Origin of the sequence: Binatus sp. (SeqCode) (assembly GCF_049584895.1) — a bacterium.
GTDB lineage: Bacteria > Desulfobacterota > Binatia > Binatales > Binataceae > Binatus.
On sequence record NZ_JBAUYR010000036.1, the window covers coordinates 109754 to 167424 of the forward strand.

Sequence of the window (57671 nt, forward strand, 5' to 3'; positions counted from 1 at the left end):
CATGACGGCAGCCAGAGTTTCTTCGTCACCGAGACTCCCGATCGCTTCGTTCGCGTCGGCCGCAGGTTTCTTGGCCCCCAGGTTGAGAGCGCCGTCCGAATCGAGCGGTAGCCAAAAGGCTCTCTGCTGACACCCGATTTCGCGATAGGATGATTTCAGTAAAAAAGCTAAAGTCGCGAATCGTACCGCGCCCGAATCTAACTTCAAACTCCATGGTTAAATTGCTCATATAAGATGGCTTCAGCTTTTTCCCTCGTAGCGCGAAAAATCTTCGGCTCGAAGAACGAACGCGAAATCAAGCGGCTCCGTCCCGACGTCGACGAGATCAACCGGCTCGAACCCGAGATCTCGGCGCTGAGCGACGACGAGTTGCGCGCCAAAATCGTCGAATGGAAAGCGAAGATCAGCGCGATCGAGGATCGCGAGGAACGCGAAGAGGCGATGCTCGAAATCCTGCCGCAGGTCTTCGCCGTCGTGCGCGAGGCCGCCAAGCGGACTATCGGCCAGCGCCATTTCGACGTGCAGCTCATCGGCGGCATGATTCTCCACCAGGGGCGAATCGCCGAAATGAAAACCGGAGAGGGCAAGACTCTCGTCGCGACTCTGCCCGCCGTGCTCAACGCTCTGTCGGGACGCGGGGTGCACGTCGTCACCGTCAACGACTACCTGGCGCGGCGCGATTCCGAATGGATGGGTCGCATTTACGGGTTTCTCGGCCTGACGGTCGGCGTGGTCGTGCACGGACTGACCGACCAGGAACGCAAGGTCGCGTATCGCGCCGATATCACCTACGGCCAGAACAACGAGTTCGGCTTCGACTACCTGCGCGACAACATGAAGTTCAACATCGAGGACTACGTCCAGCGCGAACACAACTTCGCGATCGTGGACGAAGTCGACTCGATTCTGATCGACGAGGCGCGCACGCCGCTGATTATTTCCGGCGCGTCTGAAGAGTCTACCGATACATATTATGTCGTAGACCGCGTCATCCCGCGCCTCAAACCCGAAGAGCACTACACCATCGACGAGAAGATGCGCACCGTCTCGCTCACCGAGGAAGGCGTGACGCGCGTCGAGCAACTGCTTGGTGTCGAGAATCTCTACGATCCGCGCAACATCCTGCTGCTGCATCACGCGAACCAGGGGCTTCGCGCGCACACGCTCTTCAAGCGCGACGTCGATTACGTCGTCAAAGACGGCGAGGTGATTATCGTTGATGAATTCACCGGGCGGCTGATGCCGGGACGGCGATGGAGCGACGGGCTGCATCAGGCGGTCGAGGCGAAAGAGAACGTCAAGATCGAGTCGGAGAACCAGACGCTCGCGACCATCACCTTTCAGAATTACTTCCGCATGTACAAGAAGCTGTCGGGGATGACCGGCACGGCCGACACGGAGTCGGTCGAGTTCAAGGAAATTTATAATCTCGACGTGGTCGTGATTCCGACCAACCAGCCGATGATCCGCATCGACAATCACGACGTCGTTTACAAAACTGAAGACGAAAAATTCGACGCCGTCATCCAGGAAATCCAGGACTGCCATGAGCGCGGCCAGCCGGTGCTGGTCGGCACGGTCTCGATAGAAAAATCCGAGCGCGTCGCCGAGAAACTGAAAAAGACCAGCGTCAAGCATTACGTGCTGAACGCGAAGAATCATGAGCGCGAAGCGGAATTCGTCGCGCAGGCCGGGCGCTTCGGCGCCGTCACGATTTCGACCAACATGGCCGGCCGCGGCACCGACATCGTGCTCGGCGGCAATCCCGAATTCATGGCGGCGGCTGAAACTGGAACCAAGGACCCGGCCGATCCGAATTTTCAGGCAGCGCTCGAGAAGTACGTCGAGCAGTGCAAAGGCGAGCGCGAGAAAGTGCTCGAGGCCGGCGGCCTGCACATCCTCGGCACCGAGCGTCACGAGTCGCGGCGAATCGACAACCAGCTCCGCGGCCGTTCGGGACGCCAGGGCGATCCCGGTTCCTCGCGATTTTACATGTCGCTCGAGGATGACCTGCTCCGCATCTTCGGCGCCGATCGGCTCAAGGGCCTGATGGGCCGAATCGGAATGGAAGACAACGAGCCCATCGAGCATCGGTGGATTTCGCGCGCGATCGAAAACGCGCAGAAGAAAGTCGAGTCGCACAACTTCGATATCCGAAAGCATCTGCTCGAATACGACGACGTCATGAACAAGCAGCGCGAAGTGGTGTACCATCGCCGGCGCGAACTGCTTAGCGGCGCGTCGCTCAAGGATGACGTGCTCGACATGTGCGACGCGCTGATCGAGGAAATCGCCGGCGCACACGGGAATAACGAAATCGATCCCGCGGAATGGGACTGGAAGGCGATCGACGACGCGTTCTTCAAGCAGTTCAAGTTCCGACCAGGCTTCAACGCGCAGACCGAAATCGAGGGCAAACCGATCCACGGTTCGGACGATCTGATCGAGATCGCTGAAGCGCGGGTGCGTCAGCTCTATGATCAGCGCGAAGCCGAATTCACCGAGCCTGTGATGCGGCAGATCGAAAAGATCGTGATGCTGCAGACGCTGGACGCGTTGTGGAAAGACCATTTGCTCGCGATGGATCACCTCAAGGAAGGAATTGGGCTGCGCGGCTACGCGCAGGTGAATCCGCTGGTCGAATACCAGAAAGAAGGATTCACGATGTTCGAGGCGCTGATGGCGGTGATGCAGCAGGACGTGGTCGAGAAAGTTTTTTCAGTCCAGGTGCAGCGTCAGCAGGACGTCGAGCAGATTCAGCAGCCGAAGCCGCAACGGGTCGTGATGAGCCACGGCGGCGAGACCGAGGCTCAAGCGGCAGCGCCGGCCAAGCGCGAAGAAAATAAAGTCGGACGCAACGATCCATGCCCCTGCGGCTCGGGCAAGAAATACAAACGCTGCCACGGCAAGTGACGCAGCGATCCACATCTAGATGAAAGTTGCTCTCGAGCCGGCCGCCGTGCGCGGATTTCGATTCGCCGGCGTTAGCGCGGGACTGAAGACCAAGGCAGGCGCGCTTGACTTGGGCATCATCGCCGCCGATCGTCCGGCCTCGGCAGCCGCAGTGTTCAGCGCCAATCGGGTGAAAGCGGCGCCGGTCTACGTGACCGCGGACCGCGTCAAATCGGGGCGTCTGCAAGCAGTCGTCGCGAACTCCGGATGCGCCAACAGCTTCACTGGCAAAGAGGGAATGAAACTCGCGCGCGATTCATGCACCCACGTCGCGGGACTTCTCGGATGCGCGCCGGAACTCGTCGTGCCGTCGTCGACCGGGGTGATTGGTCATCTCTACGACTTCGAGAAATTTAAAAATGGCGCCGCCGATGCCGTACGATCGCTGCGCGACGACGGGCTCTCTGACTTTGCACATGCGATCATGACGACCGACACGCGTCCCAAGACCGCGTCGACAACGTTCAAGGCGGGAGGCGCGACGATCAAGCTCGCCGGTGCGGTGAAAGGCGTGGGAATGATCTCGCCGAAGATGGCGACGATGCTCGGCTATCTCGTGACCGACGCGATGATCGCTCCCACTATCCTGAAAAAATCGATCAAGGCGGCGCTGCCGACCAGCTTCAATGCGATCACCGTTGACGGTGACATGTCGACCAATGACACGGTGATAATCATGGCGAGTGGCGCTGCGGAGAATCGCGCGTTCGGTGCGCGCGATCAGGCGGTGTTCGATCGCGCAGTCGAGGACGTCTCGGCGGCGCTCGCGCGCGAACTCGTGCGCGACGGCGAAGGTGCGACCAAGCTGGTCACCGTCGAGGTGCGCGGCGCTCGCACTCCTGCCGACGCCGAGCGCGCGGCACGGCAAATCGCTAACTCGCCGCTGGTCAAGACCGCGTTCTTCGGATGCGATCCGAATGTCGGCCGCATCCTGATGGCCGCCGGATCGTCCGGCGCGTACGTCGAATCCGACAAGCTGGTACTGTGGATCGGCGGAGTGAAAGTCGCCGCGCAAGGGCGGTTGCTGACGGATGCGCTCGCGGAAGCGGGCACTGCGATGAAGGCGCGCGAATTCGGAGTGCGGCTCGATCTGCGATTGGGAAAATCGACCGCGACTATTTTGACTTGCGACCTGAGTTACGATTACGTGCGAATCAACGCGGAGTATACGACCTGATCGGAGGAAATCCGGATGGCAAGTTTCGTCAAAGTTGCGAAGGTTGCGGACGTGCCAGAAGGCAGCGGCAAACTGGTCGAGGCCGGCGGCAAACAAATCGCGTTGTTCAACGCGGGCGGCAAGTTCTTCGCGATCGACAACACCTGCAAGCATCGCGGCGGTCCATTGGCCGAGGGCGAACTGGACGGCACCACCATCGTCTGCCCGTGGCACGGATGGGAGTACGACATAACGACCGGCGCCAACCTCGACGACGCGAGCGTCAAGCTCGGATGCTACGCGGTGAAGGCCGAGGGCGACGACATCCTCGTCGAAGCGTAACGCCCGGGTTGATTCATCGCGCGGCAAACATACGGCCTGCGGCGTAAGTCGCGCCCGCGGCTGCGATTCCCACGAACATGCTTTCCAGTCCGCTGCGCCACCACGAGCGACTGGTGATGATCGTTTTCAACGCGCCGACCGCGAACAGCACAACGACGGTTGAGATAACGGACACGCGCAGGCCCTGCGCGGGCTCGAAAAAGATGTAGGCCCAGACTGGCACTGCCGCGCCCGCGAGATATGACAGGCCGACGGCGAACGCGGAGCGGAGAGGGCTGTCGAAGGATTCTTCGTTGAAGCCCAACTCCTCGCGCATCATCACGTTGCTCCAGCGCGCGGGGTCCGCCGTGATGTGCGCGACGATCTGATCGAGCAGCGGCCCGGTGAAACCCTTGTTCCGATAGATGGTGCTGATCTCTTCGCGCTCGCGGTCCGGCCATCGGCGGATTTCCTCGCGCTCACGTTCTATTTCGCTTTGATAAAATTCAATCTGCGAGCGCGCCGAGATGTAGGCCGCGAGTCCCATCGCGACCGCGCCGCCAAGCATCTCGGAGAGTCCCGCCATCATCGCGGCGTTGCCGGTAGCGAATGCAGCTGCGACGCCCGACGTGACCGCGAACGAGGCGACCAGTCCGTCGTTCAGCCCGAGCATCACGTCGCGCACCCAGCTTCCGCCGGCGGCGTGCACCTGCTCGGTGTGATGGTCGTACTCGCGCATGCGGATCGAGAAAGGCACTAGCGCGTTCCTCCGGCGAGCGGAGCGACGACGCGTTCGGTGGCCGGCACGTTGCTGCGCTTGCGGCGATCGATTGCCTCGCGCGCAGTTTTCACTTCAGCGACAATCTTGCGCGCGGCAGCACGGTTGGGGCGATGTCCCAGGTAAGAATAAAGAAAATCGAGCCGCGCTGCGCGACAGAGAAAGCGCCCGATGCTGCGATCGAGATGCACCAGGTTCGTCATTCTGCGTTTCCACGAGACGTTGGCGGCGCGGCGGAAATCCTCGAGGTCGATAAAGTACACGTTGAAGCCGCCGTGCGCGTTATCTTCGACCATGATGTTGGTCTCTTGCAGATCGCGCGTGTAAAGCCCGGACTCGTGCAGGCGCCGGATTTGCGCCGCGACCGTATCCGAGATTTGTTTGCGGCGATGCACGTTGCGTCCTTTGATTTCCCCGGGCCCGAGCATAAAGCGGCTCAACGAGTCGGCGTTGACGAGTGCGCGGCTGACGAGATACGACGCGCGAATCGCGCCCGCCCGGTACAAGTTCATTGCTGCGAGCGGTTCCGGATGCGCGAGGCCGTGTGCCTTCAGCATCGCCGCGCCGGCGAGTGAACGCGCGGCGCGAGATCCGCGGATTCGCTCGAACACGCCGCGGCTCCAGGAGGAAACCTCGACCCGTTTTATGAACGCGGGATCGGCGCCGGACACGTCGAGGAAACCTGCGCGCGTCCGCGCCTCGGATTTGAGCACGCGAAAGTTCGGCGACGCCATCAACTCATCGGCACGCTCGACGACTTCGCGCCAATCCGGCGAGCGCGCATAGAGGACTACCTTGCGCATGCGCGATCAAGCCTAGCCCTTTCGGGCACCGTTGGCATCGAGGAGCGCGGGCGAGGCGCCGTCAATCTCTATCGCCTTCGCCCCCTACTTCTTCGGTTCGACGATCAGCGAGCCGCCGATGTGCGCGGGATGCAACTGACAGAAATACTGGAAAACCCCCGCCTTGTCGGCGACGAACGTGACCGTCTTCGGCTCGTCACGCGTCACCACTTCCGTGATGTTGTATGCGGGAATCGTGAAGCCGTGCTTATTGTCCGCGCCCGGTACCAGATTCTTGAGCGTCAGCTTTACCTTGTCGCCCTGCTCGACCGCGATTACGCTGGGCAGCCAGATCTTCGCACCATCCGCTTCGATCGATACGAGCGTGAAGCTCCTGGTACCGGGTTCCTCCATCGCGGGAGCGGGGGCCGCGGGCGCCGCGCCCTGAGCCATCGCGATTCGGTTCGCGGCCGAAATCATCAACGAAGCCACGACCGCAATCGCGGCCATCGTTTTCAACATTGCCTTGGTCATCGGAAGTTTTCTCCTTGTTAGCGGAACAATGTATCACGACAATGGCGCAACTCAGCCATTAAAGCGCTTCGCAAGTTTTGCCCACTCGGCGTCGTCGGTCCCGGCGCGATATGGGATATAAAACGCGACCCGATCGAGCAGGCCGTCATAGCGCTGCTTCACCTTGTCCGCGATATCGTCGAAGGTGCCCGAGACCGTGTACACATCGAGCATCTCGTCGGTGATTTCTTTCGCCATCGCGACCCACTCGCCCTTGGCCGCCTTCTCGTTGAGCCGCTGCGCGACGTCGCCCCATCCATGCATGTCGAGCACGATCTTGTAAGTCCGCGTCGAGGCGTAAAACGAGATCTGTTGCCGGACTGCTTCGCGCGTCTTTTCGATTTCGTCCTGATTTTTGCCGACGATCACGAACGCGGTCGATTGGATTTCGAAATCCTTGCGCGCGCGCCCGGCCTTCTGAAGACCTTTCTCGACGTTCGGCAGCACGTACTCGCGCAGGTACTTGGGAGAGTTGAACGGATGTGCGTGCAGCCCTTCGCACAGCTCGCCGGCGAGCCGGATGATATGTTCGTTGACGCCCGCGATATGAATCGGCACGTTGGGGAAGTTGTGCCGGGCGGGCGTGAAGAACGGCGTCATCAGCGAGAAGTTGTAGTACTTGCCCTGGAACGAAAGCTTCGCGCCGCCTTCCGACCAGCATTTGAAAATCGCGCGTAGCGACTGCAGGTACTCGCGCAGGCGCGGCACCGGCGCTTCCCATTTCGTGCTGTAGCGGCGCTCGATGTGGCCCTTAACCTGCGTGCCGAGCCCGAGGATGAAGCGGCCTTCGGAGAGTCCCGCGAGATCCCACGCGGTCGCAGCGGTAATCATCGGGCTGCGCGGAAACGCGATGGCGACCGACGTCCCCATTTTGATTCGTTTCGTGTGCTCGGCTATCAGCGCTGCCGGGAGAAAGCCGTCGTTGCCAGCCTCGGGAATCCAGATCGCATCGAAGCCTGCAGCCTCTGCGGCACGGGCGGCAGCGGGAACATCGCGCAAATTGCGGGTCGAGAGACCGGTGTCGAGCTTCATAGTTTTCGCTCCCCTGTTGATTGTTGGACGAGCGGGCGGAATCGTAACAAAGACCGCGCCAAACTGAAAAGACCGGTCAGCGCTGTGCGGGTGCGCGTTCGTGAACGACTTCGAGTGCGCGTTCCGGGTAGTCGCTGATCAATCCGTCGACGCCCATGTCGAGCAGTTGCGACATCTCGGCTTCTTCGTTCACCGTCCAGACGTGCATTTCGACTCCGAGGCTGTGCGCGAATTCGACACTCTGGCGCGTGACCAGCTCCCAGTTCTCGTAGAAGTGCGAGATTTGGACCGCGTCGGCGGGCGGGCGATAGTTGGCGTCGCGGGTGCCCATCGCCTGAATGAACAGACCCGATTCGAGGTAGGAAAAGTTGGTCGGAATTTCGGGCGCCAGCTTACGAATCTCGTCGAGCGGCTCCTGATGCTCACTGGCGACGAGGACACTACGGCGAATCCCAGCGCGATCGATCAGTTCGAGCATCGGCGCCACGACACTCGGCGCGATTTGTTTGACCTCGACGATCATCCGCAGTTTCGGAAACGCCTCGAGCACCTCGGCCAGCCGCGGCACCCTAATTCCCTTGTCCCTGAAGGGAAACGTCGCGCCGTCCAGCGTGAACATCCGGCCCGCGTCGGCAGCCGCAAGCTCGGCGTGCGTCATCTCGGCGATCTTGCGATCAAGCCCGCACATCCGCGCGAGATGATTGTCGTGAGCCACGACGACCTCGCCGTCGCGGGTCATATGGATGTCGAATTCGAGATACTGGACGCCGCTCGCTACCGCGCCACGAAATGATTCGAGCGTATTTTCAGGATGCGTCCCGGCGGCACCGCGATGCCCAAAGACGCGCGGCGGCGCAGGGGTGAAGAAATCAGTATTGAGATGCTCGTGCATGACAGGTGCAGCGGATCGCAATCTCAGCAGTAGCGGGGAAAACTCGAACTGGCAATGGCGAGAAACAATGAAGCGAAAACGGTAGGACGTTCAGATCAGAGCGCGCCGTCGGTGCTGTAATGGTCGCTCGAGACTCTCGGCTCGTGTAGGTGCTTCCTCTTTCCCACGCTGCGATCGATCGTCACATGGTACAAGTCGCCGAATTTCGAGATTGCCGGCTTGCGCTCTTCGCTGGCGACGAAATGGCTGCCCAGGTCAGGCAACTCCGCCAGCGCTGACTGGTACTGATCCTTGATTTCGTCGAAGATCGCTTTCATCCGGGGCGATACTTGGTGATTCTCGCCAAGCTGTTCAGTCAGAGGATTGACCCAGACTCCGTCTTTTTCCATTCCAAAGTGCAAATGCGGCCCGGTCGAGAGACCGGTCGAACCGACGTTTCCAATAAACTGCCCCATCCGAACGGAAGTGCCTGGCTTCACGTCGGGACTAATCTTCGACAGATGACCATACATACTGACGAGCTGATGCTCATGCTGGATGCGAATGCAGTTGCCGAGTTCGCCCGCCCATCCCGCGCTTATGACGGTCCCGTCGGCCACTGATTTGACCGGCTCGCCGTACTTGGCGACCAGATCGACACCGAAATGCGGGCGATACTCGTGCAGGATCGGATGCCATCGATGGAACGTGAAGCCCGAAGAAATGTACTGAAAACTGAGCGGGAATCGCAGCGATTGCGGACCGAGCGCGTGCCCTTGTTCGTCATATAGATGAGGGCGGCCGTGCTCGTCGCTGAATGAAATCGCGGTCAGTGTGCGACTGCCAAAGCGGATTTGCGCCGCCTGCACTCCGCCAACCAGGGTGTAGGAGCCGTCGCGGCTGACCTTCTCCTGGTAAATCAGCTTGACCGCAGAGCCGGGTGCGAGCCGGTTGAGATCGTGACGACCCGAGAATGCGTCCTGCAATGATTCGACGATCGGCTTCGGAATACCATGCTCAGCCGCGCCGCGCTGGAAGCTGTCCTTGACCGCGAACGTCAGCATTACAGGGCGAATGTAATAATCGATGGGCCGAATGGCGGCCTTGAGCACGCCCGCGCCGAGGCTGGCCCCGATGACGGTGTTGTTCTGGTCGAGATCATACTTGAAGCCGCGCATCTCGCCGGTTTCGGGATCCTTATACAGCGTCAGCGGGTGCCCGCTGTGGAAATACCGGTTCGAGGTAATCCGCTGGATGTACGATGCCCACTGATGCGCGTCGTCAGCGTCCATCCCTGATTCGCGAAGGTAGCTTTCGATAGGCGCGGTGCGGTCGAGCATCGTGCTGATGGTGATCGATGGAGGCGCGGGCTGAGCAGACTCCGACTGCTCGACTACCTCGGGAACGTCCCTTCCGGCGTCCATCTGGTAGCTGAGTGAGTCGATCGGAGAGGGAAAAGTCTGCGGATTTGCTTGGAAAAACAGAAACAGCGCGGTGGTCGTCGCGATCAAAGCAACGACCATCCCGGTCAACGCGCGTGGATATCCCGCGAAGCTTCTCCCCCGAGCTGCCATCACGACCGAAGCTAGGTGATTCGGCTATCCAACGCAACCCTTGCGTGTCATTTGTGTGCTGTTCCGGTTACTGCAGCGACCGGAATTCACGCATAACTGGTTTCAAACGGTACAAATTGACCACGACCGCGAAGTGGCGTCGCAGTATGAGGACAGGGGTGACTAAGGACAGTTGCGAGCCGCTCGATAACCATTCTGCTCAGCGGTTTCGCGGCTCTGGAAGACGACGCGATTCGCCGGCGCCATCCGGTCGTAGCTGCCGCATCCGGGCCACGCGTAAATTTTACTGCGACGATTGCCGACAAAAACGATTTGGCTGTCGACGGTCGTCGCTGAAGGAACTTCCGCGGGAGCTGAATTTCCCGTCGCATGCGTCGGCGCAGCCGGCTGCGTCCAGATTTCATTCAACAGGCTCGCAAGCCTGAAGCCAGCTTTGGCGAGCTGATGACCGGCGAGAGTGTCGGCATGTTCGAGGTAGGAAGAGTCCAATTCGATGGGATGCCCGGCGGGATTGACGCAAACATTGGCGGTCGGCTGGCATGGTTCGAGCGGAATTTGCAAAGCGCCGTAAATGTCTGTACGCGCGACCTGATTCGATTCCCACGCGATATCATCGGGGGCAATCCACGAATCGGCGCCCTTCTCAGCCGCATAGATCTGTTCCAACTTGTGGGCCGTCGTCTCGGGCCTTCCGGAGTCGATGGAGTATTCGAGACGGCGCACGACGGTGGTGTCCCAAGTCGCGTGAAGATTGGTTTCTCGCGAGTGCGAATCGACCGGGACGCAATTTCCACCACGGTCCGCGTCGTTGGCCGCGTGCAGCGGTTGATGGATGTCGCCGACGAAATGGATCAGGAACGCAAGATCACCCTTCGCACCCCAGTGGTCGTATCGGATCTCTTTCAGGCGCTTGGAGTATTCGTCGATTTTCCCTGTCACGCATTTTCCCTCGGGGCATCGCGCCGCAACGTCCGCTCGATGGTCCTGCAAACAAATGTCGATGAAGTGCCATGGCGCCGTCGATTTATCTTCCTCGCGAAACTCGGTGTCCGGAAGGATCGAAGCCGCCTCCATAGCATATGCGATTGCTCTTTTGTCCGCCGCCGACGCACCGAGGATTTCTGCCACCTGGCTCGATGCCGCTGGTGTCAGATTGTTGGCCGCAATCACCGCGACGATTTTGTGCCCATCGTCACCCCACCCCCACGCCGCCACTGGACAGAGAAGGAGTGCGAAAGTGACATTCGCGATGCGAAGCGCTCCAGAACGCATGCGGAATCTATAGCATCAACCGTTGTGAAAATTGTTACTGTCGAAGGCAGCCACTGAGAATCTCCATGAACGGTCAAATCGATGCCAATCGCCGCGCTTGATCTCGGGCGACGACGCATCGGGGTAGCTGTTACGGATGCGGCTTCTATGGGGGCGTATCCGGTGGGTATCGTCGAGCGGCGGGCGCTCAGGCATGACCTCGACGCGATTGCCGCGATGCTGCGCGATCGTCAGGTCAGCACGATCGTCGTGGGCCTTCCGCTCAACATGGATGGCAGCGAAGGTCCGGCGGCTCACTCAGCGCGGAAGTTTGTCGAACGGTTGCGCGAAGTGCTGGCGGTCGACGTCGAGATGTTCGATGAGCGGCTGACCAGCTTCGAAGCGCGGGAGCGTCTGGCGGACCTGCCGGCGCGCAAAGGTGCGCGCAAAACCGGGCTCGACGCACTCGCGGCCGTCGTCATCCTCGAAGGCTGGATGCAGGCGCATCCTGAAAAAATCGCGCGCCCGAGCAGTTAATGAAAAATCACGGCTTGGAATATAATTTCCCATTAGATGAAGCGTGCGGCGACAATTCTTGTGATCGCGATCGTCCTCGGCGCGTCGTACGCTGCGGTTTCATACTACTGGATTAATCCTACCGAAACATTTGCCCCGCCTCGCGAAGTCACGATTGAAAAGGGCGAGTCGTTTCGACAAATCGCGCGCGCGCTCGCTGATGCTGGCGTCGTTCGGAGCGAAATCGCGCTGCGCGTGTACGGCCGGATGAGCCGGACTGCGAGCCAGATAAAGCCGGGCGACTATGCGTTCAAAGGTGGCGAGCGGATTCCCGATGTGATGCGCCATCTGGTCAAGGGCGATTTCATTGTTGTGACCGTCACGATTCCCGAAGGCCTGACCGTGCATGAAATTGCGGAGCGGGTGGCAGCGACCGGGCTGGTCTGCGAAGACGAATTCGAGAATGCTGCCCGCGACGGCGAGATCGTCCGCGCGCTCGGCCTGATGCCGCTCGGCGCGGAGGGCTACCTGTTCCCCGCGACCTACAAATTCTCGCCGCACGCGAAGACCAACGACGTGCTGGTCGCGATGCTCGCGCGCTTCTACCAGGTCCTGACGCCGAAGGTGGAGGAGCGGATGTTCGATCAGGGCCTCGACGCGCGCCGGCTGGTGACGATGGCGTCGATCGTCGAGAAGGAAGCGAAGGCACCCGATGAGCGGCCGCTGATCGCAGGTGTCTTTTACAATCGGCTGCGGCTCAATATGCCGTTGCAATCCGATCCTACCGCTGAGTACCAACTCGACGGCGCCAAGGAGTCGGCCGCGAGCGCGGTTCACACGACGTCGGCATTCAACACCTACGATTTTACCGGCTTGCCGCCCGGGCCGATTGCGAATCCGGGATTGAAATCAATCGAGGCCGCGCTGTACCCGACGCAGACCGATTTTCTTTATTTCGTAGCGCGCGAAGGCGGCACTCATGTCTTTTCGAAGTCGTACGACGAGCATCGGCACGTGATCGCGCTCGAGCGGAAAGACCCCGTCGGCAAACCACCAGGAGCCCGGTAGAAAAGGCTTCTTGCGGCCATCGGTTGTACGGTCGCATCTGCGTCGAGTACGCTATAATTTCTATTCCTGTGGACAATCCGGTCGAGACAATCGGCACTGCGAGCGCGCGAATCGCGCGGCTGGCGGCAATTCGCACAATGCTGTGTGCAGTTGCGCCTGCGCTCACCGCGATTGCGCTCGGAATATTGCTCGAGCCTATCGGCGATGCGACGTGGGCGCGGTACGGATACTCGCTGACGCCGGATCGCGCCAACTTGCTGAGCCTCTTACTGGTCGGCGCGGGACTTGTCGTGCTTGCGGCCGGAATAGTGATGGCGTTTCGCGCTTATCGGCGCGCCAACGACTTCGTTGCAGCCGCCGCCGAGCTCGACGACCTGCTGGAATGCAACCAGGAGATCGTTACGTTCGCGACGCTGGCGAATCCGTCGACGCCCGAGAGCAGTCGCGCGCGGCGCACACCGCTTTTTCCGATTCTGTGGCGGCGCGCGATCGCGCTGTTCGGCGGTCTCGACATCCGCCGCGAATTCAAACTCGAAGTCGGCGAGCCGCTCAAGCGCTCTTCGATTTTCGCCGGCGTGGTCGCGCTCGCGATGGTGCTGGCGACCCTCGGATTAGTGCGAGCGCCGACGCCCGAGAATAGAGAAGCCGCCAAGCTGCGCGCGATCGCCGAAGAGATCGCGCGAACCTCGACGAGCGCCGACGATACCGCGCTCGCAGATAATATTCGCAAGGCGGCAGACGCGCTGGAAAATTCCAAGCTACCGCCCGAGGAGAAAAAGGCGCGCCTCGAGGAAGCGATGAAGCAGGCCAGGAAGGCTGCCGAAAAGCGCAACAACAGCCAGTCAGGAAAAAATCAAGGCAACGGCAAATCAGCCTCGCAGAACGGAAAGGGCAGCGGCAACAGCAAGGGCCAGGGGAATTCATCGGGCACTGGTAGCGGTCAGGGCAAGAGCGGGACCGGTAGCGGTCAGAATGCCGGCGGCAACAACTCGGGCTCGGGCAAAGGCGGCACTGCCAACAATTCGGGCAAGAACCAGGGCGGAAACGGATCGGCGAAGAACGACAAGAACAAGAGCGACCAGACCAATATCGAGCTCCAGAACGAGCTCGCCAAAGCCGAAGCACAGGTCGAAACCGCCAACGCAAAAAATCCCGGCCCCGACAGCCAGCCCGGCAACGACAAGAATCAAGGGGGCGCCAACAAGCCCGGCGACAAGTCCAATCAGAGCGGCAGTCAGCCCGATCCTAACAAGCCCGGCGACATCCCGAGGCCGAGCGCCAACGGCGATCGCAATCTTCCCAACGCCGGTGGCAATCCGAAAAATAATACCGACATGGGCTCGAACCTCGGCGATACGCATCTCGGCGAGATGCCAACGTCGACCAATGCGCAACGCTTCCTGAAGCCCGGCGAGAAAGGCTCGACCGTCGATATCAAGGATGCGCGTTACGTCATGTTCCGATTGCCGGGCGCGCCCACTACCGGTAACGGCGGGAAAACTGTGCTCGATACCGATCGGCTCAAGGCGACGACCGCGTACGTCAATGCTCCGCTTGCGCCGACCCGCGACGACGCGCCGCCCGACGAGCGACAACTGGTTCCGCCGCGCTATCGGGACATGATTCACTAGCTTCACGATAAGGAAGGACAACGGATGGGAGCGGCTCCTCAGCAAATTTCACCCGATCAGCGGGTGGCGGATTTTCGCAAGATTTTCTCGCGCGCCGAGAGCGAAGTCGCGCGCGTAATCGTGGGTCATCGCGAGGTAGTAAGAAAAATGCTGACCGCGCTGTTTTGCGGCGGCCATATTTTGATCGAAGGCGTGCCCGGACTCGGCAAGACCCTGATGGTCAAGGCGGCCAGCGAAACGCTCGGACTCAGCTTCAAGCGAATCCAGTTCACGCCCGACCTGATGCCCTCGGACATCATCGGCACGCAGGTGCTGACCGAGGCTGAGGGCCATCGCGAGTTCCAGTTCAAAGAGGGCCCGATCTTCGCGCACATGGTATTGGGCGACGAGATCAATCGCGCGACTCCGAAGACGCAGTCGGCCGTGCTCGAAGCGATGGAGGAGCATCAGGTCACAGTCTTCGGCACCACTTATATTCTCGAGCCGCCGTATATCGTGCTCGCCACGCAAAATCCGATCGAGCTCGAAGGAACCTATCCGCTGCCCGAGGCGCAGATGGATCGGTTCATCTTCAAAGTCGTGATGGGATCGCCCAAGCCCGACGAATTGCGCGAAATCCTCAACCGCACCACCGGCACGGCGCAAAACAAAATTCAGCCGCTGTTCGAACCGTCACACGCGCCGCGTGCGATCGAGGATCTCAAGGCGCTCGTGCGCGAGGTGATGGTGGCCGAGCCGCTCGAGCGTTATATCATCAGCGTGATCGGCGGATGCACGCCCGGCGGTCCCGGCACGCTTCCCGAGGTCTCGCAATATTTGCGCTTCGGACCGAGTCCGCGCGGTGCGCAGGCGCTGATTTTGTGCGCCAAGGTTAACGCCTTGCTCGCGGGTCGCGTGAGTGTGAGCTACGACGATATCGATGACGCCATCATCCCGTGCCTGCGCCATCGCCTGCTCCTCAACTTCCAGGCCGAGGCCGAGAGCGTCACCGCAGAATCGATCCTCGAGCAGGTGATAAAGCGGCTCAAGAAGCCGCGCACGTAGCAATGTTCGGATTGCCGGATGAGTTTACGCCGGGATTTCTCGCCCGGCTCGAAAAGCTCAGGATCAGAACCCGCCAGCGCTATGCCGGGCTAGGCCGGGGCATGCACTTGTCGCCCAAGCGCGGCTCGTCGCTCGAGTTCAACGACTACCGCCACTACTCGCCCGGCGACGACTTCCGCTACATCGATTGGGGACTTTACGGCCGCAGCGACAAACTCTACATCAAGCTGTTTCAGGAAGAGGAAGACCTGCTCACGTACATCTTCGTCGACGCAAGCGCGTCGATGGGATATCCAGCGGGCGATCGCAAATTCGAATCCGCGATGCTGACCGCGCTCGCGCTCGCGTACGTCGCGCTCGCCAGCGGCGATCGCGTGATGCTGCGGGTGCTCGGGGGCAAGGGCGCGAAGGTGAATCCGTCCTTCGTCAACGGGCGCCATCGAATCGTCGAGCTCGCGCGACGCCTTCACGATCTGAAACCGGGCGGGCAGTTCGATTTCGCGACTTCGCTCGCGACCGAGCTGCTCTCGATTCGCCGCGCCGGCAAAGTGTTCATCGTTTCCGATTTCCTGATGCTGCTCAACTCGGTCACGAAAGGCCTTGGGATGTTCACCGCGGCCTCGATGGATCTCACGGCCGTGCAGATTCTCGGCGGGCGCGAGCTCAATGGACAAGGACTCTCCGGCGACGTCGAGGTGATCGACTCCGAATCGGGCGAGCGGCTGCGGGTATCGATCGGCGATCGCGAGCGCACGCAATATCGCGAGACGATGCTGCGGCTGACGCGCGAAATAAAATCGTTCTGCCTCAAGCGCGGGCTGCACTACTCGCTCTACACCACCGACAACGACTTCCAGCAATTCTTTGTCCGCGCGGTGCGCGACCTCGGCCTGGCGCATTGAAGAGTTAACCGATGGGACTGCTCTATCCAGGCGCGCTCGTTTTTTTTGCCCTCGTGCCGGCGCTCGTGCTTGCGTACCTGGCACGGGAGCGGCCGTCGCGCGTGACGGTCTCGAGCGTGCTGGCGTTCCGCGCGCTGCGCGGTTTTCGACGCGAGCGTTTCGGCGGATGGCCGCGGCTGGACTGGATGTTCTTCGCCGAGGTTTTGATCCTGAGCCTGGTGGTGCTCGCGATGGCGAGCCCGTTCATCTGGAAACGAAGTTCTCCGCTCGCCGTCGTGATCGACAATTCCGCCGCGATGCAGGCGCTGACGCCCTCGGGTAAGACCCGTTTCGACATCGCGCGCGAAAAGCTCGACGCGGAATTGTCAGCCGAAAATGGCGGCGGCGAGATTTCCGTTTACACCACCGCGCCGCAACCGCGAAGGGTCGCGCCGCCGTTCATCACGCTGACCGAAGCGCGCCTGGCGCTGCGCCGAATCAAGCCGACCGACGCGCCCAACGATCAAACTACGCTGGAGAACTTTCTCAGCAACCTCGCGTCGGAGGCGCGCGTCGCGAAGGTGATTTTTGCCGGCGCCAATGCGCTAGCAGCGCCGGTCCCCGCGCGGATTCATCCGATTGCGGTCGGCGATGCGGTCGTAAACGCCGCGATAGGGTCATTCACATTGAGGCGCGAAGTCCTTGGCGCGGAAGCACTTCATGCGAGTCTGACCATCGCCAACTTCAGTCCTGAAACGCGCACGCTCGACCTCGTCGTGACCGGTGACGGCAAGGAGGTCGCCCACGCGAGAGAAGCGCTCGGCGTGCGCGAGACCGCCACGCTCGAGTTTCCCAAAATACCTCCCGCGCGCATCTACCAGGCGAAACTCGCGCCCGACGACGCGCTCGCGCTCGACAACGTTGCCTACGCGACGGCCGGGTCCGTCAAGAACGTGTCGATTCTCTTCATCGGCCCGACTCCCGCCGATGCCGACGGGCTGAATTCGATTCCCGGTGTAGCAGTTACCGCAAAGAGTCCCGATTCATATTCACCCGACGAGCTCGGCAATTACGATCTGGCGATTTTTGAATACGCCACGCCCAAGGAATTGCCGGCGGTGAACACGATGCTCGTGATGCCGCCGCCGGGCGATCCCGTTTTCGGATTGACGGTGACTCCCACTGCGAAGGTCGAGATTGCCGGATGGCACACGACTGACACGCTCACCGATTCGGTGAATTTCCGCCTGCTGAGTCTGCGCGGCGGCGAGTATTTCGGGACGCATCCGTGGATGAGCCAGGTGGTCGGGGGCGACGGCGGCGCGCTGCTGTTGAAAGGCGAACGCGGCGCGCATCGTTTCGTCGCGACCGGCTTCAATCCGTTCCCGTATCTCGGGCGGCGTAACCTGCCGATGTCGATCCTGACCCTGAACGCGATCAGCTATCTCGCCGGCCTCGGCTCGACCAGTAGCGGCTACCGCACCGGACAGCCGTGGCTGGTACCGGCGGGAGTCGATCGCGTAATACTGCCCTCGGGAAAAAAGAAGGTGGCGCATCCGGGCACGCTCTTTACCGACGTCTCGGAGCAAGGAGTCTATGAACTCGTCGGCCCCGGCGATGCCCGGACGCCGCGCGCGGTGAATCTCGCCGATCTCACCGAGTCGGATCTCTCCAGCTCGCCGTTGCTTAAAGTCGAAACCCCAAATTCAGCCTCCGCTGCCGCGCCGGTGATGGAGAAGTCGTCGCTCAGCGATTATCTGCTCTTCGCGATCATCGCGCTGACGGCTCTGGAAGCGCTCATCGTGTATCGCCGCCGCCGAATCGTCGAGGCCGCGCCATGATTCCCGCAGGCATGCCGCATGATTTGACGTTTGCGCATCGCGACCTTCTCTACCTGCTCGCGATTCCCGCCGTCATTCTGCTTTGGGGTCTTATCAACGCGCGTGAGCTTCGCCGCGTGTTTGCCCCACTGATGCGCGCGATAGTGCTCGCGCTGTTCGTCGTCGCGCTCGCAAATCCGCAGCAAGTGATGCATTCCGAGGGCGCGGCTCGCCCCGCGATCGTCGATGCGAGCGCGAGTATCACGCCTGCGATGCGCGCGTGGACGCTGAAATTGCTGCACGACGATCTCGGTCTGCGCGCGGGAGATCCCGCGTACATGTTCGCGGGCGACGCGACGCCGCAATCGATCGGCGCCGTCGAATCCGCGTTCGCCAACGGAAGCGGATGCGCCGAATGCGGGCCGGGCGCGACCAATCTCGAAAGCGCGCTCTATCGTATCGCGGCGGATCCCGACGCGCATGGCGGCCCGGCCGTGATGGTCACCGACGGCTGGCAAAATCGCGGCGACGCGGACCGCGCTATCAGCGCGATCGTCAACGCCGAGATTCGCCTCGACATCTTCACGCCGCCGGGTGCGCGGTCGATTCCCAACGTCGCGATGACGGCGCTCTCGCTTCCGCCTGCCCTCGAGAAAGCCGCGCCCTTCGAGCTCGGCGTCACGATGGAAAATCTCAACGACGCTTCCGTGACCGGTACAATCGCAATCGAGCGCGATGGCGCGCTGATCGATCAGCGCAAAGTGACGCTGCCGCGCGGGTCGCAACGCTTCGACTTTCCCGTTCGCACCGAAGCCGCGGGCCTGGCTTCGTACTCCTCGACCTACAAGCCCGACAATCCCGCGTTCGACGCGTACCTCGAGGACGACTCTCTCAAGGGATGGGTCGGTGTCGGCACCCGGCGCAAGGTTCTGATTCTCACCGACAGCGCGAAGGACGCGAACTACCTCGGCACCGTCGTCAATCGGATGGGCTTCGATCCCACCGTCATTCCCGTCACCGGCGGGACGTGGGACGGCGCCGTCACCGGCTATGACGCGGTGCTGATCAACAACGTCCCCAGTGAACGAATCGCGCCGGCCGCGCAGAATGCGATGGTGGCGTATGTCAGCCGCGGCGGATCGCTCGCGATGGTTGGCGGCGATTCGAGTTTCGGCCTTGGTGGCTATGCGGACAGTCCGCTCGCGCCGATAATGCCGGTGACCATGAAGCCGCCTCAGCACAAGGAAAAGAAACGCGCGCTGGTTTTGATTATCGACAAGTCGGGCTCGATGGGCCGCAACGACAAACTCACTTACGCCAAGGCCGCCGCCGAGACCGTCACCAAAAATCTCAAGGACAACGACCTGATCGGCGTCATCGGATTCGACTCGCAGCCGTTCGTTGTAATCCCGCTGCAACCGGTCGGGCAGAGCCGCGCCTATTTCAATCAGATGATCGACCGGCTCTCCGCGCACGGCCAGACCTTCCTGATTCCCGCGCTGCGCGAGGCCGAACGCACGCTCGGCAACAGCGGCGCGCAGTCCAAGCACGTAGTGATCCTCACCGACGGCGAGACCGGTGGCACCGCCGAGATGTACTACGACCTCGTCTCACGGATGCATCATGACTCCAATACGACAATCTCGACCATCGCAGTCGGCACTGAGGCCAACATCGACCTCCTGCAAGCGATCGCGAAATACGGCGGCGGTTCGTACTACCAAACCGACAGTGCGAGCAATCTGCCGCAGCTTTTCGTCGAGGATTTCAAAGCCCACGGCGGCGAGATCACGATGGTGGAAAAAGAATTCACTCCGCGCACCGCAAGCCCTGACGCGATTCTGAAAGACCTCGCATCGCGCCAGATGCCGCCGCTGAAAGGCTACGTCTCCACCGAAATAAAGCCGAGCGCCACGATGGATATGTACGTCGATCGAGCCGACACCCACGAACCCGTGATCGCGAGCTGGAAATACGGCGCAGGCAAGGTGATGGCGGTGACGACCGATGCCAGCGGCCGCTGGTCTGGGACGTGGGTCACTTCAAACCTCTTCGCGCCGCTGTGGGACCGACTGCTCGCATGGATGACGCCGGAAGTGCCGACCGAGCCGAAGATCGACGTCGCGCTCGGCTACAACGCGGGGCGCATCAACATCAAGCTCACCGATTACAGCGCCGAGCCCGGCAACGCTGCGCGTCTCGTGACTGTAATCGTGACGCGGCCCGACGGAACCCGTACTGAAACCGCGCTGACTGAAGAAGTGGTGGGCGAGTTGTCGGGATCGATCGACGCCCCCGCGCCCGGCAATTACTACTTCGAAGTGCGTTCGCCGGCCGGCAAGGATAAAAAATTTCCGCCGCTCGCGTTCACCGTCAGCCCGAGCGTCAACGCCGAACTGCCGCGCCCCGAACCCAATTATGGCCTGCTTGAAAAGCTCGCGTCCGCGACTGGCGGACGTCTCAATCCTTCGCCGGCGGAAGTCTCGACCGAGCGCGCCATGCTCGAGCGCCGCGTCTCGATGAATCCGTACCTGCTCGTCGCCGCTATGATACTGCTAATCGGTGAAGCGCTGGTGCGCCGGCTGACCGCATGAAGAAGCACGACCCAATTCACGCCAACCATCGCGTACAGCGCGACTATCCCGCCAAGGTGAAATTCTGTCCGCTATGTGGCGCCGCGATGGAGTCGCGCATGCTGATGCCCGAGAACGCCGAGCGCAAAGTATGCACGCGATGTGGCTTCGTGCTGTTCCCGGGACCGAAGCTGGTCGCCGGTTGCTTCGTCGTCGACGCGGGACGCGTGCTGCTCCTCCGCCGCGGCATCGAGCCCGCCGTCGGCAAGTGGACCTTTCCCGGCGGCTACGTCGATTTCGGCGAGAACGCCGCCGACGCCGCGCTCCGCGAGACGCGCGAGGAAGTCGGCATGCGCGTCGCGCTCGGTCTTCTGCTCGGAGTGTTCAACGATGGGCCGAATACCGTCGTCGTCTATCTCGCCACACCCGGCAAGGAACCTCCGTCGCTCTCGGACGAAGCGACCGGAGTCCGCTACTTCGCCCCCGACGACATCCCATGGCCCGACCTCGCCTTCCCGACGACGATAGACGCCATTACCGCTTGGGTCGCGTCCACCCGAAAACCCCGCCAATCAGCTTAAATTTCCGGCGTCGAGCATTAGCCGTTCTGACGCAATTGTGCTAATTAATTTATCTTGATACCCGGCGCCTGCGGCCATTCCAAGTTAAGGAGGTGGCTTTTATGGAACGGGTTGAAGTGGTTTGCGGCAACGTTTTCGTCATCCGGACTCGTCAGCTGAGTCCCGACTGGTGGTGCTGCGACCTGTACGAGCGGGTCGACAGCGAAGCCGGAGTCGAAGCCTTCGTGCTCGAGGATTTCGGCCAATCGGAAATGGAAGCGATCGGGATGGCGCTCAGCGACGCGCACGAGCCCAACCACATCCAGCATCACCACCACTGATTCGCGGCGCGGCGACCAGTGAAAAATCAGACCTTTCCGGCCGACGGCAGAATTTTCTGCCGCTCGTAATCTGCAGTCACAGTATCAATTGAGTCCGCCTGCTCCGGCGACTTGTCGTCGCGGATGCGCACGATACGCGCGAATCGCAACGCCATGCCGGCGGCATAGTTCGGACTGCGCTGGATGTCATTGTAAGCGACCTCGACCACGACTTCGGGGCGGACGCTCACGACTCCATGCGACTCCGCGGTCTTGAGCGCGAGCAGCCGCTCCGTCATCGCGCGAAATTGTTCGTCGCTGAGACCCTTGAACGTCTTACCGAGCATCGCAAAGCCACCGCTCTGGTCGCGCGCCGCGAGATGGTAATTGGACAGCCAGCCGTGGCGGCGTCCGTAGCCCCACTCCGCCGCGACGATCACCAGGTCGAGCGTGCGTGTATGCTTTATCTTGAGCCATCCGCGCCCGCGCGCGCCCGGCGTGTAGGCGCTCGAGAGCGACTTCGCCATCACGCCTTCATATCCGGCAGCCACCGCTTCCGCGTAAAATTTTTCGGCGTCAGCGAGATTCGGCTTGATGATTCGTTCGACGATTTCCAGCCCGGCTGACGACTGCAATTCCTCGAGCATCGAAATTCTTTCCGCCCACGGACGATCGATCGTCAGCTCGCCGTCGAGTGCGAGCACGTCGAACACGTACAGCTTCAACGGCTGCTCGACGCGCGCCTTCTCGACCTCGCGAGTGCGTCCAAACCGACGCATCAGATCCTGAAATGCGGCCGGCCGCCCCGACGCGTCGACGCCGATCACTTCGCCGTCGAGGATCGCGTGACGCACGCCGATTCGATTCACAACCTCGACCACGTCGGGAATGCTCTCGGTAATCTCGTTCAGCCTGCGCGAAAAAATCCGCACACCGCCATTTTCGTTGCCCGCATGATGTATCTGCACGCGCGCCCCGTCGAGCTTGTGCTCGAACGATAGCTCCGGGCCCAGCGTGGCGAACGCTTCCGCAATATCGTCAACCGGAAACGCGAGCATCGGCTTGAGCGGCTTGACTGCGCGCGTGCTCGGCGAAGAATCGCTCACCCCGGATTTTTCCGTGCCGGCCGGCGACCGGATCATTCGCACCACGCGCCCGAGGTCGGCCTCCAGCATATGCAGCCGGCGAACTTCGGTGACCGGCCGCGCGCTCATTTTTGCGATTGCCTCGAGCATCAGCCCTTCGCTGACGCCATGGCGCATCTCGCCGATCAGGATCTTCGCGATGTACTTGCCTTCGAACGCCGATGCGCGCGTAAACAACTCGCGCAATGCATCGAGCTTGCGGTTGCGCGCGTGGCGCCCCTCGATCGCAGCAATCTCGGCGAGTTTTTCATTGAGCTCGCGAATCGTAAGCGTGGGTTCGGGATCGGCGCCGCGAAGCTTGAGCGTCATCTCGACCGCCTCGCCAAAATCCTCGGCGGCGGTGAAAATATCCTCGCCCTGGTCCGCGCTGTCGGTCATCTCGGCGACGATTTTCCAAATTGCGCGGCCGCTTATCTGCAGGCGCTTCTCCTCGCCCTGCTCGACCGCGCGCCCGACCATGAATCGCGCCGCTATTTCCGCCTCGTCAACGTCGAGCGCAGCCAGGAAGGTGCCCACCTCTTCGGCCATCTGCAGCCGGCTCTGAGTCTGGCTGAGCGATTGGCAGACGACCGCGAAATCGTAAAACGAAGGCATTAGTCATCCTGACGAAGCGAGCATCGCGAGCGGCAGGAACTGGCTTCTTGCCTCGGGACAGCCTCGCGCCAGCGAAGCCGCTTCCGGTTTTGAAAAATCGTGCAGCGCTCCTTTTGATTTCACGCCGCGATCGGATGCGATTTCACGAACGGCACGAATACTTTCAGGAATTCCTCGCGCGCGTCGGACATGAACGCGTGTCCGACGCCCGGGATGATATGTAATTTCGCGCCGGGAATTTGCGACGCGATTATTTCCGAGTTCTTCGCGGGTATCAGCACGTCCTCGGCGCCGGTGACCACCAAAGTCGGCGCTTTGATCTGCGCCAGCCGGTCGAAAGTCTTGAGGGTGTAAGTCGCTTCGAGCTGACGCTGGAACGCAAACGGTGGCGTCGGATGTTTCAACAGGCGCGGAATCGCAGCCTCGAGCAAGTCGCGATGCTCCGCGATGTATTTTGGAGTATGTCCCAGCGGCCATCCGCGCCGAATCACGTCTTCGGGCGAAACACCCTCGCGCGGCGCGGTCAGAATTTTCAAAGATTCGGGCGGCGGCGGCACTGAATGCGTACCGCCCGCCGTCGTGCATCCGAGCGTGACGGTCGCCGTTCGCTTCGGATGCCGCAGCGCGAACTCCTGCGCGATCATCCCGCCCATCGACACACCAAAAATATGCACCCGCGGAACGTCGAGCTTGTCGAGCACGCCCGCCGCGTCATCGGCGAACATCTCGATCGAGTACGGTGCGTCGGGCTTGTCGCTCTGCCCGGTGCCGCGATTGTCGAAGGTGATTACGCGCAACGTGCGCGCGAGGTCGGTTACCAGCTCCGGATCCCACTGCGCTGAACTCGCGCCGAGTCCCATGATCATCAGCAAGGGCTCGCCCTTCCCGGCAACGTCGTAGTTGAGGTTCACATCGCCGACTTGAATCTTTGGCATCTTGATATCCTCACTTGTTAGCGCAGAATCCCTGCTTCTTCATGTACTCGACTGAGTTCTCGGTCAGCGCCGCGTCCGGCGTAGCGTCGGCCCGATAGACCGACGTATGCTGCGGATCGTAATAGCACATCAGCTTGATATTCTGACCCGCGGGAATTTGAAATTCGATTGAATCGGGAAGACTGGGCGGTCCGTAGGACGGCATCGGTATCGTCGCCTTCTGCTCCGTCTGCGGCGCCGCGGTCCCTCCCACGGCCTGGCACATCTTGATCGCATCGATCCGGCAACTGCCGGGTGCAGCTGGCTTCATCTGCATGCTCGCCAGATCCATCCCGGGCGGAGTTGGTCGCTCCTGCTTGCTCGAGCACGACGCGATACAAGTCGCGATCGTCATCAGGATAGTCAGCGCGCTGGCTGGTCTGATCATGATCGGGACTCGCCTTTTCAAGCCGCAGTCAATGCAACCGCGGCGACATCAGCCTGCGCACGCTCCTCGAGCCCAGCCTTGCGGCATCGAAGGATCAGCTCGCTGCGCGCGATATAAGCAGTCTCCTCGATCACGATTCCGTAGCGCGCCAGGATCTCACGGAGCTGGTCGAGTGTGTAATGCGTTATGTGCTCGTCTTTGTACCCGCCGGGCATCAGGAAACCGTAAATCGGTTCGATGATCCGCCAGCCAATCGTCGCATAGTCGGGCGTGCCGAGAATCAGCGTGCCTCCCGTACGGAGCACCCGCTGCATCTCACTGAAAATCGATTCGTCGTATCGGATATGCTCTATAACCTGCGAGCTCATCACGCAGTCGAACGAATCGTCCTTGAACGGCAGCGCGAACGCCGATCCCTGAACCAGGGGAATTTCGTAGCGGCGCAGAAATCGGAGCTTGGCGTAGTTGAAGTCCATGCCGACCACGTTGTTGAGACTCTGCACGATCAGGCTGGAACCGCATCCCGCATCGAGCACGCGATCCGCACCGCGCGCCCACAAGACCGTGATTCGATGGCGGCGGCGCTGCCAGTAGCGCTGCGGCGGAATTTTGCTATAGAAGGCGCGTTCGTCGTAGTCGGCGGACAAGAGCGAGTTGCGGATTTTCCACAGCGACAGCGAAGAACGGAAGATCTTCCAGCCGAAGCTGAAAAGCCTGGCGTGCGATCGGCCCGCGCCGCGCGGAAAATACGTGAACGGAACTTCCACCACGCTGAATCCGCTCGCATACGCCTTGACCAGGATTTCCTCCTGCACTTCGAAATTCGAGGACCTGAGCTCCAGCTCCTTGAACACCTCGCGCCGGTACAGCCGATAGCCGCTGGACATGTCCCGCACCGGTATCGAGAGCATCCGCCGCAACCCCTGGTTGAGAAACCAGCTGGTCGATCTGCGTATGAAGTCGGAGTATGCGACTCCCCCAAGCACGTAGCGCGACGCGACCACGATGTCCGCGCGCGTGCGGGCGCGCCACATCTTGACCACGAAATCCGGGTCATGCGACTGGTCCGCGTCGAGCGTCAGCACGTAGTCGCCGCGCGCCTCCGCAATCCCTGTCTTCATAGCGCCCGCGTATCCGCGCTGGCGTTCTTCAACCACCCGCGCGCCCAGCTCTCGAGCGACTTCGCTAGTGCCATCGGTTGACGGTCCGTCGATCACGATGATCTCATGGGTAATGTGCTCGCGATCGAGCAACGAGATTAGCCTGGGGATCAACACCCGGAGGTTTTCGGCCTCGTTCATGACCGGTAAGATTACGGACATATCCATGAGGGTTCAGTTTCCTTTATGCTTCAACAAAATGGAATATGACCTGTTTGCGAACGTCGCGCGTCGGGCGCTCGCGTAGTAATCTCTTCAGGCGGATGAGGACGGGCGTGCGGATAAAACCAATCTCGAAAATTATTGCGCTTGCAGTTATCGCTATTCTGGCGGCGAGCTCCACGCCTTCGCTGGCGAAGGTCATTCACCGCCATCCCGTCGCGCCGACGGTCCATGAAGACGTAACCGCCGTTCCGCTGACGTCGATTCACGTCCTTGGAGACCGGCCTGCCCCCTTCGCTCTCGACGCGAGGGCCGCCTACATGATCGATGCCGACACTGGCGCGGTGCTGTACGCCTACAACGAGCACGACAAGATGCAGCCCGCCAGCCTCGCCAAGATCATGACCTTCTATCTCTCCCTCGACGCGCTGAAGGCCGGCAAAATCACTCCTTCGACCGACGTCACTATCAGTGAAAATGCCTGGCGGCTCTCGATGAACGACACCGTCTCGCGGATGTTCCTGGGCGTCGGCCAAAAAGTCGCGGTGAACGATCTCCTGTACGGCCTGATGGTGTCGTCGGGCAACGACGCCGCGGTCGCGCTGGCGGAATATCTCGGCAGCACCACCGACGGGTTCACCAGGATGATGAACGACAAGGCCACGGAAATCGGCCTCAAGGAGACTCACTTCAACAACCCCGACGGCTTGCCCGATCAAGGCGAGTTCACCACTGCCGCCGACATGGTCGCTCTCGCGCACTCGCTAGTGATTCATCATCCCGAAGCGCTCACCTACACCTCGGCCAAGGAATTCACCTTCGACAAAATCTCGCAGCCGAATTTCAACAAGCTGCTTCTGCACGATCCTCGGGTCAATGGTATTAAGACCGGTCACGTCGACGAAGCGGGCTATCACCTGGTCGCGTCGGCGTCGTCGAACGGGATGCATCTGCTGTCGGCCGTGCTGGGCGCTCCGAGCGAGGCGCGGCGCGTGACAGAGTCCGAAAAATTAATCGATTGGGCGTTTCGCACTTTCGTCAGCTATCGGCCTGATCTGAAAAAGGCGATGCCCCGGACGATACCGGTGCACGACGGCGTCGCTGAGACCGTCGCGATCGGACCGAACGGCGAGGCAGCGTTCACGCTCGGCCGCGGCGAAGAGACCAAGGTGACGGTTCAATTCGAGCCGTCTGTGAGATACGTCGATGCGCCCGTGCAACCCGGCACGCAGGTCGGAGATCTGACGGTGCTGCTCGCCGGCAAGCCGGAGTCGACGATTCCAATCGTCACCAAGGCGGGCGTCGAGCGCGCCGGATTCTTCGGTCGCCTGCGCCAGAAGATCGGCCGCATGCTGTAAGCGCCGACGCGCTACGCGGTTAATTCTTCGATCAGCGCCTTCGCCTCGCGTAGATCGTTCGTCTCGAATCCCTCGGTGAATTCCGCGTATGCCGGCGCCAGCGCTGCGCGAGCCTCGTCGCGCCTGCCGGTTTTCAACAACAGCCGCGCCAGGCTCGTCGCCGCGCGCAGTCTCCATGACTTCGCTCCCTGCCGCACGCCAATCTCAATTGCGCGCCGGAAGCATCGCTCTGCTTCGGCGGCGCCGTCGGGACGCAGCAGAATCGCCGCGCCGCGAATCCTGTGAACTTCAACCTCGAGCAGGCGATGGTCCTTCTGCTCGATCCGTTGCCCAATCTGGTCGAGCGCGCGCAGGCATTCGTCTACTCGTTTCATCGTAAGATAAACTTCCGCCAGCATGATGAACGAGAACGTGTAGATCAGGTCGGCGCCGCTGGCGGCCAGGCTCTCGACGGCCTCTTTCAGCATCGCGAGGCCCGACGTCATCGCAGCTTCATCACCGCGAAACTCGCCCTCGCCGGCGATCGTTCGCGCCAGGCACATCTCTCCCGCCGCGAGCCAAAAGGGAAGTCCATTTTCGCGCGACAGTTCGATCAGAGTCTCCGAACGGGGCCGCACCTCGGCATACTCATATCGAAAATGCATCAGCACGATCGCGTACAGGTTGGCAAACGCGACGCTGAAGGGGCGGCGAAGCTGCAGCGCCATTTCGATTGCCTCGTCCATTCGTCGTTTCGCCTGGTCCGGGTATCCGGCCATGTGAAGCGCCCACGCAAGATTGCAGCGCGAGGGCGTCACCGGTATCTGCATCATCGGCAAGTAAAGCTTCAGATCGCGGTCGAAAGCGTCGGCGGAGATCTCCAGATGTTCGCGCGCCGCCGGAAATTCTCCCAGCCACAGGCATGACGCCCCCATCGCATTGTGCGCGACCGCTGTCGCTAGATCGGTCTGCATGCGGGCCGCCATCGTGAGCAGTCGGTCTGCGAGCACCCGGCTCTCGCGCAGTTGACCGTTGGCGTGATCGAAACTCCATAGCGCCGCCAGCACGCCGAAGATTTCGGGTGTCTCTCCCGCGCGGCGGCAGAGTTCCTGCGCGCGCTGGATATTGGTCGCCAGCTCCTGCGACGAAAATCCCTGGACCGCAACCAGCAGCGGCCCCAGCAGCATCTGGATCTCTAGCTCGATCTGATCGCGCTCGCGCGATTCCGGCATCATGGCGATCAGCCGCAACCCCTCGCGCGCATAGCCGATCGCGTCGTTGTACGCCGACCTCGCCCCCGCCTGGTCGGCCGCGCGCCGCAAATACTCAATCGCCTTCGGTGCGTTGGCACTGCGGCTGTAGTGATGCGCCAGGTCGGCCACGTGATCGTCAAGCGTCGCCGCGAACATCTCTTCGAGCGCCATCGCCGTGCGCTCGTGGATCGCCCTGCGCCGCTGCATCAAGACCGAGTCGTACGCGACTTCCTGCGTCAGCGCGTGCTTGAACGTGTATTCGTTTTCGGGAAAGGCCGGCTGCTCGTAGATGAACTCCGCCGCCTGCAGGTTCGATAACATCGGGGCCAGCTCGTCATCGGGTTTGCCGACCACGCGCCGCACCAGGCCGATCGGAAATTCCTTGCCGATCACCGCGAGCGATTGCAGCAGGTCCTTGTCCGCCGCCGCCAGCTTGTCGATTCGCGCCGCCAGGATACCCTTGACGGTCGACGGTATCTGGATCGACGTCAGCGGCTTCGCGAGTGACACCACGGCACCGTCGCGCACCAGCACACCCTGATCGAACAGCACCTGAACCATCTCTTCCATGAAAAACGGATTGCCCTGGGTGCGCTCGATGATCGTAGCCTTCAACGGCGCCAGCGCGGGCGCGTCACCAATCATCGCCGTCAGCAGCTCGGCCGCGTTTTCGGGTCCGAGCGGATCGAGCCGCAACTGCGTGTAGTAGCTCTTGTTGCCCCAGTTGTGTCGATACTCGGGCCGATAGTTGACCATCATCAAAATCTGCGCGGTGCCGATCGAGTCGGCGAGGAGCTGCAACAGCGCTTCGGACTCCGCGTCGACCCAGTGCAGGTCCTCGAAAATAAGCATCAGCGGCTGATTCAGGCTCTCGCGCACGATCAGACTCTTGACCGCCTCGCGCGTGCGACGGCGTCGAATCGAAGGATCCATCCCCTCCAGACCGGCCTCGCCGATCGGAATTCCTAGCAGCGCGAACAGATGCGGCAGCGTATCTTCCAGCGCGCGATCCAGCGCCAGCACCTTGCCGGTGACCTTCTCGCGCCGCGTGCGCTCGTCGTCGCGATCGGCAATTCGAAAATATGTCTTCAGCAGATCGACCACCGGCAGATACGCCGACGCTTTGCCATGCGAGAACGAAAACGCCTCGAGCACGACGCACTCGGCTTGGCGTCGGGTCTTGAATTCGTAAAAGAGGCGCGACTTGCCGACTCCCGCCTCGGCCATCGCCGCAACGATCTGCCCATGCCCGCCGCGCGCCAGCTCGAGCGCCTTGTCGAGTTGCTCCAGCTCCGCACGCCGGCCCACGAACTTCGACAACCCGCGCGACGCCGACATCTGCAGCCGCGTCCTGAGCGGACCGATCCCAATCACCTCGTACACATTGATCGGATCGCTGACGCCCTTGATTCGCGCCGGGCCGAGCGGTTTCAAATCGAAGTAGCCGGCCGTGAGTTTCTGAGTCTGCTCCGTGATAACGATCGATCCGGTCGGCGCCAGCGTCTGCATCCGCGCCGCCAGGCTCATCGAATGTCCAATCGGCGTGTATTCGGTATGCGCGTCGTCGGTGCGAATCGATCGCACCACCACTTCGCCCGTGTTGAGTCCGACGCGAATTTCGACCGGCGGATTTCCCGCCGCGCGCAAACCCGCCGAATACTTCGCCATGTCCTCCTGCACCCGCAGCGCAGCGTAAAGTCCGCGCTGGGCATGGTCCTCATGCGCGACCGGCGCGCCGAACAGCGCGAAGATTCCGTCGCCGGTGGACTGCACGATGTAACCGTCGTAGCGATGCATCGCGTCGATCATCAGCTTCAGCGCCGGATCGACAATCGCCCGCGCCTCCTCAGGATCGAGCCCCTCCATCAGGTCCATCGATCCCTTGATATCCGCAAACAGCGCCGTGACGGTCTTGCGCTCTCCCCCCGCCGCGTCAGCAGCATCCTGCTCCAACCTGACGCGAACCGCGGGCTCGACCATCGGCTTAGAGACCTTGACGCTGGCGACCGCTTCCCGAGCCAACGTCAGCGCAGTGCCGCATTCACCGCAAAATTTGAATTCGGGCTGATTTTCGAATCCGCAGCGCGAACACTTGTTACGAAGCGCAGCCCCACAACCGCCGCAAAACTTCATCCCGCCCGGATTTTCCGTCCCGCAACTGGAACATCGCATCGCGATGAGTTTATCCCGCCAACCCACACTTGGCCTAACGGGTTGAGCTAAGCGCGCGGATTCTTCTGTTCCCCTCTCCTGAAGGGAGAGGGGTCAGGGGAGAGGTCGCGCGCGATTCAGGATTCCGCCTCCGCCTTCACCACTTCAGGCCCATCGCCTCGGTCAGGAACTTCATGAACAGCGACGATGCCGCGCACGCTTTGCAGAACAGATCCATGAACTCGGCCGAACAGACTTCTTTCCGCGTGAACTCTGTACCACCGATGAAATCCTTGCGCTTCAGGTCCTCGATCATCGGATGCTCGCCATCGTAGCCCTTCGGCGGACGCGACAGCATGTCGCCCATCATCTCGAAACGCGCCTTGAATTTTTTATCGTTGATGGCGCTCTTCCATTTCGACGGATGCGCGACGATCGCATCGCGGATCTTCGCGACCGTGTCCGCATCCGGATGCCACACGCCGACGCCCGCGAAAGCCTCCGCCGGCGACAGCGACAAGTAGAACGACGGCGACCCGTGATGACGCGCGCCGTCGCGATGCCCGAACGCTGCAGACGCGTTGATGTGATACGGCGTCTTGTCGCGCGAGAATCGCAGATTCCGATAGATGCGCATCATCGATCCGCCGATCGGCCGCGGGTCCGCTACGTAGCATGCACTGATCTTTCGCAGCCGCGGCGCGAAGTCCGCGATGAACGCGAGCATCGGCTCGCGCACGTCGTGCTCGTAGCGCGCCTTGTTGGCTGCGAACCACTCGCGATTGTTGTTGCGGCTCAGCTCTTCGAAGAATTCGAAAAAACGCGGAGTGAAGTAGCGCGTCGCCATCGCCCGCGCGTCACGCCAGGATGAATTCGTCGAGCATTTTGAAGAACCGATCCGGCTGGTCGCGATGCACCCCGTGGCCGGCGTTCTCGAACAATTCCAGCCGCGCGACTCCCGGCGCCATCGCGGCTGCGATGTCCTTCGAATCGGCAACCGGCAGAATCGGATCGAGTTCGCCCGCGGTAATCAGCGTCGGGCACTTTATTTTCCCGAGGTCGGGCAGAAAGTTTAAGGTGTGCGCTTCGTGCAGAAAAAAATCCGCGGTCAACTTCGGATTCATCACCGCACGCTGCATGAACTCCGGCGGCGACGGCTTGCGATTGTACAGCGGGAGGCACTTTTTCTGATATTCGGCCATCGCCTCCGACCCGGGATTCTCGAAAAATCGGCGCGCCACCTCGCGCACTTCCGCGCCGCCGAGCTTCTCGAACATCTCCAGCGATCGATCCTGCCGGCTTACCGCCGCCGTGCTGCTCAGCACCAGCTTCGCGGGATGCTCCGGATGACGCGTCGCGTACGACATCGCAACCATCCCGCCGAACGAAACGCCGAGCACGATCGGCCGCTCAATTTCCAGCGCCTCGCAGAACGCGCGCACGTCGTCGCCCCATTGCGCGAGATTCCACTTCGCCGAATCGCCGTGGTCACTGCGCCCGTTGCCGCGATGGTCGAGATACACGACCTGCGCGGTCTCGGCGAGCCGCGAGAAGTCGGGCTTGAAGTTCGAATGGTCGAAGCCAGGCCCGCCGTGCAGCAGGACTACCGTCGGCACCTCGCGGATCTTCGCGCCGTCGGGCCGCAGCTTCGCGCCTTCGACATCGAAGAACAATCGAACGTCGCCAACTTGTACGCGCATCGGCGGACTTCTAACGCGAACGCCCGCGAGGTGCAAACGAGAGAGGAATCAAATGTGAAACCCACCGTGGGTTTCACGCTTCCGAGGAAGTTTTTAGGGCACGTCTACTTAGCGCTCGATGCGCAGGTGGAAGAGGCCGTCGCGCACGGTCGACTCGAGTATCACGTAACCTTCCGCCTCGGCCGCGCTCGGGATGTCGCGAGCGCCGCGCGGATCGTCGAGCGTCAGCTCGAGCACCTCGCCACGCGCCATCTGCTCGAGGCGCACCTTCGCGCGCGCCCAGTTGAGCGGACACTTGACCCCTCGCAGGTCGAGGTTAACGGCGGCTTCGCGCGCTTTCATCCCATCAAATTCTTACCACACCCAGCTACCGTGAATCCGCCGCGTGAAATGGTAAGCTGACGCCGATGTTCCTCGAAAGTCCCGAACTCTACGATGCCATCTATCACTTCAAGAATTACGCGCACGAGTGCGAGATTCTGCGCGCCGTCATTGCGGTGGCCGCTCCGGGCGCACGCACGATTCTCGACGTCGCATCCGGCACCGGCGAGCACGACAAATTTCTGAAAAATCATTACTCAGTCGACGGCATCGATCTAAACGAAAACTACCTGCCCGCGGCGCGCCTGAAGAATCCCGCGGGTCACTACACCCGCGCCGACATGACCGACTTCGATCTGGCGACGACCTACGACGCGGTTACGTGCCTGTTCAGTGCAATCGGCTACGTCAAAACCGTCGAACGCATGAATCGCGCGGTCGCATGCATGGCGCGTCACGTAAAACCCAGCGGCGTGCTGATCGTCGAGCCGTGGATAACTCCAGAAAATTGGAAGCCCGGCAACACTTTCATTCATGCCGGCGAAATCGGCCCGGACAAAGTTTGCCGCATGAGTTTGAGCGGCCAGGAAGGCAACCTGTCAACCACGCTCATGCACTATCTGAGGAGCACCTCCGCGGGCATCGAGCACTACAGCGAACGCCTCGAGCTCGGCTTGTTCACGCGCGACGAGATGACCCACGCATTCGAGTTAGCGAACATGGACGTCCGCTACGACACCGAAGGCCTGATGGGCCGCGGCCTCTACATCGTCCGTCCGCGCCCATGAGTGAGTCCGCTGGCCGCGGGCCTGGATCCTCACCCGCAGCGGCTCAGCGTATTTAACTCGGCTCCGACGCGGCCGCGGCCATGTGTTCTCCGCCGTTGTGCTACATGGATCTTCGCGGGCTCGGGTTCGAGGCGCCCGAACAAAGTCGGACGCCTCGTTTCTCCGATAATTGGATTAAGCGAATCCGGGATCTTACTCAGGGGCAGCTCGCGCTGGTCACGTCGAATGTGTAGTCGAAGGTTCCCTTCAGCACTTGACCGAAGCATTTCTTCGACAGATGGTACATGCCGGTTAGATCGCCGGAATTCGAGATTGTACCATGAAATGAGATGTTGCAGCCCTTTCCGTGGAAGCCCAACTCGAAATCCTGACTATTGGCCTTCCCTTTGAGTGGCCCCGATGCAGAGCCCAAGCTGGGTATGTCGAGCTCAGCGCCTGTGCCGACACCAAGTTTAGTCCCATCTTGAACGAAGAACAGGAATCCTGTCCCCGCGCCGTTCTTAGTGTCATCGATCGTTCCGCTCCAGCATCCGTTTAGATCGAGCGGCGGCTTCTTCGAATCGGGCTGCGTGGAAGCCTCGCCCGTGCTGGGCGAAAGATTCCATGACCCGTCATCCTGCGCTATTGCTGCCGTGGACGATGCAGCAACAAACGCCGACAGAATGAGTCCCGCGGCTCCTGAAGCCATCAAAAGGCTACCGATCCGATTCATACTGATTGTCTCCTCCTACTGAATCTCGAAGCTACGTAAATGTAGTGAACGCCCCCGTTGGAATTATGCATTGAACGCGTACTTGATGCAAATTAATGTTTGACTATGCCTTTAGTTGAAATCATACGCTTTTAAACGTTAATTAGTTTTTGTTGGTTCAAAATTACCTAAACTGCGGCAAGAGGTCCCGCTAGCGCTGGATCGAGGTGGAATACGGCCCGCCGGAAGGAGAGCGTCTAATCTAGATTCTGCGGTGCGCTGACCTGCCACGACAATGAGGCTCAGCGCATCTCATGGCTAAGTCCTACTTCGTCGGCTGCCTGGCAACTCTGTGTCTAGCGCTGGATTTGATGAAAACCCACGCTGCTAGCCGCCGATTTGGTACATCGAGCGGTCCTGCGTCGAGCGGCCTTCCAGCAGGTGGTGGCCTGTGGGCTTCAGCTCGACTGCGCGCTTCAGGATTCGGGCTACGTCGGCTATCACATCGCTTGAGTTCGAACGCAGCGCTTTGCGGACGTCGAGTTCGTCATCGTTAAGCAGGCACAGGTGGAACTTTCCGTCTGCCGTCAGGCGCATCCGGTTGCAGGTTCCGCAGTACGGCTCGCTCACCGGGCTGATGAAACCGATCACGCCGCGCGCGCCCGCAAGCTGGTAGTTGCGCGATTCGTCGGCCAGGTTTTCCGACGGGATTTCGACGAGCGGGCCCAGTGCCGACTCGATTCTGCGCCGCGTTTCGATGTTCGAGACGTAGCGCTTCATCGACAACGTCGCGCATTCGCCGCCGCCGAGCGGCATCAGCTCGATAAACCGCACGTGCCAGTCGCGCTCAACAGTCAACCGCGCAAGCTCGACGACATCGGATTCGTTGTAGCCGGCCGTCACCACCGAGTTGAGCTTTATCGGCGTGAGTCCCGCCTCTTCCGCCGCGACGATCCCGCGCCAGATTTTCTCGAAGCTGCCCCATCGCATCTGCCGCTCGACGGTCGCCGGATCGAGGCTGTCGAGATGCACATTGATGCGATTCAGCCCCGCGTGTTTCAATGCGGGCGCAAGATCCGTGAGCAGCAGCGCGTTGGTGGTCAGTGCGAGACCTTCCACGCCGGGAACGCGCGCGAGGCGCTCGACTATCTCAACCAGATCGAGCCGCAAAGTAGGCTCGCCGCCCGTCAGCCTGAATTTTCGAAAGCCCACGCTCACCGCAGAGCGCGCGACGGTTTCAAATTCTGCCGGCGTCAGCAGCTCGTCCTTGGGGAGGAAGCGGATGCCCTCCAGCGGCATGCAGTAGACGCATCGCAGGTTGCATGCGTCGATAACCGACATGCGCAGGTAATCTATTTCACGATTGAACGAGTCGCGGGGCACACTCCCATAGTTATCGGAGCCGCCCGCACGAAACAACGTCGCCGCGCGCCTAGTGAACGTTTCGCGCCGAGCCACATCCATCCAGCACAATTGAACCGGGCGAGCGTATCGCGAACTCGGGAAGAGTGCGCTAATTTGCTTGGATCATCGAACAGTTGTGAATCCAGGCTCGCCTATTATCATTGGTATCGGGATGAACACGAAGATGCTTTGTCGATTGGTCGGGAAGTTGCGGTTGAATGTGGGCTTGGTGCTGGCCGTCGCGATTTCGGCGTCGGGAATCCTCGCGCTCGCGTCGTCGAGCCGCGCCGCCGAGGCTAATCGCGCGGAATCCGACGCAGTGGTTGCCGAGGCGGAAAAGATGGTGATGCAGGCGGGGCACGCCGATCCGGTCGATACGAAATTGATTCACCAGGCCATGGACAAACTGCATCTCGCGCTGAAAATCGATCCGCGCAACGATTCGGCCTACGTGGACCTCGGCTTCTGTTACGGCGTCCTGCGCGACGGCGACACGGCGATCGAGATGTACCGCACGGCGACCGACCTGAATCCGTCTGGCAGCAATTTCATCGAGTTGGCCGACGTGTATCTGCGCGTCGGCGACGCGGAAGATGCGCTCCTCGCGGCTAACGCGGGACTCGTCAAGGATCCTCACAACGCGCGCCTCTACAACGCCAAGGGCATGGCGATGAACGATTTGCAGCGTTTCGGCGAAGCGGAAGAAGCGTGGGAGAAGGCGCTGCAACTCAATCCAAACCTGAGAGTCGCGCAGGCAAATCTCGACGCATTAAACGGTGGCGCGTCCGGCCGCGGCAGCATCAGCAAGCATTCGGCGCAACAACCGCCCGAATACAACCCGACGCACTAGTGAGACGCGAGGGCGAGGTCTGAAAAGCGGAAGGCCGAGCCACTCTGGCCCGGCCTTTTCAATTCCAAGGGATCGTTGATCACTTGTACGCGGCAGTGCGCTCGGGCTCAGCTTCTCGGCGGGCGCGGGCGACTCGTCGTCGGGAGCGAATCACCGAAACAAATCCAACGATGGCCACAAAGACCGCCAGCCCGGCTGGAACTCCAAATGCTTTCAATGGCTCCATTTTTCAATCTCTCGTCAGGCTCAATCGCCTTCGGGCCTCATCCGTTCGATGATTAAACCCACCGCAAAAACTACAATACACCCAATCAGGAAATAAATCGTCACATTTAGAAGGAAAGCTTGAGCCCTATTGTCCTTCATCATGTTGTCCAACGCGAAGAAGACTGCCGACAACACCCCAATTTCGCGGAGTGTCTCGGCGGTCATCTCGGCGACTGTTCGCTTTCCCACGGGGCACTGGTCTACCACCTTTGTCCACAAAATGCGAAGTGATGTTGACTACCAGCTTTCTTTTCCGACTGGCTTGCCCCAGTCGATCAAATCGTGACTGTTCTCTCGCGTAATCTGGTCAACCAAAGCGCGCAAATCGTATTGGCGACTGTCGGCTGGAATCACCACTGGTTTGTCGTTGCAAATTTTCACTTTGATCACGGCACAAATCCTCCGCTTACGGAGCATCGCCGACGGACACTGCACGCCATCCTCCCCGGTGCGACTTGGATCTAGCCGCCGGTGATCGGGCGCTCGGGCTCCGCCACGCAGTATGCGCATCGGCAGAGACTTCTGAGCTGCGACATCGTGTAGATAGTCTCGTGACCGTCAGCCCATCCGATAAACATCGCCGCGTCGCCCAGCCGCGAAAGCTGGCGCATCCGCGTCGACGCCGGCGGCACGTCGCCGCTCACGTTTCCCTTGCACACGTCGCAGGGGCATCCGCGGCGCAAATTCTCGAGCGGGAAGATGCTGTCGTGACCATCAACCCATTGCACGCCGACGGCGTAGCGCCCCACTTCGTGCAGCCCTTTGATCTTCGGACTCTTTGACTTGATTAGCGCCATCGGTGCAATCTTTGCCTGAGTATACCTCCCGCGCCGCCTGGTGTGGAGATGCTATTTTTTCGGCGATTCATACAAAACCTCGTTCAGGAAAGGAGTCTCGAATCATGGATGAAAAAGCAAAAAAACAAGCACTGTTGATGATCCCTTACGGCCTGTTCGTGCTCGGCGCTGCTCACGGCGGCACTGCTACCGCGGCGACCGTCAACTGGGTCACGCAGGCCAGCTTCAATCCGCCGCTGGTGGTGGTCGGGATCAAGAAAGACTCGGGCTCGCATGCGATGGTCAAAGATTCGAAAAAGTTTGCGCTCTCGATGCTCGCCGCCGGACAGAAAGGAATCGCGGGCGCGTTCTTTCGTCACGTCGAACCCAAGGACGGCAAGTTCGGTGACTTCGCATTCGAGAACGGCGCCAACGGCGCACCGATCATCAGCGACGCGCCCGCCTCGGTCGAATGCGAGGTCGTCGGCTTTTACGAGCTTGGCGATCACAGCGTCGTGGTCGGCAAAGTCACCGACGCGCACGTCAAGCGCGACGCCGAAGCGCTCACGATGAAAGAAACCGGATGGAACTACGGCGGCTGAGCTGCTCACACGATGCACAGCGCCGAGATCAACGTCGAGGAAGTGCGCAGCGCGCTCGAGCGGCTGACGGCCAACGCCAGTCGCGAGCTAGTTATCAAGCAACCGCATTGGGGCGACGCTATCCTGTGCGGCGGTCTGCTGGCCGCCGCGGGCGCGCTCAAGACGAATGCCCCAGTCGAGGCGGCGCATCGATGGTTCGATCCGAAGCTCGAAGCGGATCCGCGGACCGGCGGGTGGTTCTGGTTCTGGACTGCGGAAGCGGCGCCCGCGTTGAGCTTTTACATCAGGACCAAGCGTCCGGAGTATCTGGAGTACGCTCGCAAGGTTATCGAGACGCTCGAAACGACGGCGGCACGTACTCCGGACGGCGCAATTGTGCCGCACCCGCCGGCGCTCGAAGTCTGGGTGGACGTGAGCTATTTCACGGCTCCAAAGATGGCGACTTACGGCGACGTGGTGGGTGACCGCTCGAAAATCGAATGGGCCGCGGATCAGATACTGCTTCACGCGAAGTATCTGACCGATCCTGCGAGCGGCCTCCTGTGGCATGTCGCTTACGTGGAAAAGAATGGACACTCGCCCTGTCTCTGGGCGCGTGGCAACAGCTGGTTTTCGATGGCGTGCGCCATGGTCCTTGCGATCCTGGACCAGCAGGATCGAGGACCAGGGTTTCGCGGTCCCGACCCGGCAGGAAGTTTGCGCACGAAGCTCGATGCGATCGAAAGCGCAGTGGTGCGCCAGCTGAATGCTGTAATCAAGCTGCAGGACGAATCCGGGCTGTGGCATACCGTAATCGACCGTCCCGATTCTTACCTGGAAGCATCGTCGGCTGCGGGATTTGCCTCCGCTCTCGGCTGGGCGATCTTCTTTCGATACCGTGGATTGGATCTCGCGCGCGCACGGACGGCTTACGTACGCGCGATCAATGCTATTTGTTCGAAGATCAATGCCAACGGAGAGTTAACCTGCGTTTCACAGCAGACTCCTCCCGGCGATTTCGACTTTTACAATTCGATCGAAGTCGGAACGGCTCCGTACGCTACCGGAATATGTCTTGGGGCTCTCAGTAATGCGCTGCTTCGAAGCCGCGATCCGGCTCGAAAAAACGAGACGAACCGTGTATGGCTGACAAAACCAAAACAGTCGTAGTGCTGCCGGGTGACGATGCGGCGCCGGAGGCGATGGGCGCGACGATGGACGCGTTGCGCGCGCTGAAGCTGCCAATCGATTACGTCGAATTTCCGCCCGGCGAGAAATGGGTGCGTGGCGAGACTGACGCCGCCGCCCGCAAGGCAATCGACGGGTCCGACACGACGCTGTTCGGCTCGACCTCGGGCAAGACCACCGCCATCACCTATCTCAGATGGGGCAAGCAGACCTTCGCCAACGTCCGGCCGGTGCGCTACTCGAAGGGCTTCAATAGTCCGCTCGCCAAGCCCGACGGAATCGACTTCGTGATTGTGCGCGAGAATCTCGAAGACCTGTATCTCGGACTGGAGGGCCCGCTCGAAGCGCTCGCTCCCCTCAAGCTGATGAGCAAGATTCTGCGTGCGCCGCTCGATACGTCGGAACGCGGCATCTACGCGATCAAAGTGATCACCGAGCGTGCGACGCGCCGGGTCGCCGAGTTCGCCTGCCAGCTAACGATGAAGCGCAAACGTGCCGGCGGAAAGGGCAAGCTCACGTGCACCTCGAAGTACAACATGCTGCGTGAGTCCGACGGCTTGTTCAGGAAAGTTGTCGAAGAGACTGCGGCTAAATATCCTGAGATAAAGTACGAACAGTTTATCGTGGACGACTTCGCGCGACGGCTGGTGCAATCGCCACACGATCTCGATGTAGTAGTGGCGCCGAATCTGTATGGCGATATCCTGTCCGACGCCGCTGCCGGAATTATCGGAGGCCTGGGTCTCGCGCCCAGCGGATGCTACGGCGCCGACTACGCGTACTTCGAATCGGTGCACGGCACCGCGCCCGATATCATGGGCATGGGAATCATCAATCCGTCTGCGACGATGCTCTCGGCTGCCTTGATGCTGGACTACCTGGGTTTCGCCGCCGAAGCATCGCGCCTCGACGCCGCCGTGCGCAAGGCCTACGCCGACGGCCGCGCGCTGACCCCAGACCAGGGCGGCACTGCCAAGACGTCGGAGTTCACGCGCGCGGTGATCGCGAATCTGTGACTGTTAGATAGGTCACCCAATTTAATGTGAAACCCGCCGTGGGTTTCACACTTCCTTGGGCAGGGGTAACCCCTGCACCTTAGTGATAGAAGGATTTGTATCATAGGGTGAGATAATGTCGACTTACAAATGGCCGCAAGGACGATCAGTAAAGCTCGCGCCGCGAGGTAATCAGTCTTCGATCAATCTTACAGTTCACGAGACTGGCGAGGGACCGGCGGTTGTCTTCTGCCATGGGTTTCCGGAACTCGCTTACTCGTGGCGGCATCAGTTGCCCGCTGTCGCGGCCGCGGGATTTCGCGCGATAGCTCCAGATCAGCGCGGGTATGCAGACTCTAGTGCGCCGCCTGCCGTCACCGACTACGGTCTTACCGAGCTGACGGGAGATATGGCGGGGTTGCTCGACGCGCTCAAAATCGAGCGCGCGATTTTCGTCGGTCACGACTGGGGCGGCTTCGTCGCGTGGGCGATGCCGCTGTTGTATCCGGAGCGGACTGCGGGCGTCGTCGGCGTCTGCACGCCCTACATGGCAATCCCGCCGACCTCGGTCATGCGCGCGATGGTCAACGGCAAGGACGAGCGCATGTACATCCTGTGGTTCCAGGAACCAGGGCGTGCTGAGAGCGTGATGGATCCGAAGGCGCGGCTAATCTTCGATCGCCTGATGCGCGCGCCGCTCTCGCCGGAGGAATCGACCAAGCGCATGATGGCGAGCGGCGAGCTGGATATGAATCCGTTCCGCCGAATCGAAGAGCTGAAGCCCGAGACCGACACAATAGTTACCCGCGAAGAACTCGATACCTATGTGCATGCATACGAGAAGAGCGGATTCCGCGGCGGCATCAACTGGTATCGCAACATCGATCGCAACTCGCGCGAGCATCCTGAGATAGGTGTCGCCAAGCTGACGCTGCCATGCCTGATGATCACTGCTGAGTGGGACGGCGCGCTGCCGCCGCGAATGGCGGCCGGGATGCCGGCGCTGTGCTCGGATCTTGAGATGCACAATATCGAGCGCGCGGGGCATTGGGTGCAGCAGGAGTTTCCTGCTGCGGTGAATCAAACGATCGTCGACTGGCTGAAGCGGCGGTTCAAGAAGTAGTGAGCCCGCAACCGCCGCGGCTGCGGTTCTGACTCGCGACCTCTCCTTGGATCTTGGATCAACAGAGGTTAGGACAGAAACACGCTGCCGCTTGCGCCGACGCGGGAGCGTCGGGAAGCGCCGCAGTCAGGCGAACTTCCCGACGATACCGCGGTGCGCATCAGTCGCCCGCCGACCGTTTCACCGAAAGCGCGGCCGGGCCAGATACGGCGTCCGGTATCGAATTACCCGTACATGATGCGACAGTGACAGTGTCCGAGAAGCATATGGTGCCCGTATCGGGAACGATGCAATCATTGACGCTGCCGTCACCGGTGCTCGTGACCCATGATCCCTGCAGGGTTTCCGGATAACCGAAGAAGCCGTCTGAGGTTGTAAACAGCACCGTCGTCCCATCCGAGCTCAAACACATTCCGCCGGATGCAACGAAACCGGTAAAAGTGCCGTTGGTGTTAACCAGGATAATCGAGCTACAAGCGTTTTTCTTCGGAATTTTCCCGCTAAGTAAGTACTGTTCTGCATTAACGGAAAGACAAAGCTGTTTTGCCGATGCCGGCCCAGTGCAGATCAAAAGTATCCCAATTGCTCCCGCAATCCTTCCAAGGGTTCGTCGCAATTTCATTTTCATTCCCCTCCCGTATTGACCAAATTCTGCTTTGACGTCTCGAATCGAGCTATGGCTAGCCTACACCACGTCGTAGCGCAAGCGATCGCCCCTGCCTTCGAGGATGAAAGCTTCGATCGTTGGCTGAAGCGGCGGTTTTAATTGGTGGCACAGGCTTTAGCCTGTGATTTTCTGGCCCATGCAAATTCAGGCTGAGGACCACAGGCTAAAGCCTGTGCCACTTAAACCCCTTCCCTCGAGGGAAGGGGAACAAAATTAAGAGGGGCTACTTGGTGTAGTCAAAGATTTCGTGCTCTTCCGTCAGGAAGATCGAAGAGTGTTCGAAGTCGATGAACTTCGACTCATCTTCGAGCAGAGCGCGCGCTGCCTCTGCACGTTCCTGGACGGCGCCGCCGCCGCTGAAATCCTCGAGCGTGTCCCACCATACTTCGGTGATACCGTCGTAAGTCTGCTTCATCCCGGGGCGGGTGTTGCGGATTTGCTTGCCCGCATCTTCTGAGACGGTGTGGCTCTGGACGTACTTCTTCGCGCGCATCGATTTCGCGAAGCTGCGCACCAGCGGTCCGTGCTTCTTCAGCCAGTACTCGTGGAAGTCCTTTTCGGAGATATCGGCGCGCTTTTTGACTATGTAGACCAGTTTGATCATTGCACCAACCTCACATCGCACGTAGCCGATCGAGTGTCGTCTCGTCAAACATTTCGGCCGGCAGAACTTCGGGTCCTATGAAGGCGGCGGGACTGACGTCGGGGAAATTACCGCGCAGACGTTCTTCGCGGACTTTCGCGCGACGCGCGCGGGCATGGTCGCCGAATTCTACGTTCAGGATCGAGAACGTCGAGGCGGTCAGCCTGAGCCGGCGCATCCGCTCGCGCCGCTCCTCCGCGTAAGGCCGAAACAGGTCAGGCGTCCAGTTGCGATTTTCGAGCATCAGGTCGCGCACGATGCGCACGTCGCGATAGGCGATCGACAATCCCTGCCCGATGATCGGATCGTTGTGGCCCGCGGCGTCTCCAATCAGCACGACGCCGGGACCGTATGGCACGTCAGTCCAGGTGTCCTCGTTGCCGTACGAATTGCAGGGCCCTGACGGGGTGCCGTTCGCCAGGTACTCGCTGCCGGGGACGCTCGCGAGGTGGAACGCGTCGAGAAAACGCGCCTGGTTGTCGGCACCAGCGAAGCGACGCTTGTCTTCGGTTGCGTAACAGATATAAAGACGCACGCGCTCGACCGATTGCGGAAACGCTAGAAAATTGACACGCGCCTCGGTGCCGAAGATTTGCAAATCCGCCGGCCAGCCAGTCGTGTTGTCGACCAGCATCCCGGCCATCAGGTGATGGGTCGGATCGCGATGCTGCTCGATGCCCACTTGCGAGCGAACGACTGAATTGCGGCCGTCGGCGGCGATCACCAGGCGCGGATTGAACTTGCGCTCGACTCCGTCATGCCGGAATCGCACTTCGGGCGCGGCTCCCGCGACTACCTGCAAGTCGGTCACGCCGCGAAGCAGTTCGGCGCCCGCTTTGATTGCCTCGGCGTTGAGCAAGTCGCACATGTCAGGATGCCGCATGCACAGCGGCGGCTTGAAGCCGGCGTCTTCGAAGGCGGTCATATCGAGCACTTGCGATTCGGCAGTGGCGGGATCGATGTCGTCGCCGTATGCGATGTGGCGCGCGAGATGATGCCCGCCCGCCGCGAGCAGCGTCTCGTACAAGCCGAGGCGTTGGGTTTCCGCGACGCCCCAGAGCGCGAGCCATTCGCCGCGCACATGATCGACATGCACCAGCGACTTCTCGAGAAGCGTCACTGCGATGCCGGCTCGCGCGAGCACGGTCGCCAGCGCGCTCCCGCCGATCCCCGCACCGACGATCACGACCTCTCGATTAGTGTGTTTTTCCATTGCGGCTTAGTTCACGACCGTGTCGAAGTGGGCGGTTTCGATTTTGTCGGCGCGTTTGAACTGTAGAAAAATCCGGTAGTGGCCTGCGCTGGGGAAACCATAGGGCATCGATAGCTCCGGCGAAATGGGGGCCGCATTCATGTTCATATCGGACATGTTCATGCCCGCCATCGAGTCGGATGAGTTGGTGCTCGCCATCATCAGCGAGGCCATCGGGACTGAGCCCGACGGATGGATGTGGGCGAACACCTGGAGATCGGAGCTGACTATTTCGGCGTGCGCCGCCATTCCCATGTAGGGTTTCACGTCGGTCGCGGGCTTGCCGTTTTGATCCTGCACTTCGAAGCGCAGAATCATCGGCGCGTTCGCACGAATCGCCGCGCTGTCGCGGTGCCATACCACGCGCGTCCCATCATCGAGTGCATCGACGGCGGAATCTGATGAAGGCGTGAGCGCGGGCGCATCGCCGCCGCAGTCGTCACCTTTAAGCGGCGTGCCGTTTATCTGGGGAAGGTCTATCGAGCCGACCAGCGTCCATGGAAATCCGCTTTGATCCACGATGTCCGCGAACACTGCGTAGCGGCCGGGCTCGAGCGACGGGAGGGCATCCACGAACGAGCCATCGGGCTGCCGACTTGGATGCAAATGCCAAATGCGGTCGAGCGCGGGCGTCCTCACGAGGAAGAAATGCATCAGATGGCCGTGGTCGGGAAGAATGCCGTCCATAACTTTGTACCGCAACCAAACTTTGTCGTCGGGCGACGGACGAATCGCGAGCCGGTTGCCATCGACAACGGTCAACGCGAGCTTCGGCGGTTTGAATAACTTTGTGACCGCCGCGTAACTCCGGGCGTCGGCGCTCCACCACGCAAACGCGAGATAGAAGATCGCGGCAACGATGACTCCCGTTATCGCCATCGCGCGCCATCCGCGCCGCTTGAGCTCAGGCGTCACTGGAGAACCGGGAGCGAGGCGCGATTCGCGCGCCGCCGCACCGACGATAGAAATCGCGCCGATCCCCAGCGCAATCGCGAGCGTCAGCAGCAACGCGCCAAGGGCAGGCGGCATCGGAAGCATCCGCCGCGCGGCAGACGGGACCGGCACCGACATCTGCGCCGCACCATGCGCGCCCGCGACGTTTATCAGCACGCGCATCGAGCCGTACTCCATCAACCACAAGCTCGAAGTGAAAAGGTGCGGGTCGATGGGCGAGCGCTGCGCGACGTCGGGGACGGGCGCATACTGCGAGCCGGCGCCTGCGAGCCGAGTCACCGCGGTAGTGACCTGGCGCACGTCGTTCGAGTCGGCGCGAATCTGCACATCCGCGACGCCGGGAATCACCGCGGGAACGTTGACGGTCACGAACAGGTGATACGGGCCCGCGTCGCCTTCGTAGAAGACGTTGGGGCTGCCGACGTGGGCGTTGGCGGGGGCCGCGAACAGAAGGATTGCGACCGCGAGGATCGCGGCGAAAGTGTGGCGAGCGTTGAGCGTAGCTATCGACAACCTAACCCCTAACCCCTTCCCGCGCGGGAAGGGGAACCGGATTTTTCTCCGTCGCGCGGGATGGGGAGAGCATCGGGGCATGTTAGCGGCGGACGGTGCGCATCCAGTTGCCTAGCGCCATTCCGATCGAGCAGAAGATGATCGAGGTCATCAGCGCGATCATCATTCCTTCTCTGAACGCGGCCCCGGTCTTATCCAGATGCGCGAAATGATACGGGTTGTAGAGTAGATTGGCGGCGTCGAAAAATCCGAAATAGTTGGCGCCGAAAATCGGATTGCGCGCGGCGGGCGAGATCAGGAAGTCCGCGAACGGCCATTGTGCCGCGACAAACGCCGCGATGAAAACGAACCCTGCGGCGAGCGCGGATTTCCACCCGCCCCACTTCTCGCCCATCCACGCACGCAGCAAATCGAGCGCGAACGCGGGCACGATCACCAGCACCGGGAACCACAGCGGCACCATGTGCGTGATGTTCTGATAGACCGGGCCGAGCTTGGGCGCGGCGGGAAACAGCGGGAAGATCCACAGGCCCGCGAGGAACAGCGCGGTGTAGATGGCGGCCATCGTGGTGGCCGGCCAGCGCTTTTTCGATACGACCGAGATTGCGATCAGTCCAATCGGGAACGCGGTCGCCACCGCGCGATAAAAGCTTGAGCTGTGCATGAACTCCATCGGCGTCGATTCAAGGATGAACAGCGCCGAGCCTGCCAAGACGATGCCGCCGATCACGAGCAGCAGCCTGTCCAGCTTGCGTTGATATGCGCCCGACGCGCGGTTGAGATGCGCGCATACGAGCAACATCGCGCCTAGCTCGATCATCAGCTCGCCAACGCCCAGCATCGAATGCGGCAGGCTGACGATTTTGACATCGAGTCCGTAGGCGTTGTGCCACCAGTTGTCGAACGGCGCCGACGTGAGCATCGCGAATCCGCCCCACGCCGCCATGAAGCATCCGAGCGGCCCGCGAAAACCCCAGACCGAGATGCTCGCGTCCTTGGCTTCCTGCGACTCGCCGAAGGTGGTGGACAGAATCGCGTAGCCGCTGGCAACTCCGGCCAGCACGCCCGCGAGATAAATCATCATGTGCGCGGGAGTCCAGAAGGTGTCGCGGCCGATCGAGATATGCCACGAGATGTCCCAGTAGCCACCGAACAAGTCGGAGGCGGTTGCGGCCGCGAGGCACCAGACGTACCAGGGAATCGAGGCGGTGCGCTCGGCGGCGACGGTGCGAACGTCGGCGCGCTGGCGAAGGTCGAAGGTTGCGGCGGCATTTCCCATCGCTAAATCTCCCGCGCCGATTGTATCTCTAAGCCGCGCGTCCGCCCACAGGAAGGAGCAGTCGAAATCTTACGCCGAGATCCGACTCGCGTGCCATCGACTGTTCCAATTTGAAACTCAATCGCGAACACCACATTGCGCGAGTCGCCTTTGATCGGCTGTCGTGCGCTATCGGAAAGTACCAGCGAATTTCATCCAATACATAACATCTGGCATCGGGCTTGCTCGTTCATTCGATGTGGAACCCTTCCTTATCGGGTGGGCAGGAGTGCCCGCGCCCAGCGCAATACCGCAGTTATGAGTTATGCGAGAGAACCGCGACAGAATCGCGATGACGTGAATGATCGCCAAGCCGGGTCTCGAAGCCCGATCGAGAGCGAGCGCGATCTGCTGGTGGCGCTGGTCACAAGCTCGCAGGACGCGATCATCAGCCTCTCGACGGATTTGCGGATAACCAGCTGGAACCGGGGAGCGCAAAGACTGCTCGGCTACACGGCGGAGGAGGCATTGGGCAAGCTGCCGTTCGATCTTTATATTCCGCCCGCCAGCCGCGCGATGGACAAGGCCAGGCTGACTCGCGACCTGGCAAAGATGAGAGAAAACCCCGAGGCCGTGCGCCTGCTCGAATTGCCGTTGCAAAGAAAGGACGGCACCCTGCTCGACGCGACCATTGGCGGCAGCGGAATCCACGACTCGAATGGAAAGCTGATCGGCATGTCGACGATTATGCGCGACGTTACCGATCGCAAGCGCGCCGAACGCCAGAGCGCGGCGCTCGCGGCGATCGTCGAGTCCTCCGACGACGCCATCAGCACCATCGCGCCCGATTTGCGCATCACATACTGGAACGGCGGCGCCGAGAGAATGTTCGGCTTCACTGCCGCCGAGTCGGTCGGACAGCCGTTCACCCAGAACATTGCGCCGGAACGCCATGCGCAGGCCCGGGAAATCGTAGCGCAGCTGGTGGCGCGGCCGGACCAGGTGATTCGCTTCGAAGGTCCGAACCACAGAAAAGACGGCACGACCGTTGAGGTATCCACGGTTTGTTTCGCGATCCGCGACGGCGACGGGAAACTCGTTGCCATCTCCGCTATCCAACGCGATATCACCGAACGCAAACGCGCCGAGCAGGAGTCCGCGTCGCTGGCCGCGATCGTCAACGCCTCGCACGACGCGATCATGAACGTGTCGTCGGAGGCCCGGATCATCAGCTGGAACCCGGCGGCGGAAAGCGCGTATGGCTACACCGCCGCAGAGGCAATTGGAAAGGGCATCGAGCTCTTTGTTCCGCCCGAAGAGCTTCAAGAAACCATTGAGACGACCCGTCGCGTAGTTGAGACCGGTCAGCCGGCATCGTGGGAGCAGCACGCCCGCCACCGGGACGGCACTCCGTTCATTAACGCGGTACAAATTTTTCCGATTCGCGATGAGCTCGGCAACGTTACCGGCGTCGCCGGCATCGGGCGCGACATCACCGCAATGAAGGAGACCGAGCGCGAGCTGGTCGCCGCACGCGAAGCGGCGCTGGCCGCGTCGCAGGCCAAATCGGAATTCCTGGCCAGCATGTCGCATGAGATCCGCACGCCGATGACCGCGATCCTCGGGATGGCCGAGCTACTGGGCGAAGGCGAGCTGAATACCGAGCAGCGCCGCTATATCGAGATCCTCGGCAACAACGGCCGCGCACTGCTCGACCTGATCAACAGCATCCTCGATCTCGCCAAGATCGAGAGCGGCCGCCTGACGCTCGAGCATGTCGGCTTCGATCTGATCGAGTTGGTGGAAAAGTCAGCGCAGACGCTGGCGATCCATGCGCATGCGAAAGGGCTGGAGCTTATCGTCAGCCTCGCGCCCGATGTGCCGACCGCGCTGGTGGGCGATCCGCTGCGGCTCAGGCAGGTGCTGATCAATCTTATCGGCAACGCGATCAAGTTTACCGAACGGGGCGAGGTACTGGTTTCCGTCGATCGCATATCGGCGCCGGACGATCCGCTCAAACTGAAATTCAGCGTTCGTGACACCGGAATCGGAATCGCAAAGGACAAGCTGCACGCGCTATTCGCCGCGTTCTCGCAGGCCGACTCCTCGACCGCGCGCAAGTACGGCGGCAGCGGCCTTGGCCTGGCGATCGTCAAGCGTCTCGTCAACCTGATGCAGGGCGAGGTCACGCTGGAGAGCGAGCTCGGCAAGGGAAGCGTCTTCCGCTTCACCTCGCCCTTCAAGCTGCAGACCGGCGTTCCCGCATCGGTGAATTGGCCGGACCTCGCGCAGGTGCCGATGCTTATCGTCGAGGGCAACCGGACCGGACGCGCGGTTTTGCTCCAGTTGCTGGGCGGACGCGGAGCGAGCGTTACCGAAGCATCGTCGAATCAGGCGGCGTTGACGGCAACGAGGCAGGCCGTCCGTGCAGGACGTCCGATTCGCATCGTGCTGCTCGACGATCGAATCGCTTCGTCAGACGCTCGTACGCTCGGGCAGCTTATCGTCGAGGCGTCGAGTTGCGGCGCATCGATCGTCACGATGATCCGTTGCGACAACCTGGCGGCCGATATCGTGCGGCTGAAATCCTTGAAGCTGGGAACCTACCTGGTCAAGCCGATCGATATCCACGAACTCGCCAAAGTAATTCGCCACCTGATTGTAGGCGATGGCGGCGACGTACCGCAGGACCATCCGCGCCTCGCCAGCGATGCGCGCCCCCTGCCGATCATCGATCGACCGCTCAGAATTCTGTTCGCCGACGATTCGATCGACAACCGGACGTTGGTCCGCGCCTTTTTGAAAAAAACGCCCTACCATCTCGACGAAGTGGAAAACGGCAGGCAGGCGATCGACGGCTTCATCGCGGCGGGCGACTACGACCTGGTCTTGATGGACATCCAGATGCCGGAAGTCGACGGATACGCGGCGACGCGCGCGATTCGCGAATGGGAGCGCGAGCATAGTCGCGCGCGCACTCCGATAATCGCGCTGACTGCCTCGGTCTTCAACGAAGCGGTCCGCCTCACCCGCGCCGCGGGATGCGACGCGCACGTGGGCAAGCCTATCAGCAAGGCAACCCTGCTGCGCGCAATATACGACGCGGTCCAGGTGGCGCCGAATTGAATGCTCAACACGTCAGGGTTGACTGACGACGCCGCAGGAAATTGCGGACCGTCGCTCATGTGTCACGCCGGACTGTTGCGCTGACGAATGTAGCCGCCGACGTGACTCAAGTAATCGCGTTTGCCGATATCGACGCCGTTGTGGCGCAGGATGTCGTACGCGGTGACGACGTGAAAGTAGAAATGCGGCAGCGCCCAGTCCCTCAAAAACTGAAGCCCGTTCATTTCGAATTCCATGTCGTTTTCGGGTATCGGAATCGTGATCTTGCGATCCTCCGCGCCTTCGAAAGCGGCCGCGCGTACACTATCCACATAGCCAATCGTTTTGGCGATGCGCGCCTTGAGCTCCTCGAGCGTCTGCTCGCTATCTTCGAATTGTGGCGGCTCCTTGCCCGTGACGCGCGCGGTTGCATCCTTGGCGTGATTGCACGCGAGTCGCACTTGCTGCGCGAGCGTGTACATGTCCGGCGCCAGCCGGGCATTCACCAGCGCGGCGGGATCGGAGTTGTTCGAGCGTGCATGCTCGGCGCCCTTGTCGAGAATGTTGGACAGCGAGCGCAGCATCGGTACAAACGTTTCGGTCGCGATTGAATGTATTGTGATCTTCACTGTGACTCCTTTTTCCCGGTATGTAAGAGCTTTTATAACCTCGGCGCTTGCATTAACCAGCCCCCTCGATTGATCTTAGGCGCGTGTAATCGCTTCGTCACTACAATGACGTTCAGCCGCCGACAATTTCGACATCATACGATTCGGCTCGTCGCCACCGCGGCATTCAGCCTTATTCTAACTTCTCATTGTGCGGCAGCCTTCGCGCAGGACACCGTGGGCCAGGTGACGGATATCACCGGATCGGCGAAGCTCGAGCGCGGTGGGATCGAGGTCGATGCAGCCCCCTCGATGCCGATCAAGGTGCACGACAAGCTGCGCACGACGGCGAAATCCAAATTGACGGTGACCTTTCGCGACGGCAGTAAATTACTTCTGTCGGAGTCCAGTTCCTACACGATCGATGAATACTCGATTGCTGCAACGACCCGCATAAGAGCCTCGATCGCGCTTTGGGCGGGGCATCTTCGAGCGATTGTTTTCGTGGCTGCAGGCGGCGTTCCGGATTTCCAGGTGCATACGCCCAATGCGATCGCCGCGGTGCGCGGGACCGAATTCGAGACAGCGTTCATCGCGGACCGTCCGTGCCCCGAGGACCGAAGCTGCATGCGCTACACGACGGTCGGCGTATTCCACGGCGTGGTCGCGGTCGCCAATATTGCGAGTCCAGCGCAAGCGGTCCAGGTAACTGAGGGATACGAGACGACGGTCGCATGCGAAGCTCCTGCTACTTCGCCCGCGCCGCTTGGCATGGAAGAGATGGGCGCACCCGGCTACCACTGATATGAGGACGCGCGCGTATCGCAAAGCTGTGGTCGCGATGCTGTCGGTCGCCCTCGCGGTGCGAGCCACGTCGGCGCGCGCCCTTCCTTATTCTGATTTCTTTACGCCAGCGAATCCCCAGCATTTGAGCCTGACGCTGTTCGCGAGCGCAATCGGCAACGAAAGCCTGTACGCGGCGACTCACGAGGGCTTTCAGCTCGAGCAGACCTTGAATCCTTATATCGGCGTGGTCGGGCGCGTCTCGGGATATCAAATCTACCAAGGCGCCGGATGGGACAACCCGTTGCTCGATCATCCAAAAACTCGTCCGCGCAACTTCGGTGTCTTCATGGGCGGGATCGATCTGCTGCCGTTTCAAGGTACCTCGCTGACTGTTCTGGGCGGCCGCGACGTCGGCGACAGCACCGGTGCAAGAATCGAGGGCGACTTTTCGAGCTGGATACTGCTTCACAGCCGGCATCCCATCAATCTGTCCTTCATCGGAGATCACTTTTACAACAACGGACAAACCAGCGGCATGATCGACGTGCGCGTGGTGATGTCGTCGTGGCGGGATGTGACCTGGTTGCTTGGCGCGGGCGGGCAGTTGTGGGGCGGCGGCCAGGAGCCGCATGTGATGAAGGAATTTGGTCCCGACCTCGGTCTATTTTTCAGACAATGGCAGACCAGCCTCGATTTTCAGGCCGGCTACGGCAATAACCACGGCTACGGCACTATCGCGATCACGCGTCATTTCGGCTGGGACGAGTAACAGACCGCAGCGGTCTTTCTTAAACCCCGGTTTGCCTCCAGCGGGAATCCCCGCTAATCAGGATGACCGCTTGAGTAAGGGGAGCAATTTGGGAGTAATCCCGGTTCGAAGGTTTGTCGCGCTAGTGGCGTTCGCATGCGTCGCCGCAGCATTGTTCTGCAATCTCGCCTACTCGCAGGATGATGAATTGAGCCGCGACGAGGCGGCAGTGGTGAAAGCTCGCGTCCAGAAGATTCGCGGGCTCAAGCTCAAACGCGATGTGCCGGTGACGTATCTCAGCGTCGCGGAAACCGAAGCCCGGTTCACAGCCCAGTTCGCCAAGCAGGTAAGCCAGGAGGAAATCGACACCGGCGTCGAGGAGAACAAGATGATCGGTCTGTTCCCGCCCGACCTGAAAATCGAGCGCAAGGAGCTCGCCGATATGACGCTCGAGCTGGCCGGCTTCTACGACGACCATCACAAGGACATCGTAATTATCGATCGGCCTATAACCGTCGAGCTGCCGGAGCGATATCGGAATGCGATCACCGAGATGCGAAAGCTCGACACCATGGGAACCCTCGGACACGAGCTGACCCATGCGCTCCAGGACCAGTACTTCGACATCGAGGCCGCGCTCAAGAAATACAAGGGCAATAGCGATCGCGAACTCGCCTACAAGGCAATCGTTGAAGGCGACGCGACCCTGTCAGGATTTTCGGTGGTGATCGGGCGCGTCGACGACGAGACCATCGACTACTTCGATTCGCATCTGCAGGACATCGTGCCGGTCTTCATGGGACGGATGGAAGGCAAGCCGCGCGCGATGACCTACCCTTTTATTTTTCAGTACACCGAGGGCGCACGTTTCGTCGCCGAAGCTTACCATCGCGGAAAATGGGCGGGCGTGAATGCTTTGTTCACCGGTCCGCCGTTATCGACCCAGCAGATCATGCATCCCGAGCTCTACTTCGACCATCCGACGCCAGCGCTCACGGTCAAGCTCGCCGGCTACGAGAAGGTCCTGCACGATTGGAAAAAAATCGACGAAGACACGCTCGGCGAGCTGATGCTCAAGATCATGCTCGAGCGCACGATGGGTGAGGACACGCCGTACGTCGAGGCGTCGACCAAGTGGGCGGGGGATAGAATCGTCGCGCTACAAAAGGGAAAGTCGCTGACCCTTCTGTGGATGATCATCTTCCGCAGTGCGGGCGACGCCGACAACTTCGCGCAGCTCTATTCGGGAATCCTCGACAAGGTCCTGCCCGGCACTACAGCCCGCAAGATCGACCGGCTCGGTCCCGCGGTGTTCGCGATGATCGGCGACGGCGCGATCCGCTACCGCGAATACCTGCCCGAAGTCTGGAAGCAGAGCACCATAGACGGAACTCAAATCGGATCCTACCAGTCGCCGGTCACCCGCCAGCAAGCTCAACCGCGACAAACGTCACTACAACCGCAAGCAGCCCCGACTCCAACAACCGAAGCACCGCGAACGATCCAGGCTGATTGAGCAGGTATGCAGACCGTCTCGAAGTCTTAGCGGCGGGCGAAGATCAAGATAGAAGCGCCGGGGCTGTGCGGGTGCGCGATAGGACTGCGAACGCGCGCAGGCCATCGGTGAAATAAGGGTCGCCGGTCAGGTTGTGGCGGGGCGCATCGGCGGTCGCGGGCTGTACTCCGTGGACGAATCCCATCAGGGCGACGCGGCGCGACGCCAGCAGATCGTCCAGCACGTAGTCGCGCGCTTCATCGACGTTGGGATCGATCTGATGAGTCGTCAGGTTCCAGGTCTTGGGCGTGAAGCGGACCCCGATGTCGCGGCTGACCTGTCCGATCCAGACCGGCTGGCCCTCAAACCGAATGTTCGTGCTCCACAATCTCAGATGCAGGCGCTCGTTGAGGCTCGCGCGGGCGCGTTGCAGCGCGAATTCCTGCTGGCGTCCACCGAGATACAGCGGGCTCACCGGCGAGTAGCGGTATTGCGACTCGAGCAGGAACGCCTTGGCGGTTTTCCACGACGTGCCGAGCGTGATCGACTCGGTCTCGTCCCACGTGCTGAGGCATTCCTGGATGCTCGCGCGGTCGCCCACGATAACCAGGTTGAGCGGATCGCCCTCGACGGTCTCTGCCGCATTGCCGGTGCATCGCGGCTGCCGTTCAATCCAGGTGCGAAGAGCAGCCTCGTCGAGTTGCTCGGCGCTGTCGGCAATTTCGGCGTCCTCCGCAGGATGAGGCAGCACCAGACCCGGCACCTCGACCGTGAACTGGAAATCCGCCACGTGGCTGCGGCCGAGGAGTCGTACGTCGATCCGTTTCACCCCTTCGTCCAACCGGGTGAAGATGAATCCGCCAACTTTCTGTCCGGGCAAAATGATCGCGGTCGGGAATCCCAAGGTGCGAAGGAGTTCTCTCATTCTTCGGTTCGCGGCGCGCGCCGACAGAAGCTTGAGCGGCACCAGCGGCAGTAGCGGAAGGAAGAGCCATCCGATCACGCCGAATGCCAACAGCCGCGTGCCCATCGCGAAATGCGCCAGGTGCGCGGCCTCGAGCGGCATGTAGTAGTCGGGATCAAGTTGGACGCGGTCCAGCCATAGCGGTTCGTGGCCGCCGTTCACCACCTCCAACCACACGGCCTGCACCCGATGGCGCGCCAAGCGGACACCGAATATTCGATCGCTCTCGCGATCGCTCGGCACTGCGACCGTGGCCGCGACTTCAGCCTCGCCGCGGGTCTGCGCCCGGTCCATGAACGATCGTTCTTCGGGATGCGGCGAGTAGTCTATGGTCAACCATCGCCGCGGCGAGAAAATTTCTGACTTGAGGTCGCTCTTGGTCGGAGAATCAGCCACGCAAACGATTTACCGGATGCGCAGCGATCTCGAAAGACGGCAATCGCCGCGATATAAAACGAGCGCCCCGCTCTTGAGGCGAGGCGCTCGATCATACTACGAGAAAACCGTCAATCATTGATTGTAGCAGCGAGCACGCGCTGCCGCCGCTTCCGCCTCTACGTCATTAGCCGCCGCCGGATGTCCCGTGCTCCTGTCTCGCCACACCTGGTTCTGGAGACTGCGTGCGCGGTCGCAGGCATACCGCTTGCCACCATACTCGTAGTATCCCTGGTGCCAACCGTGATTGGCGTACGCGTCCCGGTCGCCTTTGTAATGATCCCACCACCAGTCGACCGGCAGGATGTAATTTGAATCTGCGCTGTAAGCCGATTGCGCGAATGCCGGCACGGTCAACGGGAGCGCCAGCATCGCGCCGCCCAACAAACCTAAAACCAGCTTTCTCTTGAGTTTCATGCAAGTAACCTCCTGTTGGGGCTAGCATCATCGGTGCCATATGCGGATCGTACCAAAAAAATCGGAAATCAAAAGGCATTCTGAGTGACTCACTAAATCCTTACACGAAGGAGGGCAGGTTCACCGGCAAAAAATTCAAACCCGATGAGGCGAAGCCCACAAAACACCTACTTTATTTCCCACACTATCGGACTGATGCCACGTTGACGATTCCGTCTTCGCGACGGGTTATCTTCGCGGGCATGTCCTTGGCTTTCGGCGCTTCCTTCGCCGCCGGACAGGGTAGCACGCGGATGATCGCCATCATCGCCTGATCCTCGTGATTGAGGATGTGGCAATGATAGACGAAGTCGCTGATGTCCTGTCCGCGATTGACTTGCGACGCGCACGCGCGGATATTCTCGTCAACTCCCCTGACGGGAGGTGCGTACGCAATGAATACTCACTTTAAAGATCTTGCCGAATTGCGCACGACGAGCGCGCCTCCGCTGAGCTTCAGTCGCCGGTAAACCAGCCGGATTTTCACTTTTTCACTGACATAGCAGCCACGGAGGCGAAAGCTCCCGTGGTTTTTTTGTTTCCGTTGTCCGCTTCGCGCGAGCGTCGCGCGTGCGTGATTCGACGATTCAATTTTCGAAAATCGCAAACGGAGGACCGAAGCATGAGGAAAAATGCGCAACGAAAAATCACAGGTGCGCGAACGCAACTTCTAACTATTGAGGCCAGAGATGACCACTGCTTTAGAGATCGATGAAGGATTACTCGACGCGTTTATCGGCGATGGATCTATAACTGACGTTCTATACGTAGTCCGGAGCGGGAAAGAGGCTACCGTCTATTGCTGTCGCGGCGCGGACGCGTACGGCGGCGGACTGGTCGCGGCAAAAGTCTACCGGCCGCTCGAGCGGCGCAATTTTCACAACGATGCGATCTACCAGAAGGGCCGCGACGCCGCGCTCAGCAGCCGCAGCAAACGCGCGCTGGCGAACAAATCCCGTCATGGGCGCGAGGTGCAGTACGGGACATGGATCAACGCCGAATTTCAGACGATGCGGATGCTCCACGCGGCCGGCGCCGACGTGCCTGAAGTATTCTCGCATTCGAATGGCGCGATCCTGATGGAATATTTCGGCGACGAGGACACCGCGGCGCCGATGCTCAATCGCGTCACGCTGCCGCGCGAGCATGCGGACAGATATCTGCGCCAGATTATCGACAACATCACGTTGTGGCTCGCGAACGACCTGGTGCATGGCGACTTGTCGCCGTACAACCTGCTTTACTGGGAGGATCGAATCGTCGCGATCGATTTTCCGCAGGCGGTTGACTCTCGCATCAATCCGAAGGCGCGGCTGTTGCTCGGCCGCGACCTGGAAAACGTTTGCGGATATTTTGTGAAATACGGAATCCGTGCGGACGCGGCGCGGATAGCGAATGCGCTATGGGCGAACTACCAAACCGGGACGCTGTGAGCGCGCCGTCTCGCATTCGCATCGAGCGGACGATTAAATGGAATCGGGAATCAGGTATGGCTAGGCAAATCGGTCCGGTTAAAGCGCGCATCGAATACACCGGCATCACTGCCGTCACCGCCGCGCTGCGTGCGATGCCGTTGGAGCGCGCAGTGCGGGCGGGCGCGCGGCTCGGAGGATGGGCGATGAATTTCGACCGTCCCAACCGGCCGATCGCGCTCAAAAACCTCGAGATCGCTTTCCCCGAGATGACTCCGGCGGCGCGCCTCAACATCCTGCGCAAGATGTATCGCAGTTGGGGCCGCGTGCTCGCCGAATGGACTCATCTGCCCGAGCTCAGCCGCGCCAACGTCGAGCAGGTCGCCACTTACGAGGGCAAGGAAAATTGGGACGAGGCCGAGCGCCGCTCCAACGGCCACGGCCTGTTCGTGCTGACCGGGCACTACGGAAATTTCGAGCTGATGCAGATCGCGCAATCGGTGTACGGCTACCGGCTCGCGATCGTGCATCGCGCGCTGCGCAATCCGCTGATCGACGCCGCCATCTCGACCCAGCGCGTCCGTTACGGCAACCGCATCATCGAGCGCAAGGCAGGCGGGCGCGAGATGATGAAGATGCTGCGGCAGAACTGGATGATCGCGATCGCGCTCGACCTCGACGTGCGCAAGGGCGTGTTCGTGGATTTTTTCGGGCTGCCGGCCTCGACCAGCGACGGCATCGCGCGGCTGTCTCTCGCCACCGGCGCTCCGGTGATGCCGGTGTTCATGGTGCGCGAGGGCGACACCGTTCATCACAAGATAACA

At 60.9% G+C, this 57671-nt stretch carries 54 protein-coding genes and 1 pseudogene (2 of these 55 running past the window's edge); 26 read left to right on the top strand and 29 right to left on the bottom strand.

Features of this window, described 5'->3' with window-relative positions; genetic code table 11:
- The 4 genes from murI to WB650_RS06945 form a co-directional block, all read left to right on the top strand.
- Positions 1–111, top strand: the 3' end of a protein-coding gene (gene murI / locus WB650_RS06930; protein WP_422300950.1) for a glutamate racemase. The gene continues 762 nt to the left of window position 1, outside the view; the window shows 111 of its 873 coding nt (coding positions 763–873); its start codon lies off the left edge, out of view; it ends in the stop codon at positions 109–111.
- 123 nt (positions 112–234) lie between these two features.
- Positions 235–2913 carry a preprotein translocase subunit SecA gene (secA, locus tag WB650_RS06935; protein WP_423959925.1) on the top strand — a complete coding sequence of 893 codons (2679 nt, stop codon included), beginning with the start codon at positions 235–237 and terminating at the stop codon, positions 2911–2913.
- Positions 2914–2932: 19 nt separating this feature from the next.
- A complete protein-coding gene (argJ, locus tag WB650_RS06940) occupies positions 2933–4129 on the top strand; it encodes a bifunctional glutamate N-acetyltransferase/amino-acid acetyltransferase ArgJ (RefSeq protein WP_423959926.1) in 1197 nt (398 codons plus the stop codon).
- 15 nt (positions 4130–4144) lie between these two features.
- Entirely contained in the window at positions 4145–4450 is a 306-nt protein-coding gene (locus WB650_RS06945; RefSeq protein ID WP_422303842.1) for a Rieske (2Fe-2S) protein, read from the top strand.
- Between the two features lie 13 nt (positions 4451–4463).
- Here WB650_RS06945 and WB650_RS06950 read toward each other — a convergent pair whose 3' ends face one another.
- The 7 genes from WB650_RS06950 to WB650_RS06980 all read right to left on the bottom strand — a co-directional run bounded on the left by WB650_RS06950 (position 4464) and on the right by WB650_RS06980 (position 11254).
- Entirely contained in the window at positions 4464–5186 is a 723-nt protein-coding gene (locus WB650_RS06950) for a VIT1/CCC1 transporter family protein (protein ID WP_423959928.1), read from the bottom strand.
- Positions 5186–6010 carry a lipopolysaccharide kinase InaA family protein gene (locus tag WB650_RS06955; RefSeq protein WP_422303840.1) on the bottom strand — a complete coding sequence of 275 codons (825 nt, stop codon included), beginning with the start codon at positions 6008–6010 and terminating at the stop codon, positions 5186–5188. The genes WB650_RS06950 and WB650_RS06955 overlap by 1 nt, the downstream gene beginning before the upstream one ends.
- A gap of 84 nt (positions 6011–6094) precedes the next feature.
- Positions 6095–6523 (bottom strand): cupredoxin domain-containing protein, encoded by a 429-nt coding sequence (locus WB650_RS06960; protein WP_422303839.1) that lies wholly within the window; start codon positions 6521–6523, stop codon positions 6095–6097.
- A 51-nt stretch (positions 6524–6574) separates the two neighbouring features.
- Complete coding sequence (locus WB650_RS06965) at positions 6575–7594, bottom strand: TIGR03617 family F420-dependent LLM class oxidoreductase (protein ID WP_423959931.1); 1020 nt, start codon at positions 7592–7594, stop codon at positions 6575–6577.
- A gap of 76 nt (positions 7595–7670) precedes the next feature.
- Positions 7671–8486: a glycerophosphodiester phosphodiesterase gene (locus WB650_RS06970; protein WP_422303837.1), complete on the bottom strand. Its 816-nt coding sequence runs from the start codon at positions 8484–8486 to the stop codon at positions 7671–7673.
- 95 nt (positions 8487–8581) lie between these two features.
- Entirely contained in the window at positions 8582–10039 is a 1458-nt protein-coding gene (locus tag WB650_RS06975) for a M23 family metallopeptidase (RefSeq protein ID WP_422303836.1), read from the bottom strand.
- 162 nt (positions 10040–10201) lie between these two features.
- The gene (locus WB650_RS06980; RefSeq protein ID WP_423959933.1) at positions 10202–11254 is read right to left on the bottom strand and encodes a S1/P1 nuclease; all 1053 of its coding nucleotides are present in this window, start codon (positions 11252–11254) and stop codon (positions 10202–10204) included.
- A 138-nt stretch (positions 11255–11392) separates the two neighbouring features.
- On the opposite strand from WB650_RS06980, the gene ruvX reads away from it, so the two are divergent.
- The 9 genes from ruvX (at position 11393) to WB650_RS07025 (ending at position 21724) form a co-directional block, all read left to right on the top strand.
- On the top strand, positions 11393–11827 hold the full coding sequence (gene ruvX, locus WB650_RS06985) for a Holliday junction resolvase RuvX (RefSeq protein ID WP_422305680.1): 435 nt from the start codon (positions 11393–11395) through the stop codon (positions 11825–11827).
- 36 nt (positions 11828–11863) lie between these two features.
- Positions 11864–12874, top strand: a complete 1011-nt coding sequence (mltG, locus tag WB650_RS06990; RefSeq protein WP_422305678.1) for an endolytic transglycosylase MltG — start codon at positions 11864–11866, stop codon at positions 12872–12874.
- A gap of 23 nt (positions 12875–12897) precedes the next feature.
- Entirely contained in the window at positions 12898–14505 is a 1608-nt protein-coding gene (locus tag WB650_RS06995) for a hypothetical protein (RefSeq protein ID WP_423959936.1), read from the top strand.
- A gap of 24 nt (positions 14506–14529) precedes the next feature.
- Entirely contained in the window at positions 14530–15549 is a 1020-nt protein-coding gene (locus WB650_RS07000; protein ID WP_422305674.1) for an AAA family ATPase, read from the top strand.
- Positions 15550–15551: 2 nt separating this feature from the next.
- Positions 15552–16451, top strand: coding sequence for a DUF58 domain-containing protein (locus tag WB650_RS07005; protein WP_422305672.1), 900 nt, complete (start codon positions 15552–15554; stop codon positions 16449–16451).
- Positions 16452–16462: 11 nt separating this feature from the next.
- Positions 16463–18271, top strand: a complete 1809-nt coding sequence (locus tag WB650_RS07010) for a vWA domain-containing protein (protein ID WP_422305670.1) — start codon at positions 16463–16465, stop codon at positions 18269–18271.
- Positions 18268–20844 (top strand): VWA domain-containing protein, encoded by a 2577-nt coding sequence (locus WB650_RS07015; RefSeq protein WP_423959938.1) that lies wholly within the window; start codon positions 18268–18270, stop codon positions 20842–20844. Before WB650_RS07010 ends, WB650_RS07015 begins: the two co-directional genes overlap by 4 nt.
- Positions 20841–21404, top strand: a complete 564-nt coding sequence (locus WB650_RS07020; protein ID WP_422305666.1) for an NUDIX domain-containing protein — start codon at positions 20841–20843, stop codon at positions 21402–21404. The genes WB650_RS07015 and WB650_RS07020 overlap by 4 nt, the downstream gene beginning before the upstream one ends.
- Before the next feature lie 101 nt (positions 21405–21505).
- Positions 21506–21724, top strand: a complete 219-nt coding sequence (locus WB650_RS07025; RefSeq protein WP_423959939.1) for a hypothetical protein — start codon at positions 21506–21508, stop codon at positions 21722–21724.
- A gap of 26 nt (positions 21725–21750) precedes the next feature.
- Here WB650_RS07025 and WB650_RS07030 read toward each other — a convergent pair whose 3' ends face one another.
- From WB650_RS07030 to WB650_RS07045, 4 genes are all read right to left on the bottom strand, one after another.
- Positions 21751–23442 carry an ATP-dependent DNA ligase gene (locus WB650_RS07030; protein ID WP_423959941.1) on the bottom strand — a complete coding sequence of 564 codons (1692 nt, stop codon included), beginning with the start codon at positions 23440–23442 and terminating at the stop codon, positions 21751–21753.
- A 119-nt stretch (positions 23443–23561) separates the two neighbouring features.
- The gene (locus WB650_RS07035) at positions 23562–24377 is read right to left on the bottom strand and encodes an alpha/beta fold hydrolase (RefSeq protein ID WP_422303926.1); all 816 of its coding nucleotides are present in this window, start codon (positions 24375–24377) and stop codon (positions 23562–23564) included.
- 10 nt (positions 24378–24387) lie between these two features.
- Positions 24388–24804 (bottom strand): hypothetical protein, encoded by a 417-nt coding sequence (locus WB650_RS07040; RefSeq protein WP_422303927.1) that lies wholly within the window; start codon positions 24802–24804, stop codon positions 24388–24390.
- A gap of 17 nt (positions 24805–24821) precedes the next feature.
- On the bottom strand, positions 24822–26132 hold the full coding sequence (locus WB650_RS07045) for a glycosyltransferase (RefSeq protein ID WP_422303928.1): 1311 nt from the start codon (positions 26130–26132) through the stop codon (positions 24822–24824).
- A gap of 107 nt (positions 26133–26239) precedes the next feature.
- Between WB650_RS07045 and WB650_RS07050 the strand changes: the two genes are divergently transcribed.
- Positions 26240–27484, top strand: a complete 1245-nt coding sequence (locus tag WB650_RS07050) for a D-alanyl-D-alanine carboxypeptidase family protein (protein ID WP_422303929.1) — start codon at positions 26240–26242, stop codon at positions 27482–27484.
- An 11-nt stretch (positions 27485–27495) separates the two neighbouring features.
- On the opposite strand, the gene WB650_RS07055 is transcribed toward WB650_RS07050, so the two are convergent.
- The 5 genes and pseudogenes from WB650_RS07055 to WB650_RS07075 all read right to left on the bottom strand — a co-directional run bounded on the left by WB650_RS07055 (position 27496) and on the right by WB650_RS07075 (position 32909).
- Complete coding sequence (locus WB650_RS07055; protein ID WP_423959980.1) at positions 27496–30738, bottom strand: adenylate/guanylate cyclase domain-containing protein; 3243 nt, start codon at positions 30736–30738, stop codon at positions 27496–27498.
- Between the two features lie 24 nt (positions 30739–30762).
- Positions 30763–30888 (bottom strand): annotated as a pseudogene (locus WB650_RS07060) (double zinc ribbon domain-containing protein); the annotation flags it as partial.
- Positions 30889–31024: 136 nt separating this feature from the next.
- Complete coding sequence (locus tag WB650_RS07065; RefSeq protein WP_422302675.1) at positions 31025–31714, bottom strand: DUF2461 domain-containing protein; 690 nt, start codon at positions 31712–31714, stop codon at positions 31025–31027.
- A gap of 10 nt (positions 31715–31724) precedes the next feature.
- Complete coding sequence (locus tag WB650_RS07070; protein WP_422302678.1) at positions 31725–32567, bottom strand: alpha/beta fold hydrolase; 843 nt, start codon at positions 32565–32567, stop codon at positions 31725–31727.
- A gap of 108 nt (positions 32568–32675) precedes the next feature.
- Positions 32676–32909 carry a sulfurtransferase TusA family protein gene (locus WB650_RS07075; RefSeq protein ID WP_422302680.1) on the bottom strand — a complete coding sequence of 78 codons (234 nt, stop codon included), beginning with the start codon at positions 32907–32909 and terminating at the stop codon, positions 32676–32678.
- Between the two features lie 65 nt (positions 32910–32974).
- Between WB650_RS07075 and WB650_RS07080 the strand changes: the two genes are divergently transcribed.
- Positions 32975–33676 carry a class I SAM-dependent methyltransferase gene (locus tag WB650_RS07080; protein ID WP_422302682.1) on the top strand — a complete coding sequence of 234 codons (702 nt, stop codon included), beginning with the start codon at positions 32975–32977 and terminating at the stop codon, positions 33674–33676.
- 196 nt (positions 33677–33872) lie between these two features.
- Here WB650_RS07080 and WB650_RS07085 read toward each other — a convergent pair whose 3' ends face one another.
- Together WB650_RS07085 and moaA are read right to left on the bottom strand one after the other, a co-directional pair.
- A complete protein-coding gene (locus WB650_RS07085) occupies positions 33873–34388 on the bottom strand; it encodes a hypothetical protein (RefSeq protein WP_422302684.1) in 516 nt (171 codons plus the stop codon).
- A gap of 366 nt (positions 34389–34754) precedes the next feature.
- Complete coding sequence (moaA, locus tag WB650_RS07090) at positions 34755–35750, bottom strand: GTP 3',8-cyclase MoaA (RefSeq protein ID WP_423959982.1); 996 nt, start codon at positions 35748–35750, stop codon at positions 34755–34757.
- 205 nt (positions 35751–35955) lie between these two features.
- On the opposite strand from moaA, the gene WB650_RS07095 reads away from it, so the two are divergent.
- Complete coding sequence (locus tag WB650_RS07095) at positions 35956–36621, top strand: tetratricopeptide repeat protein (RefSeq protein ID WP_423959945.1); 666 nt, start codon at positions 35956–35958, stop codon at positions 36619–36621.
- 504 nt (positions 36622–37125) lie between these two features.
- Here WB650_RS07095 and WB650_RS07100 read toward each other — a convergent pair.
- Both WB650_RS07100 and WB650_RS07105 read right to left on the bottom strand, forming a co-directional pair.
- On the bottom strand, positions 37126–37278 hold the full coding sequence (locus WB650_RS07100; protein ID WP_422302690.1) for a hypothetical protein: 153 nt from the start codon (positions 37276–37278) through the stop codon (positions 37126–37128).
- A 71-nt stretch (positions 37279–37349) separates the two neighbouring features.
- Positions 37350–37685, bottom strand: coding sequence for a gamma-butyrobetaine hydroxylase-like domain-containing protein (locus WB650_RS07105; RefSeq protein WP_422302692.1), 336 nt, complete (start codon positions 37683–37685; stop codon positions 37350–37352).
- Between the two features lie 104 nt (positions 37686–37789).
- Between WB650_RS07105 and WB650_RS07110 the strand changes: the two genes are divergently transcribed.
- The 4 genes from WB650_RS07110 to WB650_RS07125 all read left to right on the top strand — a co-directional run bounded on the left by WB650_RS07110 (position 37790) and on the right by WB650_RS07125 (position 41551).
- Positions 37790–38266 carry a flavin reductase family protein gene (locus tag WB650_RS07110; protein WP_422302694.1) on the top strand — a complete coding sequence of 159 codons (477 nt, stop codon included), beginning with the start codon at positions 37790–37792 and terminating at the stop codon, positions 38264–38266.
- Positions 38267–38278: 12 nt separating this feature from the next.
- A complete protein-coding gene (locus WB650_RS07115; RefSeq protein WP_422302695.1) occupies positions 38279–39415 on the top strand; it encodes a glycoside hydrolase family 88 protein in 1137 nt (378 codons plus the stop codon).
- Positions 39388–40449, top strand: coding sequence for an isocitrate/isopropylmalate dehydrogenase family protein (locus WB650_RS07120; RefSeq protein ID WP_422302697.1), 1062 nt, complete (start codon positions 39388–39390; stop codon positions 40447–40449). The genes WB650_RS07115 and WB650_RS07120 overlap by 28 nt, the downstream gene beginning before the upstream one ends.
- Positions 40450–40564: 115 nt before the next feature.
- Positions 40565–41551, top strand: coding sequence for an alpha/beta fold hydrolase (locus WB650_RS07125; RefSeq protein WP_422302699.1), 987 nt, complete (start codon positions 40565–40567; stop codon positions 41549–41551).
- Between the two features lie 160 nt (positions 41552–41711).
- Here WB650_RS07125 and WB650_RS07130 read toward each other — a convergent pair whose 3' ends face one another.
- From WB650_RS07130 to WB650_RS07150, 5 genes are all read right to left on the bottom strand, one after another.
- On the bottom strand, positions 41712–42173 hold the full coding sequence (locus WB650_RS07130) for a hypothetical protein (RefSeq protein WP_422302701.1): 462 nt from the start codon (positions 42171–42173) through the stop codon (positions 41712–41714).
- A 268-nt stretch (positions 42174–42441) separates the two neighbouring features.
- Complete coding sequence (locus tag WB650_RS07135) at positions 42442–42822, bottom strand: EthD domain-containing protein (protein WP_422302703.1); 381 nt, start codon at positions 42820–42822, stop codon at positions 42442–42444.
- A 10-nt stretch (positions 42823–42832) separates the two neighbouring features.
- The gene (locus tag WB650_RS07140; protein WP_422302704.1) at positions 42833–44074 is read right to left on the bottom strand and encodes an FAD-dependent oxidoreductase; all 1242 of its coding nucleotides are present in this window, start codon (positions 44072–44074) and stop codon (positions 42833–42835) included.
- Positions 44075–44080: 6 nt separating this feature from the next.
- Positions 44081–45580, bottom strand: coding sequence for a hypothetical protein (locus WB650_RS07145; protein WP_422302706.1), 1500 nt, complete (start codon positions 45578–45580; stop codon positions 44081–44083).
- 82 nt (positions 45581–45662) lie between these two features.
- A complete protein-coding gene (locus WB650_RS07150; RefSeq protein WP_422302707.1) occupies positions 45663–46859 on the bottom strand; it encodes a hypothetical protein in 1197 nt (398 codons plus the stop codon).
- Positions 46860–47195: 336 nt separating this feature from the next.
- Here WB650_RS07150 and WB650_RS07155 point away from each other — a divergent pair, with 336 nt between their 5' ends.
- Complete coding sequence (locus WB650_RS07155) at positions 47196–49964, top strand: PAS domain S-box protein (protein ID WP_422302708.1); 2769 nt, start codon at positions 47196–47198, stop codon at positions 49962–49964.
- 62 nt (positions 49965–50026) lie between these two features.
- On the opposite strand, the gene WB650_RS07160 is transcribed toward WB650_RS07155, so the two are convergent.
- Complete coding sequence (locus WB650_RS07160) at positions 50027–50572, bottom strand: DUF1993 domain-containing protein (protein ID WP_422302710.1); 546 nt, start codon at positions 50570–50572, stop codon at positions 50027–50029.
- A gap of 105 nt (positions 50573–50677) precedes the next feature.
- Between WB650_RS07160 and WB650_RS07165 the strand changes: the two genes are divergently transcribed.
- The 3 genes from WB650_RS07165 to WB650_RS07175 all read left to right on the top strand — a co-directional run bounded on the left by WB650_RS07165 (position 50678) and on the right by WB650_RS07175 (position 53601).
- A complete protein-coding gene (locus WB650_RS07165; protein ID WP_422302712.1) occupies positions 50678–51355 on the top strand; it encodes a FecR family protein in 678 nt (225 codons plus the stop codon).
- Position 51356: 1 nt separating this feature from the next.
- The gene (locus tag WB650_RS07170) at positions 51357–52106 is read left to right on the top strand and encodes a hypothetical protein (RefSeq protein ID WP_422302714.1); all 750 of its coding nucleotides are present in this window, start codon (positions 51357–51359) and stop codon (positions 52104–52106) included.
- A 70-nt stretch (positions 52107–52176) separates the two neighbouring features.
- The gene (locus WB650_RS07175; protein WP_422302716.1) at positions 52177–53601 is read left to right on the top strand and encodes a hypothetical protein; all 1425 of its coding nucleotides are present in this window, start codon (positions 52177–52179) and stop codon (positions 53599–53601) included.
- A 43-nt stretch (positions 53602–53644) separates the two neighbouring features.
- Here the strand turns inward: WB650_RS07175 and WB650_RS07180 are convergent, their stop codons facing one another.
- The 3 genes from WB650_RS07180 to WB650_RS07190 all read right to left on the bottom strand — a co-directional run bounded on the left by WB650_RS07180 (position 53645) and on the right by WB650_RS07190 (position 55832).
- Positions 53645–54940, bottom strand: coding sequence for an LssY C-terminal domain-containing protein (locus tag WB650_RS07180; RefSeq protein ID WP_423959951.1), 1296 nt, complete (start codon positions 54938–54940; stop codon positions 53645–53647).
- A 114-nt stretch (positions 54941–55054) separates the two neighbouring features.
- A complete protein-coding gene (locus tag WB650_RS07185) occupies positions 55055–55396 on the bottom strand; it encodes a hypothetical protein (RefSeq protein WP_422302718.1) in 342 nt (113 codons plus the stop codon).
- Positions 55397–55580: 184 nt separating this feature from the next.
- On the bottom strand, positions 55581–55832 hold the full coding sequence (locus WB650_RS07190) for a multicopper oxidase domain-containing protein (protein WP_423959983.1): 252 nt from the start codon (positions 55830–55832) through the stop codon (positions 55581–55583).
- Positions 55833–56124: 292 nt separating this feature from the next.
- Here WB650_RS07190 and WB650_RS07195 point away from each other — a divergent pair, with 292 nt between their 5' ends.
- Together WB650_RS07195 and WB650_RS07200 are read left to right on the top strand one after the other, a co-directional pair.
- Entirely contained in the window at positions 56125–56868 is a 744-nt protein-coding gene (locus WB650_RS07195; RefSeq protein WP_422302722.1) for an RIO1 family regulatory kinase/ATPase, read from the top strand.
- Positions 56869–56924: 56 nt separating this feature from the next.
- Positions 56925–57671: the 5' portion of a lysophospholipid acyltransferase family protein gene (locus tag WB650_RS07200; protein WP_423959953.1), read on the top strand. The gene runs 174 nt beyond the window's last position; only the first 747 of its 921 coding nucleotides appear in the window; its start codon is at positions 56925–56927; the stop codon falls past the right edge of the window.

Coding starts and splice junctions, on each gene's coding strand:
- WB650_RS06955 (WP_422303840.1), bottom strand. CDS start 6,010: ATGCGCAAGGTAGTCCTCTATGCGCGCTCGCCGGATTGGCGCGAAGTC.
- WB650_RS06975 (WP_422303836.1), bottom strand. CDS start 10,039: ATGGCAGCTCGGGGGAGAAGCTTCGCGGGATATCCACGCGCGTTGACC.
- WB650_RS07185 (WP_422302718.1), bottom strand. CDS start 55,396: ATGAAACTCAAGAGAAAGCTGGTTTTAGGTTTGTTGGGCGGCGCGATG.
- WB650_RS07105 (WP_422302692.1), bottom strand. CDS start 37,685: ATGGCGCTAATCAAGTCAAAGAGTCCGAAGATCAAAGGGCTGCACGAA.
- WB650_RS07010 (WP_422305670.1), top strand. CDS start 16,463: ATGGGACTGCTCTATCCAGGCGCGCTCGTTTTTTTTGCCCTCGTGCCG.
- WB650_RS07085 (WP_422302684.1), bottom strand. CDS start 34,388: ATGAATCGGATCGGTAGCCTTTTGATGGCTTCAGGAGCCGCGGGACTC.
- WB650_RS07125 (WP_422302699.1), top strand. CDS start 40,565: ATGTCGACTTACAAATGGCCGCAAGGACGATCAGTAAAGCTCGCGCCG.
- WB650_RS07005 (WP_422305672.1), top strand. CDS start 15,552: ATGTTCGGATTGCCGGATGAGTTTACGCCGGGATTTCTCGCCCGGCTC.
- WB650_RS07120 (WP_422302697.1), top strand. CDS start 39,388: ATGGCTGACAAAACCAAAACAGTCGTAGTGCTGCCGGGTGACGATGCG.
- WB650_RS07170 (WP_422302714.1), top strand. CDS start 51,357: ATGAGGACGCGCGCGTATCGCAAAGCTGTGGTCGCGATGCTGTCGGTC.
- WB650_RS07020 (WP_422305666.1), top strand. CDS start 20,841: ATGAAGAAGCACGACCCAATTCACGCCAACCATCGCGTACAGCGCGAC.
- WB650_RS07000 (WP_422305674.1), top strand. CDS start 14,530: ATGGGAGCGGCTCCTCAGCAAATTTCACCCGATCAGCGGGTGGCGGAT.
- WB650_RS07070 (WP_422302678.1), bottom strand. CDS start 32,567: ATGCGCGTACAAGTTGGCGACGTTCGATTGTTCTTCGATGTCGAAGGC.
- WB650_RS07045 (WP_422303928.1), bottom strand. CDS start 26,132: ATGGATATGTCCGTAATCTTACCGGTCATGAACGAGGCCGAAAACCTC.
- WB650_RS07115 (WP_422302695.1), top strand. CDS start 38,279: ATGCACAGCGCCGAGATCAACGTCGAGGAAGTGCGCAGCGCGCTCGAG.
- WB650_RS06960 (WP_422303839.1), bottom strand. CDS start 6,523: ATGACCAAGGCAATGTTGAAAACGATGGCCGCGATTGCGGTCGTGGCT.
- mltG (WP_422305678.1), top strand. CDS start 11,864: ATGAAGCGTGCGGCGACAATTCTTGTGATCGCGATCGTCCTCGGCGCG.
- WB650_RS07130 (WP_422302701.1), bottom strand. CDS start 42,173: ATGAAATTGCGACGAACCCTTGGAAGGATTGCGGGAGCAATTGGGATA.
- WB650_RS07165 (WP_422302712.1), top strand. CDS start 50,678: ATGACGTTCAGCCGCCGACAATTTCGACATCATACGATTCGGCTCGTC.
- WB650_RS07080 (WP_422302682.1), top strand. CDS start 32,975: ATGTTCCTCGAAAGTCCCGAACTCTACGATGCCATCTATCACTTCAAG.
- argJ (WP_423959926.1), top strand. CDS start 2,933: ATGAAAGTTGCTCTCGAGCCGGCCGCCGTGCGCGGATTTCGATTCGCC.
- WB650_RS06970 (WP_422303837.1), bottom strand. CDS start 8,486: ATGCACGAGCATCTCAATACTGATTTCTTCACCCCTGCGCCGCCGCGC.
- WB650_RS07150 (WP_422302707.1), bottom strand. CDS start 46,859: ATGGGAAATGCCGCCGCAACCTTCGACCTTCGCCAGCGCGCCGACGTT.
- WB650_RS07135 (WP_422302703.1), bottom strand. CDS start 42,822: ATGATCAAACTGGTCTACATAGTCAAAAAGCGCGCCGATATCTCCGAA.
- WB650_RS07040 (WP_422303927.1), bottom strand. CDS start 24,804: ATGATCAGACCAGCCAGCGCGCTGACTATCCTGATGACGATCGCGACT.
- WB650_RS07025 (WP_423959939.1), top strand. CDS start 21,506: ATGGAACGGGTTGAAGTGGTTTGCGGCAACGTTTTCGTCATCCGGACT.
- WB650_RS06965 (WP_423959931.1), bottom strand. CDS start 7,594: ATGAAGCTCGACACCGGTCTCTCGACCCGCAATTTGCGCGATGTTCCC.
- WB650_RS07015 (WP_423959938.1), top strand. CDS start 18,268: ATGATTCCCGCAGGCATGCCGCATGATTTGACGTTTGCGCATCGCGAC.
- WB650_RS07195 (WP_422302722.1), top strand. CDS start 56,125: ATGACCACTGCTTTAGAGATCGATGAAGGATTACTCGACGCGTTTATC.
- WB650_RS06945 (WP_422303842.1), top strand. CDS start 4,145: ATGGCAAGTTTCGTCAAAGTTGCGAAGGTTGCGGACGTGCCAGAAGGC.
- ruvX (WP_422305680.1), top strand. CDS start 11,393: ATGCCAATCGCCGCGCTTGATCTCGGGCGACGACGCATCGGGGTAGCT.
- WB650_RS07075 (WP_422302680.1), bottom strand. CDS start 32,909: ATGAAAGCGCGCGAAGCCGCCGTTAACCTCGACCTGCGAGGGGTCAAG.
- WB650_RS07065 (WP_422302675.1), bottom strand. CDS start 31,714: ATGGCGACGCGCTACTTCACTCCGCGTTTTTTCGAATTCTTCGAAGAG.
- WB650_RS07095 (WP_423959945.1), top strand. CDS start 35,956: ATGCTTTGTCGATTGGTCGGGAAGTTGCGGTTGAATGTGGGCTTGGTG.
- WB650_RS07140 (WP_422302704.1), bottom strand. CDS start 44,074: ATGGAAAAACACACTAATCGAGAGGTCGTGATCGTCGGTGCGGGGATC.
- secA (WP_423959925.1), top strand. CDS start 235: ATGGCTTCAGCTTTTTCCCTCGTAGCGCGAAAAATCTTCGGCTCGAAG.
- WB650_RS07030 (WP_423959941.1), bottom strand. CDS start 23,442: ATGCCTTCGTTTTACGATTTCGCGGTCGTCTGCCAATCGCTCAGCCAG.
- WB650_RS07035 (WP_422303926.1), bottom strand. CDS start 24,377: ATGCCAAAGATTCAAGTCGGCGATGTGAACCTCAACTACGACGTTGCC.
- WB650_RS07110 (WP_422302694.1), top strand. CDS start 37,790: ATGGATGAAAAAGCAAAAAAACAAGCACTGTTGATGATCCCTTACGGC.